This is a genomic window from Pseudomonas sp. (assembly GCF_050739775.1).
Lineage (GTDB): Bacteria > Pseudomonadota > Gammaproteobacteria > Pseudomonadales > Pseudomonadaceae > Aquipseudomonas.
Window position 1 is genome coordinate 1 of sequence record NZ_JBOICA010000007.1, and the last position, 57,308, is coordinate 57,308.

At 60.8% G+C, this 57,308-nt stretch carries 49 protein-coding genes and 2 pseudogenes (1 of these 51 running past the window's edge); 34 read left to right on the forward strand and 17 right to left on the reverse strand.

Annotated elements, in window-relative coordinates:
- Positions 1–304 precede the first annotated feature (304 nt).
- The 4 genes and pseudogenes from ACRESH_RS05490 to ACRESH_RS05505 all read left to right on the forward strand — a co-directional run.
- Positions 305–654, forward strand: a pseudogene (locus ACRESH_RS05490) (Arm DNA-binding domain-containing protein); the annotation flags it as partial.
- 69 nt (positions 655–723) lie between these two features.
- Positions 724–816, forward strand: a pseudogene (locus ACRESH_RS05495) (replication protein A); the annotation flags it as partial.
- A 391-nt stretch (positions 817–1,207) separates the two neighbouring features.
- Positions 1,208–1,513, forward strand: coding sequence for a hypothetical protein (locus tag ACRESH_RS05500; RefSeq protein ID WP_431741009.1), 306 nt, complete (start codon positions 1,208–1,210; stop codon positions 1,511–1,513).
- 50 nt (positions 1,514–1,563) lie between these two features.
- Complete coding sequence (locus tag ACRESH_RS05505) at positions 1,564–3,786, forward strand: hypothetical protein (RefSeq protein WP_431741010.1); 2,223 nt, start codon at positions 1,564–1,566, stop codon at positions 3,784–3,786.
- Positions 3,787–3,850: 64 nt separating this feature from the next.
- Here the strand turns inward: ACRESH_RS05505 and ACRESH_RS05510 are convergent, their stop codons facing one another.
- The gene (locus ACRESH_RS05510) at positions 3,851–4,336 is read right to left on the reverse strand and encodes an ester cyclase (protein WP_431741011.1); all 486 of its coding nucleotides are present in this window, start codon (positions 4,334–4,336) and stop codon (positions 3,851–3,853) included.
- Between the two features lie 379 nt (positions 4,337–4,715).
- On the opposite strand from ACRESH_RS05510, the gene ACRESH_RS05515 reads away from it, so the two are divergent.
- Positions 4,716–6,095 (forward strand): multicopper oxidase family protein, encoded by a 1,380-nt coding sequence (locus tag ACRESH_RS05515; RefSeq protein ID WP_431741012.1) that lies wholly within the window; start codon positions 4,716–4,718, stop codon positions 6,093–6,095.
- Positions 6,095–6,577, forward strand: coding sequence for a tRNA adenosine(34) deaminase TadA (gene tadA / locus ACRESH_RS05520; RefSeq protein WP_431741013.1), 483 nt, complete (start codon positions 6,095–6,097; stop codon positions 6,575–6,577). Before ACRESH_RS05515 ends, tadA begins: the two co-directional genes overlap by 1 nt.
- Positions 6,578–6,696: 119 nt before the next feature.
- Here tadA and mltF read toward each other — a convergent pair whose 3' ends face one another.
- On the reverse strand, positions 6,697–8,157 hold the full coding sequence (gene mltF, locus ACRESH_RS05525) for a membrane-bound lytic murein transglycosylase MltF (protein WP_431741014.1): 1,461 nt from the start codon (positions 8,155–8,157) through the stop codon (positions 6,697–6,699).
- A 245-nt stretch (positions 8,158–8,402) separates the two neighbouring features.
- Between mltF and purL the strand changes: the two genes are divergently transcribed.
- Positions 8,403–12,302, forward strand: coding sequence for a phosphoribosylformylglycinamidine synthase (gene purL, locus ACRESH_RS05530; RefSeq protein WP_431741015.1), 3,900 nt, complete (start codon positions 8,403–8,405; stop codon positions 12,300–12,302).
- Between the two features lie 2 nt (positions 12,303–12,304).
- Positions 12,305–12,616, forward strand: a complete 312-nt coding sequence (locus ACRESH_RS05535) for an NGG1p interacting factor NIF3 (RefSeq protein WP_431741119.1) — start codon at positions 12,305–12,307, stop codon at positions 12,614–12,616.
- Between the two features lie 77 nt (positions 12,617–12,693).
- Here the strand turns inward: ACRESH_RS05535 and ACRESH_RS05540 are convergent, their stop codons facing one another.
- Positions 12,694–13,251, reverse strand: coding sequence for a L,D-transpeptidase family protein (locus ACRESH_RS05540; RefSeq protein ID WP_431741016.1), 558 nt, complete (start codon positions 13,249–13,251; stop codon positions 12,694–12,696).
- 19 nt (positions 13,252–13,270) lie between these two features.
- On the reverse strand, positions 13,271–13,825 hold the full coding sequence (locus ACRESH_RS05545; RefSeq protein ID WP_431741017.1) for an NUDIX hydrolase: 555 nt from the start codon (positions 13,823–13,825) through the stop codon (positions 13,271–13,273).
- Positions 13,826–13,958: 133 nt separating this feature from the next.
- Between ACRESH_RS05545 and ACRESH_RS05550 the strand changes: the two genes are divergently transcribed.
- The 5 genes from ACRESH_RS05550 (at position 13,959) to purT (ending at position 17,147) form a co-directional block, all read left to right on the forward strand.
- A complete protein-coding gene (locus ACRESH_RS05550) occupies positions 13,959–14,558 on the forward strand; it encodes a CoA pyrophosphatase (RefSeq protein ID WP_431741018.1) in 600 nt (199 codons plus the stop codon).
- Positions 14,559–14,601: 43 nt separating this feature from the next.
- Positions 14,602–15,126, forward strand: a complete 525-nt coding sequence (locus tag ACRESH_RS05555) for a gamma carbonic anhydrase family protein (protein WP_431741019.1) — start codon at positions 14,602–14,604, stop codon at positions 15,124–15,126.
- Positions 15,126–15,338 carry a DUF1289 domain-containing protein gene (locus ACRESH_RS05560; protein ID WP_431741020.1) on the forward strand — a complete coding sequence of 71 codons (213 nt, stop codon included), beginning with the start codon at positions 15,126–15,128 and terminating at the stop codon, positions 15,336–15,338. The genes ACRESH_RS05555 and ACRESH_RS05560 overlap by 1 nt, the downstream gene beginning before the upstream one ends.
- 63 nt (positions 15,339–15,401) lie before the next feature.
- Positions 15,402–15,869, forward strand: a complete 468-nt coding sequence (locus ACRESH_RS05565) for a VUT family protein (protein ID WP_431741021.1) — start codon at positions 15,402–15,404, stop codon at positions 15,867–15,869.
- Between the two features lie 96 nt (positions 15,870–15,965).
- Complete coding sequence (purT, locus tag ACRESH_RS05570; RefSeq protein ID WP_431741022.1) at positions 15,966–17,147, forward strand: formate-dependent phosphoribosylglycinamide formyltransferase; 1,182 nt, start codon at positions 15,966–15,968, stop codon at positions 17,145–17,147.
- Positions 17,148–17,209: 62 nt separating this feature from the next.
- Here purT and ACRESH_RS05575 read toward each other — a convergent pair whose 3' ends face one another.
- The 3 genes from ACRESH_RS05575 to ACRESH_RS05585 form a co-directional block, all read right to left on the reverse strand.
- Positions 17,210–18,514: an MFS transporter gene (locus ACRESH_RS05575; protein WP_431741023.1), complete on the reverse strand. Its 1,305-nt coding sequence runs from the start codon at positions 18,512–18,514 to the stop codon at positions 17,210–17,212.
- A gap of 265 nt (positions 18,515–18,779) precedes the next feature.
- Positions 18,780–19,994 carry a transporter associated domain-containing protein gene (locus tag ACRESH_RS05580; protein WP_431741024.1) on the reverse strand — a complete coding sequence of 405 codons (1,215 nt, stop codon included), beginning with the start codon at positions 19,992–19,994 and terminating at the stop codon, positions 18,780–18,782.
- Positions 19,995–20,006: 12 nt separating this feature from the next.
- Positions 20,007–20,819: a cytochrome C assembly family protein gene (locus ACRESH_RS05585; RefSeq protein ID WP_431741025.1), complete on the reverse strand. Its 813-nt coding sequence runs from the start codon at positions 20,817–20,819 to the stop codon at positions 20,007–20,009.
- Positions 20,820–21,015: 196 nt separating this feature from the next.
- Between ACRESH_RS05585 and ffh the strand changes: the two genes are divergently transcribed.
- The 6 genes from ffh to ACRESH_RS05615 all read left to right on the forward strand — a co-directional run bounded on the left by ffh (position 21,016) and on the right by ACRESH_RS05615 (position 25,073).
- The gene (gene ffh, locus ACRESH_RS05590) at positions 21,016–22,392 is read left to right on the forward strand and encodes a signal recognition particle protein (protein ID WP_431741026.1); all 1,377 of its coding nucleotides are present in this window, start codon (positions 21,016–21,018) and stop codon (positions 22,390–22,392) included.
- Between the two features lie 236 nt (positions 22,393–22,628).
- On the forward strand, positions 22,629–22,880 hold the full coding sequence (gene rpsP, locus ACRESH_RS05595) for a 30S ribosomal protein S16 (RefSeq protein WP_038614163.1): 252 nt from the start codon (positions 22,629–22,631) through the stop codon (positions 22,878–22,880).
- A gap of 5 nt (positions 22,881–22,885) precedes the next feature.
- On the forward strand, positions 22,886–23,422 hold the full coding sequence (gene rimM, locus ACRESH_RS05600; protein WP_431741027.1) for a ribosome maturation factor RimM: 537 nt from the start codon (positions 22,886–22,888) through the stop codon (positions 23,420–23,422).
- Between the two features lie 3 nt (positions 23,423–23,425).
- Positions 23,426–24,178 carry a tRNA (guanosine(37)-N1)-methyltransferase TrmD gene (gene trmD / locus ACRESH_RS05605; protein WP_431741028.1) on the forward strand — a complete coding sequence of 251 codons (753 nt, stop codon included), beginning with the start codon at positions 23,426–23,428 and terminating at the stop codon, positions 24,176–24,178.
- Between the two features lie 42 nt (positions 24,179–24,220).
- Positions 24,221–24,571, forward strand: coding sequence for a 50S ribosomal protein L19 (gene rplS, locus ACRESH_RS05610; RefSeq protein ID WP_010220244.1), 351 nt, complete (start codon positions 24,221–24,223; stop codon positions 24,569–24,571).
- A gap of 94 nt (positions 24,572–24,665) precedes the next feature.
- Positions 24,666–25,073, forward strand: coding sequence for an acyl-CoA thioesterase (locus tag ACRESH_RS05615; protein ID WP_431741029.1), 408 nt, complete (start codon positions 24,666–24,668; stop codon positions 25,071–25,073).
- Between the two features lie 22 nt (positions 25,074–25,095).
- Here ACRESH_RS05615 and ACRESH_RS05620 read toward each other — a convergent pair whose 3' ends face one another.
- Positions 25,096–26,898 (reverse strand): cation:proton antiporter, encoded by a 1,803-nt coding sequence (locus tag ACRESH_RS05620; protein WP_431741030.1) that lies wholly within the window; start codon positions 26,896–26,898, stop codon positions 25,096–25,098.
- Between the two features lie 76 nt (positions 26,899–26,974).
- Here ACRESH_RS05620 and xerD point away from each other — a divergent pair, with 76 nt between their 5' ends.
- The 6 genes from xerD (at position 26,975) to ACRESH_RS05650 (ending at position 36,571) form a co-directional block, all read left to right on the forward strand.
- Positions 26,975–27,871 (forward strand): site-specific tyrosine recombinase XerD, encoded by an 897-nt coding sequence (xerD, locus tag ACRESH_RS05625; RefSeq protein WP_431741031.1) that lies wholly within the window; start codon positions 26,975–26,977, stop codon positions 27,869–27,871.
- Between the two features lie 144 nt (positions 27,872–28,015).
- On the forward strand, positions 28,016–28,750 hold the full coding sequence (dsbC, locus tag ACRESH_RS05630) for a bifunctional protein-disulfide isomerase/oxidoreductase DsbC (protein WP_431741032.1): 735 nt from the start codon (positions 28,016–28,018) through the stop codon (positions 28,748–28,750).
- An 81-nt stretch (positions 28,751–28,831) separates the two neighbouring features.
- Positions 28,832–30,136: a homoserine dehydrogenase gene (locus tag ACRESH_RS05635; RefSeq protein ID WP_431741033.1), complete on the forward strand. Its 1,305-nt coding sequence runs from the start codon at positions 28,832–28,834 to the stop codon at positions 30,134–30,136.
- Between the two features lie 27 nt (positions 30,137–30,163).
- Positions 30,164–31,573, forward strand: a complete 1,410-nt coding sequence (gene thrC / locus ACRESH_RS05640) for a threonine synthase (protein ID WP_431741034.1) — start codon at positions 30,164–30,166, stop codon at positions 31,571–31,573.
- A gap of 86 nt (positions 31,574–31,659) precedes the next feature.
- Complete coding sequence (locus ACRESH_RS05645; RefSeq protein ID WP_431741035.1) at positions 31,660–35,265, forward strand: transporter substrate-binding domain-containing protein; 3,606 nt, start codon at positions 31,660–31,662, stop codon at positions 35,263–35,265.
- 85 nt (positions 35,266–35,350) lie between these two features.
- Positions 35,351–36,571 carry an EAL domain-containing response regulator gene (locus tag ACRESH_RS05650; protein ID WP_431741036.1) on the forward strand — a complete coding sequence of 407 codons (1,221 nt, stop codon included), beginning with the start codon at positions 35,351–35,353 and terminating at the stop codon, positions 36,569–36,571.
- Positions 36,572–36,579: 8 nt separating this feature from the next.
- Here the strand turns inward: ACRESH_RS05650 and ACRESH_RS05655 are convergent, their stop codons facing one another.
- Genes ACRESH_RS05655 through ACRESH_RS05665 form a run of 3 tightly spaced genes read right to left on the reverse strand, consistent with a single transcriptional unit; the run spans position 36,580 to position 39,428 of the window.
- Positions 36,580–37,242, reverse strand: coding sequence for a response regulator (locus ACRESH_RS05655; RefSeq protein ID WP_431741037.1), 663 nt, complete (start codon positions 37,240–37,242; stop codon positions 36,580–36,582).
- Between the two features lie 51 nt (positions 37,243–37,293).
- Positions 37,294–38,181 (reverse strand): TIGR02285 family protein, encoded by an 888-nt coding sequence (locus tag ACRESH_RS05660; RefSeq protein ID WP_431741038.1) that lies wholly within the window; start codon positions 38,179–38,181, stop codon positions 37,294–37,296.
- A 47-nt stretch (positions 38,182–38,228) separates the two neighbouring features.
- Positions 38,229–39,428 carry a CaiB/BaiF CoA transferase family protein gene (locus tag ACRESH_RS05665; protein WP_431741039.1) on the reverse strand — a complete coding sequence of 400 codons (1,200 nt, stop codon included), beginning with the start codon at positions 39,426–39,428 and terminating at the stop codon, positions 38,229–38,231.
- 130 nt (positions 39,429–39,558) lie between these two features.
- Between ACRESH_RS05665 and ACRESH_RS05670 the strand changes: the two genes are divergently transcribed.
- The 3 genes from ACRESH_RS05670 (at position 39,559) to ACRESH_RS05680 (ending at position 43,073) form a co-directional block, all read left to right on the forward strand.
- A complete protein-coding gene (locus tag ACRESH_RS05670) occupies positions 39,559–40,101 on the forward strand; it encodes a YaeQ family protein (protein WP_431741040.1) in 543 nt (180 codons plus the stop codon).
- Positions 40,102–40,139: 38 nt separating this feature from the next.
- Positions 40,140–41,849 carry a single-stranded-DNA-specific exonuclease RecJ gene (gene recJ, locus ACRESH_RS05675; RefSeq protein WP_431741041.1) on the forward strand — a complete coding sequence of 570 codons (1,710 nt, stop codon included), beginning with the start codon at positions 40,140–40,142 and terminating at the stop codon, positions 41,847–41,849.
- Between the two features lie 117 nt (positions 41,850–41,966).
- A complete protein-coding gene (locus tag ACRESH_RS05680) occupies positions 41,967–43,073 on the forward strand; it encodes an NADH:flavin oxidoreductase/NADH oxidase (protein WP_431741042.1) in 1,107 nt (368 codons plus the stop codon).
- Between the two features lie 80 nt (positions 43,074–43,153).
- Here ACRESH_RS05680 and ACRESH_RS05685 read toward each other — a convergent pair whose 3' ends face one another.
- The 6 genes from ACRESH_RS05685 to ydcS all read right to left on the reverse strand — a co-directional run bounded on the left by ACRESH_RS05685 (position 43,154) and on the right by ydcS (position 50,474).
- Positions 43,154–45,016, reverse strand: a complete 1,863-nt coding sequence (locus ACRESH_RS05685) for an NAD(P)-binding protein (protein ID WP_431741043.1) — start codon at positions 45,014–45,016, stop codon at positions 43,154–43,156.
- A 13-nt stretch (positions 45,017–45,029) separates the two neighbouring features.
- Positions 45,030–46,454, reverse strand: a complete 1,425-nt coding sequence (locus ACRESH_RS05690) for a gamma-aminobutyraldehyde dehydrogenase (RefSeq protein ID WP_431741044.1) — start codon at positions 46,452–46,454, stop codon at positions 45,030–45,032.
- 18 nt (positions 46,455–46,472) lie between these two features.
- Positions 46,473–47,279, reverse strand: a complete 807-nt coding sequence (locus ACRESH_RS05695) for an ABC transporter permease (protein ID WP_431741045.1) — start codon at positions 47,277–47,279, stop codon at positions 46,473–46,475.
- Positions 47,269–48,183: an ABC transporter permease gene (locus ACRESH_RS05700; protein ID WP_431741046.1), complete on the reverse strand. Its 915-nt coding sequence runs from the start codon at positions 48,181–48,183 to the stop codon at positions 47,269–47,271. Before ACRESH_RS05700 ends, ACRESH_RS05695 begins: the two co-directional genes overlap by 11 nt.
- Before the next feature lies 1 nt (position 48,184).
- Positions 48,185–49,225: an ABC transporter ATP-binding protein gene (locus tag ACRESH_RS05705; protein WP_431741047.1), complete on the reverse strand. Its 1,041-nt coding sequence runs from the start codon at positions 49,223–49,225 to the stop codon at positions 48,185–48,187.
- A gap of 97 nt (positions 49,226–49,322) precedes the next feature.
- A complete protein-coding gene (ydcS, locus tag ACRESH_RS05710; protein WP_431741048.1) occupies positions 49,323–50,474 on the reverse strand; it encodes a putative ABC transporter substrate-binding protein YdcS in 1,152 nt (383 codons plus the stop codon).
- A gap of 216 nt (positions 50,475–50,690) precedes the next feature.
- On the opposite strand from ydcS, the gene ACRESH_RS05715 reads away from it, so the two are divergent.
- The 6 genes from ACRESH_RS05715 to ACRESH_RS05740 all read left to right on the forward strand — a co-directional run.
- The gene (locus ACRESH_RS05715) at positions 50,691–51,419 is read left to right on the forward strand and encodes a tellurite resistance TerB family protein (protein WP_431741049.1); all 729 of its coding nucleotides are present in this window, start codon (positions 50,691–50,693) and stop codon (positions 51,417–51,419) included.
- A 129-nt stretch (positions 51,420–51,548) separates the two neighbouring features.
- A complete protein-coding gene (locus ACRESH_RS05720) occupies positions 51,549–53,171 on the forward strand; it encodes a methyl-accepting chemotaxis protein (protein ID WP_431741050.1) in 1,623 nt (540 codons plus the stop codon).
- Between the two features lie 7 nt (positions 53,172–53,178).
- Positions 53,179–53,715, forward strand: coding sequence for a chemotaxis protein CheW (locus ACRESH_RS05725; RefSeq protein ID WP_431741051.1), 537 nt, complete (start codon positions 53,179–53,181; stop codon positions 53,713–53,715).
- Positions 53,712–54,974 (forward strand): CheR family methyltransferase, encoded by a 1,263-nt coding sequence (locus tag ACRESH_RS05730; protein WP_431741052.1) that lies wholly within the window; start codon positions 53,712–53,714, stop codon positions 54,972–54,974. Before ACRESH_RS05725 ends, ACRESH_RS05730 begins: the two co-directional genes overlap by 4 nt.
- Positions 54,971–55,633 (forward strand): chemotaxis protein CheW, encoded by a 663-nt coding sequence (locus ACRESH_RS05735; protein WP_431741053.1) that lies wholly within the window; start codon positions 54,971–54,973, stop codon positions 55,631–55,633. Before ACRESH_RS05730 ends, ACRESH_RS05735 begins: the two co-directional genes overlap by 4 nt.
- On the forward strand, positions 55,630–57,308 hold the 5' portion of the coding sequence (locus ACRESH_RS05740; protein WP_431741054.1) for a hybrid sensor histidine kinase/response regulator. 613 nt of this gene lie beyond the right edge of the window; the window shows 1,679 of its 2,292 coding nt (coding positions 1–1,679); it begins with the start codon at positions 55,630–55,632; its stop codon lies beyond the right edge, outside the window. The genes ACRESH_RS05735 and ACRESH_RS05740 overlap by 4 nt, the downstream gene beginning before the upstream one ends.

Genomic DNA, 57,308 nt, shown 5'->3' on the forward strand with positions numbered 1-57,308 from the left:
ACCTATCGAGGTGTCCGGGGAAATTAGACCACTACACCCATCCCATCCCATCCCATCCCATCCCAACCCAACCCAACCCAACCCAAGGATCATAGTCCCCAGGATTCCGTGAAAAACCTTTTTTGTGGCATCGTTGAAGGTATTGACCGGACCCGATGCCATGTTCGGTGCTTGATACCATGTTGCCTATACCGAGAAGGTCATGGTGTCGAACTTAATCAACCTACTGATTTATATTAGTTTCTCATAAGAAAGTAGGTGGATTTCTGAGCATGGTATTTTTGACGTGGAATCTGCGAACGCCATGCTGACCGATACCAAGCTGCGCAACCTCAAGCCGAAAGAGAAGCTCTACAAAGTGAACGACCGAGACGGCCTTTACGTGGCCGTCACCGCCGCAGGGTCGATCTCGTTTCGCTACAACTACGATCCCATCAACGGGCGGCAGGAAATTATTACGTTCGGCTGGTACGGTGTTGGCGGTATCACTCTTGCGAAAGCCCGAGAACGCTTGGGCGAGGCGAAAAAATGGTTGCGGCTGGTAAGTCGCCTGCCAAAGAGAAAGCCCGTGACATGCGCCGCTCGGTTTACGAACGTGAGCTGAAGCCGAAATTCGGCAATCAGAAGTTGGCAGAGATTACCCATGAGAACGTGGAGGAATGGATCGCAGTGCGTAAGTCGTCATGCACCCAAGCTCGACACCCAGGAATGGGGGGCTGAATCGTGGCGATTGATTTGAGGTCGGCATTCGAGAATGAGCCGCCGGTACTGGACTTTATCTGGTCCGGCTTCCTTGCTGGAACTGTTGGAGCGTTGGACACCCGTTAAGGTTTACGCCGCCAGCCGTCCTCTGGCGACTGGCGACTGATATCCCTAATAAAACAAACTTAAATAATACTGGGTTAGCGCGCCTTATCGTTGATAAAAGGTCGAACCCCCTATGCTATTGGGAGTAGGCCTCGCGCTAGGCCACGCGGTAGAGTCGATAATCGCTGTGCCGCAGAAACTATGACTTTTCAGAATTTCTCTAATCGCAAAACACACTAAAGATAAGTTTGCAGGTAGTTTGCGTCTTGTCTACTCTTATGGCGCACTGTTTCAATGGTTCTAAGACCGCATTTGTTGTGTGATTCAACGACGTTTTTCAGGTGGTAGTTGACAAGCTGTTCAATCAATCCGTAGCGTGCATTCAAGCGGAAAACTATTGATGGCCAATTTAACGATAGATCTACAGGATGGCTTTTCGAAAGAGAGGATCGTTGTGAACATTGCTGGACGTTTGCTTTTTCAGCAAGAGAATCTTTCCACTCGTACTCAGATCGGGCTCGCCGCATCATTTTCCACAAGGGTGGCCGGAGGATTGGTTATCCTGAGTTTTCTATTTCCTGATCGCAGTGACAAGCCCCAAACGCTGTCTCTGACTATTCACGACGATACGTATCTTGGCGTTTCATTGGATGCTGAAGGTTTGATTGTTTCGAAGACGTCAAATGCGCCATTCATGTATGCGTGATATTACCATTCAGACTGTGCATTCCTTAACCTTGCAAAGGAGATATCAACATGCAAAAGTTAACTCCGCACGAGGGCAGTCAAGAAGGAATCTACGCCAGCGGATCCGAAGCCATGATGCCAGGTGCCATACACTGGCCGGTATCCGCTATTTCAGTCAGTGGCCTTTACAAACTGAGTACTGACCGAAAATTACCCTTTGTACCGCACCTCGAGCAAAGTGTTCAAAGTGCTTATCAGGGTCAGGAGCTTGAACAGGAATACCCAGAACCAGACCTCTATGATGGCGGTACCGAGGCCATGTTAGCGGGCATAAAAACACACGAGGAGTTAAGGCTTGACGTAGACGGCCCCTACCCACAAATGACGGCCAGCGGCACTATCACGCGCTCCTTTTTTGGCCGCACTCATTGGATTGCCAAATTAAAGCGCAGTGGCCGTTTTAGTTGGAGTGGTCATATTTGGTTCAAGGAGGGACACCTTGCGTTCTTGCCCCAGACCAATATAGAAATCACCGTATCGAACAGCCTGCATAACCATCAGCGCCGTATCACAGCCAAGTATAGCGGCGGTGGCGCGCCAGTCCGTATCCGCGCGTTTCGCTTTCACTCGGCCTATTACCACGATGTCGAGTTTGAGTTCGACCGCACGCAGGGCATTTCGGCAGTCACTTCGATCGACACGGATGCACACCCGAACAGGCCAGCATCCATTCCGACCGAAAGTCTCTCGATTGACACGGTGTTTCGTCGGGTCGGGTTTAAGACCACCCGCTTGCCAGGCAATGACATTCCGCTGGCCAGCGCGGGCAGCAACGCCAGCTGGAGCGACATGGAAATGCACAACGCCATGCAAACCTATTGGTCAAAATTCGCCGACAAACCGCAATGGAGCCTGTGGACGTTTTTTGCCAATCGGCACGATATGGGGCCCAGTCTGGGCGGCATAATGTTTGACGACATTGGCCCCAATCACCGCCAGGGTACGGCCTTGTTCTACGACTCCTTCATCTCACAAGCGCCGGCCGGTGACGCGGCTCCGGGCGCCTGGGTTAACCGCATGCGCTTCTGGACTGCCGTGCATGAAATGGGGCATGCGTTCAACCTGGCACATTCCTGGCAAAAATCCCTAGTGATTGGCGGTAAAGGCCCCTGGATTCCACTGGCCAATGAACCCGAAGCGCGCAGTTTCATGAACTACCCCTACAATGTGTCCGGTGGACAAACGGCGTTCTTCTCCGATTTTGAATACCGATTCAGCGACAGCGAGTTGTTGTTCCTGCGCCACGTGCCCCAGCAGTATGTGCAAATGGGCAATGCGGATTGGTTTGACGATCACGGCTTCGAGCAAGCGGAAATATCGGCCGAACCCTCGTTGCGCCTAGAGATCAGGGTAAATAAAGAGCAGGCCCGCTTTGAGTTCCTTGAACCGGTTATGCTTGAATTGAAGTTGACCAATGTTTCCGATCAACCGAAGTTGCTACCTGACGATTTGCTCACCAATAGCGAGGCCATGACCGTCATCATCAAGCGTGCCGGTCAAACCGCCAAGGCACGCTTGTCCTACGCTCACTATCTGCGTAAGCCGGGGCAGATAGTGTTAAAGAGTCGCGAGTCCATCTACGAGTCACTGTTCGTGGCTGCCGGTCGTGGAGGCTGGCAAATCGCCGAACCTGGAAATTATCTGGTACAAATTTGTCTGCACAGGGGCGACGAGGACATAGTCTCGAATCCATTGAAAGTTCGGGTGCAGCCGCCGCTACAGAAGCAAGAGGAATTGTTGGCGCAGGATTTTTTTGAGGACGATGTGGGGCGCGTGCTCACCTTCGATGGTGGTAACTACAGCCGCCTTGCCAATGATACCTTGCGGGAAGTTGTCGCCAAACTGCCCGACCGGTTGGTGGCTGCTCACGCGAAAGTTGCGCTGTTCATGGCGAATATCGCTGACGTAAAGTGCCTGGATGTCAGTAAGGATGCACCGCGTATTATTGTGCAGAAAGCCAAGTACGACGAAGCCAGGCGGGAGCTGGAGAAACTATTCTCCAAACAAGCCGATGCCGTCGCCGAGACCTTGGGGCATATCGATTACAATAATTATGTCAATAAGTTCTGCGATGCAGTCGGCGTTGATACCGGCAAGGAAGCGCTGACGAGCATTAGCAATACGCTAAAAGCCGCAGCGCAGGCATTGACCGCATGCAGAGTGAAAAAAGAAGTTGTACAAAAACTCGAAGAGCGGATGAAACTGGTGAGCAAGGAAGTCAAAGCCTCTTGATCTGTCTTTTTTGTGTTGCGCCGGAGCCCTTGGGCTCCGGCTGTTTTGCGACTGCTAGACGCAATTACCAACCCAACTGCTTGTTGAACGACAATGCATCATAGTAGTCATGCTGCGATGCGATCTTGCCGTCCTTCAGCTTGATGAAACTGACACCCTTGAACGACAACGGCTTGTTGGTCGCGGGAGTCTCGGGCGCCCAGGCACCGGTGTTGTGCCCGTCAAACTGCCACTCGAAGGCGATGTTGTCGCCGTCGATGATCGGTTGGCCAATCATCTGCCATTTCAGGTCAGGCACCGCATCGATAAACAGCTTGATGACTTCGACCCTGGCGGCTTCCCGGCCGACCTTAGGCACGCCTACGGACGCGTCGAGAAACTCTCCGTTTTCGGCAAAATACTGTGCCGCGGCATCGGGGTCGTGTTTGTTCCAGGCGCTCATGTAGGCGTTGATGACCTCCAGCGTCTTGTCTTTGTCCGCCGCCATCGAAAACTGGGCAAACAACAGGAAGACCAGGATGCTGGCAAGGCGAAGCGAGATCCGGTGCATGGTATTTCCTCTTCGTTTGTTGCTGTTGTTGGAAAGACGGAAATCAGTTTTGCCCAGGCATGCAACGGCCTATCGCGGCGTCGGCAGTTCAACCAGCGACCAATCGTTCGATAGCGGTTTGAGCTTGTGCATCTTGGCAGCGGCTGGGCATGTTGCCCACGAACCAGTTGGTGGGGTAATTGTAGAAGCTTTCGCTTTGGCGGTTGACGTTCGTGTCCTGTGCGGTCGGTCGTAAGTTTCTGATGACGCGCAGGGCGCTTGCCTGCGGCAACACTTCACTTAATCTTTCGCAATTGCAGGTGTATCGTATTCGCCCTTCATCGTCGGCACCTGACAAGGTGCCGGCAGGTTGTTCCTGGCATTACGAGGTACCTGCTGCATGTCCTTTACCCGGCGACAAATACTCGGTGGCCTGACCGGCCTGGTGGCAATCGGTCTGGGTGCCGGTGGCGCATCCCGTTACTGGCTGGGGCGCAGTGACCCGAACGCCGGGCACGACTACGAGCTGATTGCCGCGCCGCTGGATGTGGAGCTGGTCTCGGGGCACAAGACCGAGGCCTGGGCCTTTGGTCCATCAGCGCCGGGCACCGAGCTGCGGGTGCGTCAGGGTGAGTGGTTGCGCGTGCGCTTTATCAACCACCTGCCGGTGGCCACCACCATTCACTGGCACGGTATCCGCCTGCCGCTGGAGATGGACGGGGTGCCCTACGTCTCACAGCTACCGGTTTTGCCAGGCGAGTATTTCGACTACAAGTTCCGCGTGCCGGATGCCGGTAGCTACTGGTATCACCCTCATGTGAACAGTTCCGAAGAGCTTGGAAAAGGCCTGGTCGGTCCGCTGATTGTTGAGGAGCGTGAACCCACCGGCTTCAAGCATGAACGCACCCTGAGCCTGAAAAACTGGCATGTGGACGAGCAAGGCGCCTACCTGCCGTTCAGCATCCCCCGTGAAGCCGCCCGTGGTGGTACTGCCGGGCGCTTGATCACCATCAATGGCCAAGCTAGTGCGGTCGTGGACATGCCGGCGGGGCAAATTGTCCGGGTGCGCCTGCTCAATCTGGATAACACGCTGACCTACCGCATCAACCTGAAGGGTAACTTCGAGGCGCGGATTTACGCCCTCGATGGCAACCCGATCACCCCGCGGCCGTTGGGCAAGGATTACTGGCTTGGCCCTGGCATGCGCATCTGTCTGGCAATCAAGATGCCGCCGGCCGGTGAAGAGCTGTCGTTGCGCGACGGCTCGGTGCGCCTGGGGACCCTGTATTCGGTGGCCAGCAGTGAAGCGCCAGGCGAGTGGCCGCCGGCGTTGCCGGCCAACCCGGTGGCCGAGCCGGACCTGGCCAATGCCGAGAAGCTCAACTTCAATTTCGAGTGGGTGGGCTCGGTTTCGGTCAACACCGAGAATGGCAAGCCGCCAAGCCTGTGGCAGATCAATGGTCAGGCCTGGGACATCACTGACAAGACTTGTGCCGACCGACCGATTGCCACCTTGAAGAAGGGCAAGAGCTATATTTTCGAGCTCAAGAACATGACCCAGTACCAGCACCCGATCCATCTGCATGGCATGAGTTTCAAGGTGCTCAGTTCGAACCGCCACAAATTCCCGGAGCAGTACTTCACCGATACTTACCTGCTGGGCAAGAACGAGAGTGCTCAGGTGGCGTTGGTGGCCGATAATCCGGGGGTCTGGATGTTCCATTGCCATGTGATCGACCATATGGAAACCGGCCTGATGGCCGCGATCGAGGTCGCCTGATGCGTCAGCCGCAGATCATTGATCGCAGCCGCGACCAGGAATTCATGCGTCAGGCGCTGGAGCTGGCGGCGCAAGGTGCGGCCATGGGTGAGGTGCCGGTGGGGGCGGTGCTGGTGCAGCATGGTCAGGTCATTGGTCGGGGCTTCAACTGCCCGATCAGCGGCAGTGATCCCAGTGCCCATGCCGAAATGGTCGCCATCCGTGCCGCCGCCCAGGCCGCGAGCAACTACCGTCTGCCTGGCAGCACCCTGTACGTGACGCTGGAGCCCTGCAGCATGTGCGCCGGACTGATCGTGCATTCGCGCATTGCGCGGGTGGTGTACGGCGCGTTGGAGCCCAAGGCGGGCGTTGTGCAGAGTCAGGGGCAGTTTTTTACCCAGGGCTTTCTCAACCATCGGGTGTTGTTCGAAGGCGGGGTGCTGGCCGAGGAGTGTGGGGCGATTCTTTCCGAGTTCTTCAAGGCGCGTCGGGCCAAGGCCTGACCTGTGGAAGCGGATTCATCCGCGAAGGGTTGCAGCGCGGCTCCGGAGGCAGGGACTGCTACGCAGTCCTTCGCGGATAAATCCCACGCAGGTTCGTCTGAACCAAGGGTTGTGCAGCTTCACAGCGGCGGCGTCTGCTCGGTCGGTTTGGTCTTGTCGACGCCCGGTACATGCAGGCTGCCATCGGCCACCTGACTGCCCTCCAGCTGTGGCTGGGTCACCCAGGTGAGGATGTCGTAGTAACGGCGGATGTTGGCCACAAAGTGCACCGGTTCGCCGCCTCGGGCATAACCGTAACGGGTCTTGCTGTACCACTGTTTCTGCGACAGGCGTGGCAGCATTTTCTTAACATCCAGCCATTTGTTCGGGTTCAGACCTTCGCGCTTGGCCAGTTTGCGTGCATCGTCCAGGTGACCGCCGCCGACGTTGTAGGCCGCCAGGGCAAACCAGGTGCGGTCTGGCTCCTTAATCGAGTCGTCCAGCTGGGATTTTACGTACATGAAGTACTTGGCCCCGCCACGAATGCTCTGCACCGGATCCAGTCGGTTGGACACGCCCATGGCCTGGGCGGTGCGCTGGGTCAGCATCATCAGGCCGCGCACGCCGGTCTTGGAGGTGACTTCAGCCTGCCACATGGACTCCTGATAGCCGATGGCAGCCAGCAAGCGCCAGTCGACCTGCTCTTTCTTGGCCGACACCTTGAAGTGCTTCTCATAACGCGGCAAACGTTGCTGCAGGTGCTGGGCAAAGGTGTAGGCGCCGACATAACCGAGTACATCGACATGGCCGTAGTAGCGGTCTTTCAAGCGCTGCAAGGTGCCGTTCTTCTGCACCTTGTCGAGAAATTCGTTGATCTCGTTGAGCAGGCTGTTGTCGTCGCCGGCAGCCACCGCCCAACGCTGGTCGCGCGAGTCGCCCAGGTCGAAGGCAACTCGCACCTTGGGAAAGTAGACCTGGTTCATCGCCAGCTCATTGGAATCGACCAGGGTCAGATCGATCTGACCTTCATCGACCATGCGCAGCAGGTCGACCACTTCTACAGCGTCAGACTCTTCGTATTCGAGCGCCGGATACTGCTTTTTCAGCTCCGCCAGCTGTTCGGCATGGGTGCTGCCCTTGAGCACCATGATCTTCTTGCCGACCAGGTCCTTGGCATCGGTCGGCCGCGAGCGACCGTTGCGGTAGATGATCTGTGGGGTCACTTCCAGGTAGGGATGGGAAAAACGTACCTGTGACTTGCGCCGCTCGCTACTGACCAGGCCAGCAGCCGCCACTACCGGTCCCGATGGCTTGCCGAGCTGGTCGTACAACTCGTCGAGGTTGTCGGCTGTCTCGATTTTCAGTTCCACCCCGAGGTCATCGGCAAAACGCTTGACCAGCTCGTATTCGAAGCCGGTTTCACCGTTGCGATCCTCGAAGTAGGTGGCAGGGCTGTTGCGGGTGATCACGCGCAGTACACCGTCCTCCTTGACGCGCTCAAGGGTGCTGGGTTTTTCAACACAGGCACCGAGCATCAGGAAGAGTCCGGTCGCGATGAGCCATCTGGCGCAGCGCTGGCGCAAAGCAGTTTGGGCAAACATAGGTTGCAGTATACGCAAAGGACTGGTCCCGCCATATCTCGACAACGGTTTGCTTGTCTGCTAGCACGCTTTGCGCTAGGCCGTGGTGGGCTGACGCGGACAAATCTTTTTTTGACCCTTGAGTCCGGTTTGTTTCGCCGACACGCGGCCGCGTCAGAATGCTGTGTTTCGGGTGCCGGAAGCGACGGATTTAGGCTAGAATGCACGGCCTCTAAGCACACCCCCTTCCTGAGGCTGTCCCGACGATGTTGATCCTGCGCGGCGCTCCTGCCCTTTCTGCCTTTCGCCACGGTAAATTACTCGAGCAATTGAGCCAGAAAGTCCCCGCTGTTAGTGGTTTGTACGCTGAATTCGCTCATTTCGCCGAGGTTGACGGCGATCTGACTGCCGAGCAACAGCAAGTGCTCGCGCGCCTGCTCAAGTACGGCCCGAGCGTACCGGTACAGGAACCGACCGGTCGCCTGTTCCTGGTAATGCCACGATTCGGCACCATCTCGCCTTGGTCGAGCAAGGCCAGTGACATCGCCCACAACTGCGGCCTGGAGAATATCCAGCGCCTGGAGCGCGGTATCGCCTTCTATGTCAGCGGCGAGCTGAGCGAAGCCGATGCCGCCAACGTCGCCGACGTGCTGCACGACCGCATGACCCAGATCGTCCTGAGTGAGCTGATCGATGCCGCCGGCCTGTTCAGCCACGCCCAGCCCAAGCCGCTGACTGCTGTCGACATTCTCGGTGGTGGCCGTGCCGCGCTGGAAAAGGCCAACGTTGAGCTGGGCCTGGCCCTGGCCGACGATGAGATCGACTACCTGGTGACCAGTTTCCAGGGCCTCAAGCGCAATCCGCACGACATCGAACTGATGATGTTCGCCCAGGCCAACTCCGAACACTGCCGCCACAAGATCTTCAATGCCAGCTGGGATATCGATGGCGAAAGCCAGGATAAAAGCCTGTTCGGCATGATCAAGAACACCTACCAGATGCACAGCGAAGGCGTGTTGTCCGCTTACAAGGACAACGCCTCGGTGATCGTTGGTTCCGTGGCCGGACGCTTCTTCCCGAATCCTGAAACCCGCCAGTACGGCGCAGTGCAGGAGCCGGTGCACATTTTGATGAAGGTCGAGACCCACAACCACCCGACCGCCATCTCGCCGTTCTCCGGTGCCTCCACCGGTTCCGGTGGCGAAATCCGCGACGAGGGCGCCACCGGCCGCGGCGCCAAGCCAAAAGCGGGCCTGACCGGCTTTACCGTTTCCAACCTGCAGATTCCGGGCTTCGAACAGCCATGGGAGAAGGCCTACGGCAAGCCTGAGCGTATCGTCACCGCGCTGGACATCATGATTGAAGGCCCGCTGGGTGGCGCGGCGTTCAACAACGAGTTCGGCCGTCCGGCGCTGACCGGTTACTTCCGTACCTTCGAGCAGTCGATCAACACCCCGCATGGCGAAGAAGTGCGCGGCTACCACAAGCCGATCATGCTCGCCGGCGGTATGGGCAACATCCGTGAAGACCACGTGAAGAAGGGCGAGATCACCGTCGGCGCCAAGCTGATCGTGCTCGGTGGCCCGGCCATGCTGATCGGCCTGGGCGGCGGCGCGGCTTCGTCCGTCGATACGGGTGCCAGCTCCGCCGACCTGGACTTCGCCTCGGTGCAGCGCGAGAACCCGGAAATGGAACGCCGCTGCCAGGAGGTCATCGACCGCTGCTGGCAGCTGGGTGACAACAACCCGATCGCCTTCATCCATGACGTCGGCGCGGGCGGCATTTCCAACGCCTTCCCTGAGCTGGTCAACGACGGTGGCCGCGGTGGCCGCTTCGAACTGCGCAACGTGCCCAACGACGAGCCGGGCATGGCCCCGCACGAGATCTGGAGCAACGAATCCCAGGAACGTTATGTCCTGGCGGTGAGCGCTGGCGACTTTGAGCGCTTCAAGGCCATCTGTGAACGCGAGCGCTGCCCGTTCGCGGTCGTTGGCGAGGCCACCGAAGAGCCGCACCTGACCGTTACCGACAGCCACTTCGGCAACACTCCGGTAGACATGCCGCTCGACGTGCTGTTGGGCAAGCCACCGCGCATGCACCGTTCGGTCACCCGCGAAGCGGAGCTGGGCGATGACTTTGACCCAAGCACCCTCGAGCTGAAGGACTCGGTCGAGCGCGTTCTGCGTCACCCGGCCGTGGCCAGCAAGAGCTTCCTGATCACCATCGGCGACCGCACCATTACCGGCCTGGTTGCCCGCGACCAGATGGTTGGCCCATGGCAGGTGCCAGTGGCCGACGTCGCGGTCACCGCCACCAGCTTTGACGTCTACACCGGTGAAGCCATGGCCATGGGCGAGCGCACACCGCTGGCCCTGCTCGACTCTCCGGCTTCGGGGCGCATGGCGATCGGCGAGACGCTGACCAACATGGCCGCCTCGCGTATTGAAAAACTCTCCGACATCAAACTGTCGGCCAACTGGATGTCCGCAGCCGGTCACCCGGGTGAAGACGCGCGCCTGTACGACACCGTCAAGGCCGTCGGCATGGAACTGTGTCCTGAACTGGGTCTGACCATTCCGGTGGGCAAGGACTCCATGTCCATGAAGACCCGTTGGGAAGAGCAAGGTCGCGAGAAAACCGTGACCTCGCCGCTGTCGCTGATCGTCACCGGTTTCGCCCCGGTCACCGACATCCGCGAGACCCTGACCCCTGAACTGCGCATGGACAAGGGCGAGACCGATCTGATCCTGATCGACCTCGGCCGCGGCCAGAACCGCATGGGCGCCTCGATCCTCGCCCAGACCCACGGCAAGCTGGGCAGCCAGGCACCGGATGTCGACGACGCCGAAGACCTGAAAGCCTTCTTCGCCGTGATCCAGGGTCTGAACGCCGATGGCCACCTGCTGGCCTACCACGACCGTTCCGACGGTGGCCTGCTGGTCACTGCGCTGGAAATGGCCTTTGCCGGTCATTGCGGCTTGCACCTGGAACTGGACACCCTGACCAGCAAGGGTGAAAAGATCGCCGCCATCCTCTTCAACGAAGAGTTGGGTGCGGTGATCCAGGTGCGTCAGGATGCTACTCCGGATGTGTTGGCCCAGTTCAGTGCTGCCGGCCTGGGTGAAGACTGCGTCGCGGTGATCGGCCAGCCGGTCAACAACAGCGAAGTTGTGATCCAGCACCTGGGGGAAGAGCTGTTCAAGGGCGACCGTCGCCTGCTGCAACGTCAGTGGGCTGAAACCAGCTACCAGATCCAGCGCCTGCGTGACAACGCCGACTGCGCCGATCAGGAGTTCGACGGCCTGCTCGAAGAAGACAACCCGGGCCTGAGCGTCAAGCTCGGCTTCGATGTCAACCAGGACATCGCCGCACCGTACATCAAGAAGGGCGTCCGTCCTCAGGTGGCGGTATTGCGTGAGCAGGGCGTCAACGGTCAGGTCGAGATGGCAGCTGCCTTCGACCGTGCCGGCTTCAACGCTATCGACGTGCACATGAGCGATATCCTTGCCGGTCGTGTCGATCTCAACGAGTTCAAGGGGCTGGTAGCCTGCGGTGGCTTCTCCTACGGTGACGTACTGGGCGCCGGTGAAGGCTGGGCCAAGTCGGCGCTGTTCAACAGCCGTGCCCGTGATGCCTTCCAGGGCTTCTTCGAGCGCAACGACAGCTTTACCCTGGGTGTGTGCAACGGTTGCCAGATGATGTCCAACCTGCATGAGCTGATCCCGGGCACCGAATTGTGGCCGCACTTCGTGCGTAACCGCTCCGAGCAGTTCGAAGCCCGTGTGGCCATGGTCCAGGTCCAGGAGTCGAATTCGATCTTCCTGCAGGGCATGGCCGGTTCGCGCATGCCGATCGCCATTGCTCACGGTGAAGGTCATGCCGAGTTCGAAAGCGAGGAAGCGCTGCTCGAAGCGGATCTGTCCGGATGCGTGGCACTACGCTTTGTCGACAACCATGGCAAGGTCACTGAAACCTACCCGGCCAACCCGAACGGCTCGCCGCGCGGGATCACCGGCCTCACCAGCCGTGACGGTCGCGTCACCATCATGATGCCGCACCCTGAGCGGGTCTTCCGTGCCGTGCAGAACTCCTGGCGTCCGGATGACTGGAACGAAGACGCAGCGTGGATGCGCATGTTCCGCAACGCGCGGGTCTGGGTGAACTAAGGGTGTACAAGCTCGCCTTCTTCGTCCCGCCCAGCCATGTGGAGGTGGTCAAGACTGCTGTGTTCGCCGCAGGCGGCGGACGCATCGGTCACTACGACTGCTGTGCCTGGCAGGTGTTGGGCCAGGGTCAGTTCCGCCCGTTGGACGGCAGTCAGCCGTTTATCGGGCAGCGCGGCGTGGTCGAACAGGTCGAAGAGTGGCGGGTAGAGTTGGTGGTGGCCGATGAGCTGATACAGGCGGTGGTTGCTGCGCTCAAGCACAGTCATCCTTACGAAACACCGGCTTATGAGGTCTGGCAACTCGCTGACTTCTGAGGGCTAAAAAAAACCGCGACCGATGAGCATCGGTCGCGGTTTTTTTGTGCCTGTTCGGGCGCTATCGCAAGACGCCCTCAGGGGCGAATTTCGATCATCGTGCCGTCGGGCACCATGTTCCACACCTCGCGCATATCGCGGTTGGTCATGGCAATGCAGCCTTCGGTCCAGTCCAGGGTGTGGAACACCTCTTCGGGGTACTCTTCGTCCAGCGGCGTGCCGTGGATCATGATCATGCCGCCGGGCGGTACGCCTTCACGCCGGGCCCGTGCCGAATCGCTGATGTTCGGGTAGGACACGTGCATGGCCAGGTTGTAGCGCTCACTCTCCTTGCGCCAGTCGATCCAGTAGAACCCTTCAGGCGTGCGCTTGTCGCCCTCGCGCAGCTTCGGCCCCTTGGGCTGTTTGCCCAAAGAGATGCGATAGGTTTTCAGCGGGGCGCCGGCGCTGATCAGTTGCAGGCGCCGTTCCGATTTGAGTACCAGGATCTTGTCGATGAGCACCGAATGCTCGGATTTGAGCTGGAGCGGCAAGGGCGCGACCTTTTCAATAGGCTTGGTCACGATGGTTTCGGTAAACGCTGCCTGGGACACCGAAGCCACACTGAGGCAGAAAAGAGCAAACAACCAGCGCATGAAACGATATCCCTGAAAACTAGGTGTTGAGTGACGAGGCGAGCAAGGGCGGCAGGCATTCGTTGCCAATCGGGTAGCGCTGCTCGATGCGGTCACGATAATAGCATTCTAGGGTACGGCTGATGGTCCGGAAAGCCAGCTCGTCCCACGGGATTTCACTTTCATCGAAAAGTCGCACTTCCAGGCTTTCGACGCCGACGGCGAAGTCCAGGTCGGCAAGTTCAGCGCGAAAGAACACATGCACCTGGTTAATGTGCGGCAAGTCGAACAGCTGGTACAGGCTCATCTGCCCGACCCGGGCACAGGCTTCCTCGACGGTTTCGCGACGGGCGGCCTGTTCCAGGGTCTCACCGTTCTCCATGAAACCCGCTGGCAGGGTCCAGTAACCCCGGCGCGGCTCGATGGCCCGGCGACACAACAGGACCTGACTGCCCCAGGTCGGCAGCACGCCAGCGACGATATTGGGATTCTGGTAATGGATGGTCTGGCAATGATCGCAGACAAAGCGCAGGCGTGTATCGCCCTCGGGAATACGCTGAATCACCGGATTGCCGCACGCGCTGCAGAATTTCATGCTTTTATTCCTATAGGTTGTGCTTATCTTGGCGCGACTTTCACCGCGGCTGCAAGCCGGTTCACCTCGGGGCTTGGGCGGCTCGCGGCTTTGGTGCATCATGCCGGTCAGGCTTTGGAATCGAGAGAGAGCAATGCTGGACGAGCTACTTCGCCGCGTGAGCAGTCATACGCCGAGCACCCTGGAAACCGATCGCCGTTTTCCCGAGGCCGCAGTGTTATTGCCCATTACCCGTAGCGAAGCACCTGAGCTGGTATTGACTCTGCGCGCCAAGGGCTTGTCGACCCATGGCGGTGAAGTTGCCTTTCCCGGCGGACGACGTGATCCGGAAGATCCTGATCTGGTGTTCACTGCCCTGCGCGAAGCCGAAGAGGAAATCGGTCTGCCGCCAGGCTTGGTGGAAATCATCGGTCCGTTGAGCCCGCTGATCTCGTTGCATGGGTTGAAGGTCACGCCTTTTGTCGGCCTGATACCCGACTATGTCGAGTACCAGGCCAATGATGCTGAAATCGCCGCGGTGTTCACCGTGCCGCTGGAGTTCTTTCGCCAGGACCCGCGTGATCACACCCACCGTATCGATTACCAGGGGCACAGTTGGTACGTGCCCAGCTACCGGTTTGGCGAATACAAGATCTGGGGGTTATCGGCGATCATGATCGTCGAGCTGGTCAACTTGCTTTACGATGCCGACATCAATCTGCACCAACCACCTGAGCGCTTCATTCCAATTTGAGCGGGCTCACCCGCCATCACTGCCGGGCCGTGAGGAACCATGTATGAAATACCGTCTGGGCGACCTGCGGGTCGAAACCCATCCACGCAGCTGGGCGGCCCCCACAGCCACCCTGATCGGCAAGGTGCGCCTGCAGGCGGGGGCAAGTGTCTGGTTCGGCGCGGTGCTGCGCGGCGATAACGAATTGATCGACATCGGCGAGAACAGCAATGTTCAGGACGGTACCGTGATGCATACCGATATGGGTTCGCCGCTGACCTTGGGCAAGGGAGTAACTATCGGCCATAACGCCATGCTCCATGGTTGCAGCGTGGGTGATTACAGTCTGGTCGGCATCAATGCGGTGGTCCTCAACGGTGCACGCATCGGCAAGTACTGCATCATCGGCGCCAACGCGCTGATTCCCGAGGGCAAGGAGATTCCCGACGGCTCGCTGGTGATGGGCTCGCCGGGCAAGGTGGTGCGTGAACTGACCGAGGCACAGAAGAAAATGCTCGAAGCAAGCGCTGCGCATTACGTGCACAATGCCGAGCGCTATGCCCGCGATCTGGCACCCCAGGAGGACTGATGAGTAGCATTGAGCGTCCGCTCGCCTCGCCTTGCGTGCACATCTGCGCCCTGGATGAGGCCGACATCTGCACCGGCTGTCAGCGCAGCGCTGCGGAAATAACCCGCTGGGGCCGGATGGACAACAGCGAGCGGCGCCAGGTGCTGAAGCTGTGTCACGAGCGGGCACTGGCGGCCGGGCTGATCTTCAGCGTCAGCAACGTCACCTGCTGATCCGCCACTTGGCCGCAAGCGGCCGCTCAAGTACCCTGTAGGGCTTGCCCAGCGGTCGAATCCATGCCTTTTCTGATTGCCTACATCAGCAGCGTTGTGCTGATCAACTACGCCTTCTCCAGTGCCCCCCACCTGGACGTCATCTGGTCCGCCTGGGGCGGGTTGGTGTTCATCCTCCGGGACATGGTGCAGACGCGTTATGGCCACGGCGCCCTGGTCGCCATGCTGGTCGCACTGGTGCTGTCCTATGTCACCTCCGAGCCTGCCATTGCCTTGGCCAGTGCTACCGCCTTCGCCGTATCGGAGCTGATCGACTGGCTGGTCTTCAGCATCACCAAGCGGCCGCTGCACGACCGCCTGTGGTTGAGTTCGGCGCTGAGCATTCCTCTCGACACCTTTATCTTCTTCGGCATGATCGGTGTCTTGACCCCGGTTGTGGTCGGTACTGCCCTGGCCTCGAAGTTCGCCGGGGTGACCGCCGTCTGGCTGATCATGGCCTGGCGTCTGCGCAAGCGTGCAGTCACCGGCTGAGGCCCGGTCGCTTGGTTGATGTAAAATGGCGCTCGCTTTCACCGGGTTGCACCGATCACCGGGTAGCCCTGGACTCCTTCCCTCTGAGGACCTGAAATGACCCGTATCGGAACCCCATTGTCGCCAACAGCGATCCGCGTACTTCTCTGTGGCTGCGGCGAACTGGGCAAGGAAGTGGTGATCGAGCTGCAACGCCTGGGCGTTGAGGTGATTGCCGTGGACCGTTACGCCAATGCTCCGGCCATGCAGGTGGCCCATCGCAGCCATGTGATCAACATGCTCGATGGCGCAGCGCTGCGGGCAGTGATCGAGGCCGAGAAGCCGCACTACATCGTCCCGGAGATCGAAGCCATTGCCACCGCGACCCTGGTCGAGCTGGAAAACGAAGGTTTCACCGTAGTCCCGACTGCCCGCGCCACGCAACTGACCATGAACCGCGAAGGCATTCGTCGTCTGGCCGCCGAAGAGCTGGATTTGCCGACCTCGCCTTACCACTTCGCTGATACCTTCGAGGACTATCGCCAGGCGGTCGAAGACCTGGGTTTCCCGTGCGTGGTCAAGCCGGTGATGAGTTCCTCGGGTAAGGGCCAGAGTCTGCTGCGCAGCACTGATGATGTGCAAAAAGCCTGGGACTATGCTCAGGAAGGCGGCCGTGCCGGCAAGGGCCGGGTGATCATCGAAGGCTTCATCGACTTTGACTACGAAATCACCCTGCTGACCGTTCGTCATATCGGCGGTACCACGTTCTGTGCGCCGGTTGGTCACCGCCAGGAGAAGGGCGATTACCAGGAATCCTGGCAGCCGCAGGCGATGAGCCCGGTGGCCTTGGCCGAATCCGAGCGGGTGGCCAGGGCGGTCACTGAGGCGCTGGGTGGCCGTGGTCTGTTTGGTGTCGAACTGTTCGTGAAAGGTGATCAGGTGTGGTTCAGCGAAGTTTCGCCGCGTCCGCACGACACCGGCCTGGTGACCCTGATTTCTCAGGACCTGTCGCAGTTCGCCCTGCATGCGCGGGCAATCCTTGGCCTGCCGATCCCGCTGATTCGTCAGTTCGGCCCGTCCGCCTCAGCGGTGATCCTGGTGGAAGGTCAGTCGCAGCAGACGGCGTTCGCTAACCTGGGCGCCGCCCTGAGTGAGCCGGATACCGCTATTCGTCTGTTCGGCAAGCCTGAAGTCAACGGCCAGCGCCGCATGGGCGTGTGCCTGGCACGTGATGAGTCGATCGAGGCCGCACGGGCCAAGGCGACCCGTGCCTCTCAGGCGGTCAAGATAGAACTCTGATAGCTGTCAGTTGCAAGCTACAAGCTGCAAGTAGGGTGACTTGTAGCTTGTAGCTTGTAGCTTCAGAGCTCCGAATGTCGAGTTTCTTTCAGGCACAGCACGGCAATCAGGCTCAGCAGCGCTGCCGCCGACACATACCCACCGACCCAGCTCAATCCCCCCATCGCCACTAGTTTCTGGGCGAAGAACGGCGCCGCCGAAGCCCCGACGATACCGCCCAGGTTATAGGCTGCCGAGGCTCCGGTGTAACGCACATGGGTCGGGAACAGCTCAGGCAACAGCGCGCCCATCGGGGCGAAGGTCACGCCCATCAAGAACAGCTCGATGGCCAGGAACAGCGCCACGCCCGCAGTGGAGCCCGAGGTCAGCAACGGTTGCATGGTAAAGCCCGAGAGAATCGCCAGCACCGCGCCGACGATCAGCACCGGTTTACGCCCGTAGCGGTCGCTGAGCCAGGCCGACAGCGGGGTGGCCAGGGCCATGAACAGTACCGCAAAGCACAACAGGCCGAGGAAGGTTTCGCGGCTGTAGCCCAGGGTCGCCACGCCATAGCTGAGTGAGAATACTGTGGAAATGTAGAACAGCGCGTAGCACACCACCATGGCCGAAGCGCCAAGCAAAACCGGCATCCAGTAGTGCGAGAAGAGTTCGACCACCGGCATTTTCACCCGCTCGTGGCGGGCGATGGCCTTGGCGAAGATCGGTGTTTCTTCGAGTTTGAGCCGTACATACAGGCCAACGATGACCAGTGCCGCGCTGAGCAGGAAGGGAATCCGCCAGCCCCAGCTACGGAACTGCTCATCAGTGAGGGTCATGGCCAAGGTCAGGAACAGGCCGTTGGCGGCCAGAAAGCCGATCGAAGGGCCAAGCTGCGGGAACATGCCGAACCAGGCGCGCTTGCCTTTGGGGGCGTTTTCGGTGGCCAGCAGGGCCGCGCCGCCCCATTCACCGCCAAGGCCCAGGCCCTGACCGAAGCGCAGCACGCAGAGCAGGATCGGTGCCCAGGCGCCGATGCTGTCATAGCCGGGCAACACGCCGATCAGCGTGGTACATATGCCCATCAGTAGCAGCGAGGCGACCAGGGTCGATTTACGCCCGATGCGGTCACCGAAGTGGCCGAACAGCGCAGAACCCAGGGGACGGGCCAGGAAGGCGATGCCGAAGGTGAGGAAGGCCGAGAGCATCTGTGCGGTGCCAGAGGTCTGCGGGAAGAACACCGGGCCGATCACCAGTGCTGCTGCGGTGGCGTAGACGTAGAAGTCGTAGAACTCGATGGCGGTGCCGATAAAGCTGGCGGTGGCCACCCTTGCTGGTGAGTTGCCGGGGCTGGCCTGGGCCGTTTCGGAGTAGGTGCTGCTGGTTGTCATGCGATTATCCCTGACAGTCGAGAGCTCCATGGGCGGCGTCGCCGACCTGCACAGGCAGGCGTCAGCGAGCGGGCGCCGAAGCGTATTGTTGTTGGTCGCGTGACTGAGCATACCCGTTGGGGATAAGGGCGGGCGCGGGCAATGTTCGGGGTGTGAAGCAGTGCCGGTAAAACGCGCGGCATTCAGTTGTGCGAACTAGCCGAGGGACGCTGGATGCGGGTAGCGGGCGAGACGGCCGGGCTGGGTAAGCGTGAACCGAGTATAGCTAGCGAGTCACGGTCCAGACCAGTATGCGACTGGCACAATTGTCCTCTGTTTCGAGGATTTCCAGGCGATAACGGCCGACTTTCAGGCACACCGCGCTGGCCGGGATACTTTCCAGGGCTTCGGTGACCAGGCCATTGAGGGTCTTCGGTCCGTCGCTGGGCAGGTGCCAGCCCAGGCTGCGGTTCAGTTCGCGTATCGACACGGTGCCTTCGATGATGAAACGCCCGTCGGCTTGGGGATGGATGTGCGGGTTGACCTGGCTGTTTTCGTCCTCGAACTCGCCGACAATCTCTTCGAGAATGTCTTCCAGGGTGACGATGCCCAGCACCTCGCCATATTCGTCGACCACCACGCCGAGGCGCCGTTGCTGCTTGTGGAAGTTGAGCAACTGCAGTTGCAGTGGCGTGCTTTCCGGGACGAAGTAGGGATCGTAGCAGGCCGCCTGCAAGGTCTCGCGGGTCAGCTCGGCCTTGGGCAGCAGGTGGCTGATCAGCTTGGTATTGAGGATCGCTTCGACCTGGTTGATATCACTGTGATAGACCGGCAGGCGGGTGTGGCGGCTGATGATCAGCTGCTCGATGATTGCCTCGATGGAGTCGTCGAGATTGATGCCGTCGACGTCGTTGCGCGGCACCAGAATGTCATTGACGGTGATCTTGTCCAGGGCCAGCAGGCTCTCGGGCAGGTTCAGGCGGTAGTCGGCCTGCAGATGCTCTTGCGCATCGGGGTGGTTGTCGTCCTGCTCGTGCAGGGTCACCGTATGGGCCTGGATGCGGAACGGGCGCAGCAGCACCCGTGCGCAGCCATCGAGCAGCCAGGCCAGGGGCTGGAGCAGCTTGAGCGGGGCCTTGAGCAGGCTGTTGCCCAGGGCAATGAACGTTTGCGGGTTGCGTCGGGCCAATTGTCGCGGCAGGTACTCAGTCAGCACCAACAGTACGGCGGCGGCACCAAGTCCGGCCAGCCAGAAGCCGTGTTCGCCGCTGTAGTGCTGGCCCAGCAGGCACGCCAGGGCCAGTACCAGTAATTTGCCTAGAGTCGAGCAGAGCACCAGGGACTGTGGCGCGACGGCCAGTTCCGGGTGTTCGCCGGTCAGGCCGTTGCGCCGTGCACTATTGAGTTGCTGCTGGGCAGCGTCCACCGCGGTGAACAGCGCCGACCAGAGCAGGGCCAGTGTCAGAATGCCAAGCAAGGGTCCTAACGGCAGAGCGTCCATTTACTGTGCCCGTCAGATATGTAGGATGAATTCGCGCACCAGCTTGCTGCCGAAGTAGGCCAGCATCAGCAGGCAGAAACCGGCCAGGGTCCAGCGGATCGCCTTGTGGCCGCGCCAGCCCAGGCGGGTGCGGCCCCACAGTAGCACACTGAAGACAATCCAGGCCACGCAGGCCAGCAAGGTCTTGTGCACCAGGTGCTGGGCGAACAGGTTGTCGAGGAACAGCCAGCCGGAAAGCAGCGACAGCGACAACAGCACCCAACCGGCCCAGAGAAAGCCAAACAGCAGACTTTCCATGGTTTGCAGGGGCGGGAAGTTCTTGATCAGTCCCGAAGGATGCTTGTGTTTGAGCTGGTGATCCTGAAGCAGTAGCAAGAGCGCCTGGAACACCGCGATGGTGAACATGCCATAGGCCAGGATCGACAGCAGGATATGCGCCAGGATCCCCGGCTCTTCGTTGATCAGCGGCACGGTGCCCGGTGGTGCGAACTGCGCGGTCAGCGCCGTCAGCATGCCCAGCGGGAACAGCAGCACCAGCAGGTTTTCCACCGGAATGCGCAGGCACGCCAGCAAGGTCAGGGCAATCACCGCCGTGGCGATCAGACTGGCGGCACTGAAGAAGTCCAGGCTCAGGCCCAGGGGCGTGAGCAGCTGCCAGAACAGTGCGCTGCCCTGGGCAATGACCGCCAGCGCGCCGAGCAGGCCAAGCAGGCGTTTGTCCACCTTGGCGCCTTGCGCCAGTCGGGAGCCTTGATAGAGAGTCGCGGCGGCATACAGGCAGGCGGCGATCAGGTTGGGTAGCAAGCTGGGTGACAAGGGGAGCATAAGTCCTGTTAGGCAAGCCCGAAAAGAGTTGAGTTTGGCATAGAACGCGCCTGCCAAGGAAGACTGCCAGCCGACGGCGAGGTGTGCGCTGGCCCGAGTCTTCGTTATAATCGCCGATCTGCCCCTGCCCAAGGCCCGTCGATTACGCCAGAGGCAGCTGATAAACCTCGGTTCTACAGAGCCTGAAAGGATCACCATGTTTGAAAACCTGACCGACCGTCTGTCACAGACGCTGCGCCATGTCACCGGCAAGGCCAAGCTGACCGAAGACAACATCAAAGACACCCTGCGTGAAGTGCGCATGGCGTTGCTCGAGGCTGACGTCGCCCTGCCGGTGGTCAAGGATTTCGTCAACAAGGTCAAGGAGCGTGCGGTTGGCACCGAGGTGTCGCGCAGCCTGACCCCGGGCCAGGCGTTCGTGAAGATCGTCCAGGCCGAGCTCGAAGGCCTGATGGGCGCGGCCAACGAAGACCTGGCGCTCAATGCCGCGCCTCCGGCCGTGGTGCTGATGGCCGGCCTGCAGGGTGCGGGTAAGACCACCACTGCCGGCAAACTGGCGCGCTTCCTTAAAGAGCGCAAGAAGAAGTCGGTGATGGTGGTGTCGGCTGACGTTTACCGTCCGGCGGCCATCAAGCAGCTGGAGACCCTGGCGGGCGATATCGGCGTTACTTTCTTCCCGTCCGACATCAGCCAGAAGCCGGTGGCCATTGCCGAAGCGGCCATCCGCGAAGCCAAGCTGAAGTTCATCGACGTGGTCATTGTCGACACCGCCGGTCGTTTGCACATCGACGCCGAGATGATGGCCGAGATCAAGGACCTGCACGCGGCGGTCAAGCCGATCGAAACCCTGTTCGTGGTCGATGCCATGACCGGTCAGGACGCGGCCAACACCGCCAAGGCTTTCGGTGAAGCGCTGCCGCTGACCGGTGTGATCCTGACCAAGGTCGATGGCGATGCCCGTGGCGGTGCCGCGCTGTCGGTGCGGGCCATTACCGGCAAGCCGATCAAATTCATCGGTATGGGCGAGAAGAGCGAAGCGCTCGAGCCGTTCCACCCGGACCGTATCGCTTCGCGCATCCTTGGCATGGGCGACGTGCTCAGCCTGATCGAGCAGGCCGAGCAGACCCTCGACAAGGAAAAGGCCGACAAACTGGCCAAGAAGCTGAAGAAGGGCAAGGGCTTTGACCTCGAAGACTTCCGTGATCAGCTGCAACAAATGAAGAACATGGGTGGCCTCGGTGGCCTGATGGACAAGCTGCCAAGCATCGGCGGCGTCAACCTGGCCCAGATGGGCAGCGCCCAGGGCGTCGCCGAGAAACAGTTCAAGCAGATGGAAGCGATCATCAACTCGATGACCCCGGCCGAGCGCCGTGACCCTGAGCTGATCAGCGGTTCACGCAAGCGCCGGATCGCCATGGGCTCCGGCACCCAGGTGCAGGATATCGGCCGTTTGATCAAGCAGCACAAACAGATGCAGAAAATGATGAAGAAGTTTTCTGCCAAAGGCGGTATGGCGAAAATGATGCGCGGCCTGGGTGGCATGATGCCCGGCGGCGGCATGCCCAAGCTGTAATCCTATTCAGAGCGTCGGCGCGAATGCGCGCCGACGATCGGAACCCCGCCCTCGGCGGGACACTGCTGCCTTATATAAGGCAGCGCAATCCGCAGATCAGCAGGCTGGCCTTTTTGCCTCAGGTAAAAAGGCATTTGCAAAAGTCCGGATATTCCTTGAGAATATGCGGCCTTTCGGGCACCCGTGTGCCCGCTGTGCATTATGATTTGCAGCACCGACTACAGGAACGATGTTCAATGCTAACCATCCGTCTTGCCCGTGGTGGCTCTAAAAAGCGCCCATTCTACACCCTGACCGTGACCGACTCGCGTAACCCGGTTACCGGTTCGCACATCGAGCAGGTTGGTTTCTTCAACCCTATCGCTCGTGGTCAGGAAGTTCGCCTGTCCGTTAAAGAAGACCGCGTTGCTCACTGGCTGAGCGTTGGCGCACAGCCGTCTGAGCGCGTTGCTCAACTGCTGAAACAAGCTGCCAAGGCTGCTGCCTGAGCACGATGAGCGCGACGCCAGAAAAAGCTGATGACTTGATCGTTGTTGGCAAGATTTTTTCGGTTCACGGCGTTCGCGGCGAGGTGAAGGTCTTTTCCTTTACCGATCCGATTGAAAACCTGTTGGATTACCCTAACTGGACGCTTCGGCATGAAGGGAAGGTAAAACAGGTCGAGCTGGTCAGTGGCCGTTCCACTCAAAAGGATCTGGTCGCCAAGCTCAAAGGCCTCGACGATCGTGATGAAGCTCGTCTTCTGAGCGGTTTTGAGATTTGTATCTCACGCAGCCTTTTGCCCAACCTGTCTAGCGACGAGTACTACTGGTACCAGTTGGTAGGTCTGAAAGTCATCAATCAGGACGAACAGCTGTTCGGCAAGATTGATCACCTGTTGGAGACCGGCGCGAACGATGTAATGGTGGTCAAGCCCTGCGCGGGCAGCCTGGATGATCGTGAACGCCTGTTGCCCTATACAGAGCAATGTGTGTTGAAGATCGACCTGGTTGCAGGCGAAATGAGGGTGGAATGGGACGCGGACTTCTAAGCAATGGCCAGCCTGCGCGTAGACGTCATCACGCTGTTCCCCGAGATGTTCTCGGCCATCAGTGAGTACGGCATTACCAGCCGGGCGGTGAAACAGGGGTTGTTGCAATTGACCTGCTGGAACCCGCGGGACTACACCACGGATCGTCACCATACGGTGGATGATCGGCCTTTTGGCGGTGGTCCGGGCATGGTGATGAAGATCAAGCCTCTGGAAGACGCCCTGGTAGCTGCCAGGCAGGCAACCGGAGAGGCGGCGAAGGTGATTTACCTGAGCCCGCAAGGCCGCAAGCTGACTCAGTCGGCGGTCAAAGACCTGGCGAAGCACGAATCGTTGATTCTGATAGCCGGTCGTTATGAAGGCGTCGACGAGCGTTTTATTGAAGCTCATGTCGATGAAGAGTGGTCGATTGGCGACTATGTCTTGTCCGGTGGCGAGCTACCGGCGATGGTTCTGATTGATGCGGTTACACGACTGCTGCCCGGAGCTTTAGGGCATGCGGACTCGGCGCAGGAAGATTCCTTCACCGATGGTCTGCTTGATTGCCCGCACTACACCCGACCGGAGGTGTATGCGGATCAGCGTGTTCCCGACGTGTTGCTTAGTGGCAACCATGCACACATCCGGCGATGGCGTTTACAGCAGTCCCTTGGGCGGACCTATGAACGACGCGCCGATCTTCTGGAAAGTCGCTCACTTTCTGGAGAAGAGAAGAAGCTGCTCGAGGAGTATCTCCGAGAGCGGGACGATAGTTAACGTATCGATGGTAGATCCGACGATTTACCTTAGGAGCACAGCATGACCAACAAAATCATTCAGCAGATCGAAGCTGAGCAGATGTCCAAAGAGATCCCGACCTTTGCCCCGGGCGACACCATCGTCGTTCAGGTGAAAGTGAAGGAAGGCGATCGTTCGCGTCTGCAGGCTTTCGAAGGCGTTGTCATCGCCAAGCGTAACCGTGGTCTGAACAGCGCTTTCACTGTTCGCAAGATCTCCAACGGTGTTGGTGTTGAGCGTACTTTCCAGACCTACAGCCCGCAAATCGACAGCCTGGCCGTGAAACGTCGTGGTGACGTGCGTAAAGCCAAGCTGTACTACCTGCGCGACCTGTCCGGTAAAGCCGCTCGCATCAAGGAAAAACTGTCCTGATGACAGTTTGACCGGTGGCTACCGCCGCCATGCGAAAAAAGCAGCCTTCGGGCTGCTTTTTTGTTGTCTGCAATTTGTCCCTGATGTGAAGTTTATGACCCCTAGAGAGCTGGAAATCGAACGCCGCACCGAACTGTCGGTGACCCGCGTCACCAAGGCGGTGTTCCCGTCCACCACCAACCACCACAACACTTTGTTTGGCGGCACTGCCTTGGCCTGGATGGATGAAGTGTCGTTCATCGCTGCCACGCGTTTTTGCCGGCTGCCGCTGGTGACTGTGTCCACCGACCGGATCGACTTCAAGCATCCCATTGCCGCAGGTTCTATCGTCGAGTTGGTTGGCCGGGTGGCCACCGTGGGCACCACCAGCCTCAAGGTCGAGGTCGAGGTGTTTGTCGAAAGCATGAGCTGCGACAGCCGCGAGAAGGCCATTCATGGCCTGTTCAGCTTTGTCGCTATCGATGAAGATAAACGCCCGGTGCCAGTATTGCCTGAGTTCTGAGCAAGGCAGGTCTGGCCCGCGATCAGCTTCCCTGCGGCTGAATCAACGCCACCAGGGTCCATCCAGGGCTTGGCTTCAAGGGGCTGTCAGAGCCGAAAACATGCACCCAGCCACTACCGTCACGAGCAAACAGCAAAGTCGCACGCTGGCCATGCAATGCCTGATAGTCCTCCCAGCCAAAAGTGTCGGTCAGGTGGGTGCTGTACAGCTCGGCACCCTTGTTGAGCTGATTGGCCAGTTGCACATAAGTCAGGGCTTGGCTTCCCAGGACATGACCACGATGCTCATCACTGGCGCGATGCTTGTCACTACGCCGTGCCTCCAGGCCACTGGCCAGAACGAATAGGCGCGCGTGGCCAAAGTCATGACGAAAGCGCGCGCAGGCCAGGGTATTCAGTTCTCCTGAGGGGGAAAGCCCTAGCAAGTGGCCCAGGCCAACCAGGTCCAGGTGGGCGTCGGCATGCTGTGAAGCCGGATTGCCAAAGTAGGTGGGGAGCCCCTCCATGCGCGCCGCACGGATGTTTTCCCAGCTTGAATCGGTCAGCAGCACCCGGCAGCCAAGTTGCTGCAAGGCCTTGGCAACAGTTCGGGCCGGCAGGTTGGCGCCGACGATCAGAAAGCCGCTGGGGGCAGGCTCCGCGACCTTCAGCAGGCGGGCCAGGGGCCGCGCCGTGGCGCTTTGCAACACCACTGTGCCGATGATCACGGCAAAGGTCAGCGGCACCAGCAATAGCGCGCCTTGGTGACCCGCTTCATGCAGGCGAATGGCGAAAATCGCCGACACCGCCGCGGCCACGATCCCGCGCGGAGCGATCCAGCTCAGCAAGGCCCGTTCACGCCAGTTCAGTTGCGAACCCCAGGTCGACAGTGCGACGTTCAGCGGCCGGGCAATCAGTTGGATCACCAGCAACAGTGCCAGCACCGCCGGGCCAAGGCCGATCAGGGCGTTCAGATCCAGGCGTGCGGCGAGGAGGATGAACAGCCCGGAAATCAGCAGGACGCTCAAGTTCTCCTTGAAGTGCAGGATCTGCCGAACATCCACTCCCTTCATATTGGCCAACCACATGCCCATGATGGTCACCGCGAGCAGGCCGGACTCGTGCATCACCTGGTTGGCGGCGATGAAAATGCCCAGTACCGCGGCCAGGGACGCCAGGTTGTGCAGGTATTCGGGCAACCATTGCTTGCGTATGACCTGGCCCAGTATCCAGCCGCCGGCAGCGCCGAAGGCACTTCCGCAAAGGATCACCCCGGCAAAGGTCATAAGGCTCTGGCTCAGGCCATTACCCGCCGCGCTGGCAATGATGAAGCTGTACACAACCACTGCCAGCAATGCGCCGATGGGATCGATGACGATGCCTTCCCAGCGCAGGATGTTGGCAATGGTTGATTTCGGCCGGACCACGCGCAGCATGGGCACGATCACCGTAGGGCCGGTGACCAGGGTCAAGGTGCCGAACAAGGTCGCCAGCATCCAGTCGAAGCCGAGCAGCCAATGGGTGGCGAGGGTGATGATCACCCAGGTAGACAGTGCGCCAAGGGTGACCATGCGCCGGACAACGGTACCGATCTCATGCCATTGCGACAGGTGCAGGGTCAGGCTGCCCTCGAACAGAATCAGTGCCACCGCCAGCGACACCAGGGGCATCAGCAACGGGCCGAACATCGCTTGCGGGTCGAGCCAGCCGAGGATCGGCCCGGCTAGAATGCCGCTGAGCAGTAGAAAGAGGATGGCCGGCAGCTTCAATCGCCAGGCCAGCCATTGGCAGGCGAGGGCGGCGCCGCCAATGCCACCGAAGGTCAGCAATATCTGTTGTTCGTTCATTCGGGCTCCCTATGCCGACCGTGTTATGGAAGACTAGCGGCAATTTTTCGTATTTGTCTCTTGCCTTCGAGTTGTCATGCCCGCACTAGAGCATCCCCTGATCGACCAGTTCCTCGATGCCCTGTGGCTGGAAAAAGGCCTGGCCGACAATACCCGCGAGTCTTACCGCAGTGACCTGGCGCTGTTCAATGGCTGGCTCCAGGAGCAAGGCGTGGCCTTGCCCGATGCCGGGCGCGAGCTGATTCTCGATCACCTGGCCTGGCGCCTGGATCAGGCTTACAAGCCACGATCGACTGCACGCTTTCTCTCCGGTGTACGTGGGTTCTATCGCTATTTGCTGCGGGAAAAGCTGATTGGCGTCGATCCGACCCTGCAAGTCGAGATGCCGCAGCTGGGAAGGCCCCTGCCCAAGTCCCTGTCCGAAGAGGACGTGGAGGCGTTGCTGCAGGCACCGGACCTGAGCGAGCCGATAGGCCAGCGCGACCGGGCCATGCTCGAGGTCCTCTACGCCTGTGGCTTGCGGGTCACCGAGCTGGTCAGCCTGACCCTGGATCAGGTCAACTTGCGTCAGGGGGTATTGCGGGTGATGGGCAAGGGCAGCAAAGAGCGCCTGGTGCCCATGGGCGAAGAGGCGGTGGTATGGATCGAGCGCTACCTGCGCGACGGACGCAACGAGTTGCTCGGTGGACGTCCGAGCGATGTGCTGTTTCCCAGCCTGCGCGGCGAGCAGATGACCCGGCAGACCTTCTGGCATCGGATCAAGCATCAGGCCCAGGTCGCCGGCATCGGCAAAAGCCTGTCGCCACACACCTTGCGCCATGCGTTCGCTACGCACCTGCTCAATCATGGTGCCGACCTGCGGGTGGTACAGATGCTGCTGGGCCACAGTGACCTGTCGACCACGCAGATCTACACCCATGTCGCCCGCGCTCGCTTGCAGGAACTGCACGCCCGCCATCACCCGCGCGGCTGAACATACAGTGCTTGTATCGCCGAGGGCGGTCTGTGCGGGCATGATGTGGTAGGCTTGGGCGGTTTGCATCAAGGGCCTTACAACCGCCGTCATTTCAGGACGTGCGTTGCTTGAGTGGCCCTTTGCCCGCCTTCAGGAGTTCCCATGCGCGTGACCCAGATTATCGCCACCGCCGCCCTGGCGCTGGTCAGCACTTTTGCCGCTGCCGCCGACACCGCCGAGCAGGCGATTCGCAAGACCCTGCAGTCCCTGGAGCTGGGTATGCCGGTCGACAGCGTCGCCTCAAGCCCGTTGAACGGCCTTTACGAAGTCAAGCTCAAGGGTGGTCGCGTACTGTACGCCAGCGCCGATGGTCAGTTCGTCGTGCAGGGCTATCTGTACCAGATTCAGGACGGCAAACCGGTCAACCTGACTGAAAAAACCGAGCGTCAGGCCATCGCCAAGAGCATCAATGCTATTCCAGCCGCGGAGATGGTGGTTTATCCTGCCAAGGGCGAAACCAAATCGCACATCACTGTGTTTACCGACACGACCTGCCCGTACTGCCACAAGCTGCACGCCGAAGTTCCTGAGCTCAACCGTCGCGGTATCGAAGTGCGCTATGTTGCCTTCCCGCGCCAGGGCCTCGGCTCCCCGGGCGATGAACAACTGCAAGCCGTCTGGTGCTCCAGCGACCGCAAGGCCGCGCTGGACAAGATGATCGACGGCAAAGAAATCAAGGCTGCCAAGTGCGTCAACCCGGTCGGCAAGCAATTCCAGCTGGGCCAGTCGATTGGTGTCAACGGCACCCCGGCCATCGTCCTTGAGGACGGCCAGGTGATCCCGGGTTATCAACCGGCACCTCAGGTTGCCAAGCTGGCGCTGGCCGGCAGTAAGTAATTCAACAAGCGAGCCGTCACCATGGGGAGGCGGCTGTTTTCACGAACGGCCTCGCGCCGTTCGTTCAATGGGGAGTTCACAGTGAAACCGGTCAAAGTAGGCATCTGTGGGTTGGGGACCGTCGGTGGCGGTACCTTCAATGTACTTCAGCGTAACGCCGAGGAGATCGCCCGCCGTGCCGGGCGTGGTATCGAAGTGGCACAGATTGCCATGCGTTCGCCAAACCCGAATTGCCAGATTACCGGTACCCCCATTACCGCTGATGTATTCGAGGTCGCAACGAACCCGGAAATCGACATTGTCATCGAACTGATCGGCGGCTACACCGTGGCCCGTGAGCTGGTGCTCAAGGCCATCGACAACGGCAAGCACGTGGTGACCGCCAACAAGGCGCTGATCGCCGTGCACGGCAACGAGATCTTCGCCAAGGCGCGCGAAAAGGGCGTTATCGTCGCCTTTGAAGCGGCCGTGGCCGGTGGCATTCCGGTGATCAAGGCAATCCGTGAAGGGTTGTCGGCCAACCGCATCAACTGGGTGGCCGGGATCATCAACGGCACCGGCAACTTCATCCTCACTGAAATGCGCGAGAAAGGCCGGGCCTTCCCTGACGTGCTGGCAGAAGCCCAAGCCCTGGGGTATGCCGAAGCCGATCCGACCTTCGACGTCGAGGGCATCGATGCTGCGCACAAACTGACCATCCTGGCGTCCATCGCCTTTGGTATCCCGCTGCAGTTCGACAAGGCTTACACCGAAGGCATCACTCAGCTGACCACCGCTGATGTGAACTACGCAGAAGCCCTGGGCTACCGTATCAAGCACCTGGGCGTGGCCCGCAGCACCGCCAACGGCATCGAGCTGCGTGTACACCCAACGCTGATTCCGGCCGACCGTCTGATCGCCAACGTCAACGGCGTAATGAACGCGGTCATGGTCAATGGTGATGCCGCCGGCTCCACCCTGTTCTACGGCGCAGGCGCTGGCATGGAACCTACCGCGTCCTCGGTCGTAGCTGACCTGGTCGACGTGGTTCGCGCCATGACTTCCGATCCGGAAAACCGCGTGCCGCACCTGGCCTTCCAGCCGGATTCGCTGTCGGCGCATCCGATCCTGCCGATCGAAGCCTGCGAGTCCGCCTACTACCTGCGCATCCAGGCCAAGGATCACCCAGGCGTGCTGGCCCAGGTGGCAAGCATCCTCTCGGAGCGCGGTATCAACATCGAATCGATCATGCAGAAGGAAGTCGAGGAACAGGACGGCCTGGTGCCAATGATCCTGCTCACCCACCGAGTGCTCGAACAACGCATGAACGATGCCATTACCGCCCTGGAAGCATTGCAGGATGTGGTCGGCAACGTGGTGCGTATCCGCGTCGAACAACTGAACTGAGCAGTCTTTGCGTTAGAGGATTAGGTCATGCGTTACATCAGCACCCGCGGCCAGGCACCGGCCCTGAATTTCGAAGACGTCCTGCTCGCAGGCCTGGCCAGTGATGGCGGCCTGTATGTGCCGGAAAACCTGCCGCGTTTCACCCAGGAAGAGATTGCCTCCTGGGCTGGCCTGCCGTACCACGAGCTGGCCTTCCGGGTGATGCGCCCGTTCGTCACCGGCAGCATTGCCGATGCCGACTTCAAGAAGATTCTTGAAGAAACCTACGGCGAGTTCGCCCACGCTGCGGTTGCGCCGCTGCGTCAACTGGGCAGCAACGAATGGGTGCTGGAGCTGTTCCACGGCCCGACCCTGGCGTTCAAGGACTTTGCCCTGCAACTGCTGGGTCGCTTGCTTGACCACGTCCTGGCCAAGCGTAACGAGCGCGTGGTGATCATCGGCGCCACCAGTGGTGACACCGGCTCGGCCGCCATCGAAGGCTGCCGTCGTTGCGACAACGTCGACATCTTTATCCTGCACCCGCACCAGCGTGTATCGGAAGTGCAGCGTCGGCAGATGACGACCATCTTCGGCGAGAACATCCACAACATCGCCATCGAAGGCAACTTCGACGACTGCCAGGAAATGGTCAAGGCCAGCTTCGCTGACCAGGGCTTCCTCAAGGGCACGCGTCTGGTGGCGGTCAACTCGATCAACTGGGCGCGGATCATGGCCCAGATCGTTTACTACTTTCACGCCGCCCTGCAGTTGGGTGGCCCGGCGCGTTCGGTGGCGTTCTCAGTGCCGACCGGCAACTTCGGCGACATCTTCGCCGGTTACCTGGCGCGTAACATGGGCCTGCCGATCAGCCAGCTGATCGTCGCCACCAACCGCAACGACATCCTGCACCGCTTCATGAGCGGCAACCAGTACGTCAAGGAAACCCTGCACGCGACCCTGTCGCCGTCGATGGACATCATGGTTTCGTCCAACTTCGAGCGCCTGCTGTTCGACCTGCACGGTCGCAACGGCGCGGCCATTGCCGGGCTGATGGATAACTTCAAGCAGGGTGGTGGTTTCAGCGTCGAACAGGATCGCTGGACCGAAGCGCGTAAGCTGTTCGATTCGCTGGCGGTGGATGACGCACAAACCTGCGAAACCATCGCCGAAGTCTTCGCCCAGACCGGTGAAGTGCTTGACCCGCACACCGCGATTGGCGTCAAAGCCGCCCGCGAGTGCCGCCGCAGCCTGGACACACCGATGGTGGTGCTGGGCACCGCGCATCCGGTCAAGTTCCCTGAAGCGGTGGAGAAGGCCGGTGTTGGCAAGGCCCTGGAACTGCCGGCGCACCTGAGCGACCTGTTCTCCCGTGAAGAGAAGTGCACGGTGCTGGCCAACGACCTCAAGGCTGTACAGGCCTTTGTCAGCCAGCACGGTAATCGTGGCAAGCCGCTCTGATCGACCGGCACAAGAGAAAGCCCGTCCCTGACGGGCTTTTTCGTTTCTACACTGGCAAGGCCAGCTGCACCGGATCGGGAGTATTAATGAGTACAGGACGTCGTCATGCACAAAGGCTGGTGTTGGCCTGCCTGCTGTGGATGTGCCTGGGCCATTGGGCCCAGGCTGCGCAAAGCCTGCCCTTTACCCTAGTGCCGCCCTTCACCGAGCTTGAGCCGCTGCCGTTGACCTCGGAGCAGCAACAGTGGCTCGGCCCGGCGCGGGTATTACGGGTGGGAATATCCTTTGCCGACTATGAGCCGGTGGACATCACCATCGATCATAATCGCTACCAAGGCATCAGTGGCGACTACCTGAGCCTGGTTGCCAAGCGCCTCGGGGTCAAAACCCAGGTACTGGCTTTCGCCAAACGTGAGGAAGCCATCGAGGCCCTGCATAACGGGACAATCGATGTGCTGACCAGCGCCAACGGCTTCGAACGCAGCGTGCCGGGCCTGGTGTTTTCCACCGATTACATCCCCGACCACTCCATGGTTGTGGTGCGCGGCGGTGCGCCCACGCCATCGCCGTCCCTGGCCGGGAAGAAGATCGTCCTGCTCGACGGCTATGCCGACACAGCGGTGATGCATCGGGTCTACCCCGACAGCCAGGTACTCCTGGCGCCGACCCTCAGCAGCGCCCTGGAGGCGCTCAACCAGGGCGAGGTCGATGCCTTTATCGGCAACGAGATCATCATCCGCGCCTTTAACGCCTTGCGCCCGTATCTGGGCTTACAGGTTGTCGGTCCCAGCGCCTTGCCGCCCATTGGCTTCGCCTTTGCCGTGCGCGCCGAGGATCAGCCGTTGCAGGCGCTGTTCAATCGTGCGCTGGCCAGTCTCGACGATTCTGTGCAGCGTGAGATTCTTGGACGCTGGACGTCCGGGCTGGGCTCTGATGTGGCCCATCACCGCGTCGAATTGACTGCCCGGGAGCGTCAATGGATTGCCAGCCATCCGCAGGTGACCGTGGTTGGCAGCCAGTATCCGCCGTACCTGTTTCGCAACCGCCAGGGCGACTGGGTCGGCCTCAACAGTGACGTGTTGGCCAGCATCGCACAAATGACCGGGCTGCAATTCGTCTATGTGCCCTCAGCGTCCATTGCCCAGAGTCTGGAACTGCTCAAGAGCGGGCAGGCAGACATGAGCACCACCTTGAGCGAAACGCCGGAGCGCCGCAGCTTCCTGGACTTCACCCACTCCCTGGGTGGGCAAAGCTGGGTATTCATCGTTCGCCAAGCAAACCTGGGGCTGGCGTCCCTGGATGAGTTGGTTGGAGAGACTCTGGCGCTGCCTGCCCAGCATGCCCTGGAAAGCAGCATTCGCCAGGACCACCCTGGCATTCACCTGCTGCTGGTGGACTCTCTGCAGCAGGCCCGGGAAAAAGTGCGCAGCGGCGAGGCGATGGCGACCATCGATAGCGAGATCGGTGCCTACAGTGTGCTCAGTAATGATCCGACCCTCAAGGTCGGGCGTGGGGTCGAAGGCAAGTGGGCGCCGGACAGGTTTTCCGTACGGCGTACGGCGCCGGAGTTGGAGCGTATTCTGAACAAGGCCCTGGAAGCCTTCCCGGTCGCCGAGTTGCGCGCTGTGCGCATGAAGTGGCTGGGTGCGCTGGCCCCGCCGGCCCCGGCCTGGCAGCGGATTGCGCCATGGATGTACTGGACGGCGGCTGCGGCCGTGCTGTTCGGTCTGGTTTCGCTGGTCTGGAGCAGCCGCCTGCGTGCGCAGATCAGTCAGCGGGAAAAGGCCGAAGAGGCGCTCAACGACCAGTTGGCCTTCAAGCGTGCATTGCTCGACGGCATCCCCAACCCGATTTATGTGCGCGATCTGGAAGGGCGCCTGATCACCTGCAACAAGAGTTATGAACAGGCATTTTCATTGCGCCTGGAGGATGTCAAAGGGCGTCGACTGACCGATATCACGATGATCCCTCACACCCTTGCAACGCAGTTGCATGCTGACTATTTGAGTTTGCTGGAGGAACCGAAAGCGGTGTTCGTCGACCGTTGCATCGAGTTCGAAGGGCAGCGCACCGATGCCTATCAGTGGACAGTGCCGTTCTACCGCGCCGATGGGAAATTGCAGGGGTTGCTCGGTGGCTGGATCGACATCACCGAACGCAAGCAACTGGAAGCTGACCTGATGGAAGCGCGCCAGCACGCGGAGCAGGCCAACCAGGCTAAAAGTGCGTTCCTGGCGACAATGAGCCATGAGATTCGCACGCCTATCGCAGTGATCATCGGCTTGCTGGAACTGGAGCGGGAAACTGCACTGGCCAAGGGGCAGGCGCCGTCGCCTGGGTTGGAGACTGCTCATCGATCGGCCACTGAGCTGATTGCCTTGATCGGTGACAGCCTGGATCTGGCCCGAATCGAAGCCGGTAGCCTGCAACTGGCGCCACAGGCCACAGCGCTAATGCCTTTTGTTGAGAGCATTGTCAGTCAGTTTCGCAACCAAGCCCTGGCGCAAGGCTTGGACCTGCAGTTGCAGGTAGCGGAGGACGCGCAAGGGGCGTACTGGTTTGATCCGTTGCGACTGCGCCAGGTGTTGGTCAATTTGCTGGGCAATGCCCTCAAGTTCACTCACCTGGGACAGGTGAGCGTTCAGGTCAGCCGTACCGGGCAACACACGCCATCGGCTGTCGGCTTGCTGTTGAGCGTGCGCGACACGGGTATTGGCATCAGTGCACAACAGCAGGCCGAACTGTTCAAGCCGTTCACCCAGGCCAGTGCGCGTTCAGCCTCCGAGTATGGCGGCTCCGGCCTGGGCTTGAGTATCTGTCGGCAGCTGGTGGAACTGATGGACGGCACTATCAGCTTACACAGTATGCCAGGCAAGGGCACCGAGGTACGGGTCGAGCTCACCCTCGAGCCCGTTGCCCAGGCGCAGGAGCCCTGCGCGGCGGTGGCTACGCTTCGCCAGGACAGTCCGCCAAGACGTGTTCTGGTGGTTGATGACCTGTCCGCCAATCGCCTGGTGCTCAGCCAGCAACTGGCGTTTCTCGGTCATCAGGTGCTGGCCGTGGAGAATGGCCAGGCGGCACTGGACGCCTGGCAGACCGACTGCTTCGATCTGCTGCTGACAGATTGCAACATGCCGGTCATGGACGGTTATGCCCTGGCCCGCAGTATCCGCCGGCTGGAGCGCCTGCAGCAGCGATCGGCCACCGCCATCATTGGTTGTACCGCCAATGCAATGAAAGAGGAACGTGATCACTGCCTGGCGGCGGGGATGGACGAATTGTTGGTCAAACCGGTTTCCCTCGAGCGTTTGGCCGCTGTGATCGACGCGCAGGCACCACTGTGCAGTTTCAGCATGCAGGCACTGCAGCAGATGACCCAGGCCGATCCCCTGTTCATGCAGCGCATGTTGGAAGAACTGCACAAGAACCTTGGCGAGGAGCAGCTGTTGCTCTGTGAAGCCATATCGAGCCAAGTCCTGGAGGCTGTCCGGGCGTCCTTGCATCGGCTCGAAGGCGTTGCCTGCCTGATTGATGCCGTGCCGTTGGCACAGGCGTGTGCTGCGTTGACTCGGGCATGCCGTGAGGCTGTAACGGATGCGCTACAAGTCGCCTGGGCGGCTCTGGAGCACGTGTTGCTGCAGCTCAAGGCCGATATTGAAAGGGAGTTGGTGAAAATATCGCACGCAATTTAGGACTTGTCCGATAGGTTGGTAGGACGTAGTTGACTAGAGTGGCGCCTGTGCTGTCGCACATGACTGCAACTGCGGGGTAGAACTCATGCACTCACTCAAGGTTCTGATTCTGGAGGACCATCCTTTTCAGCTCATGGCATTGCATCAAATGCTCAATGCCAATGGTGTGTTTGATGTACTGACCGCCGATTCCGTTGAGGTCGCCTGCCAGACGCTGTCACGACGCGGTCGGGTCGATATCGCCATTTGCGACTTGCAGATGGAAGGCGCTGACGGCCTGGCATTGATCCGCCACTTGGCCGAAAGTGAGTTGGCGCAAGCCTTGGTCATTCTCAGTGGTGCCGAGTCCAGCGTGATCGACAGCGTCGGGGCTCTGGCCCGGCAACTGGGCCTGAACGTGCTGGGATGTGTGCAAAAGCCGGCCAACAGCATCGTCTTGCATCAATTGCTGCGCCGCTACCTGGAGCAGGATCGCAGCGAGCTCCAGACTGCCGGGCCGCCGCAATATCCCGAATTGCTGAGCCTGACGGCGGCAGAGCTGGTCCAAAGCCAAGACCAGTGGGTAGTGCACTATCAACCCAAGGTCTGTTTTGACGGCAAGCTGGTGGGCGTCGAGGCGCTGGTACGCTGGCAGCATCCGACCCTGGGGGTTTTGTCGCCAGCGCAGTTTTTTCCGCTAATCGAGCGCGCCGACTTGTTCGATACCTTGAGTTGGCATGTGCTGGACCAGGCCCTGGCTTTCAGTGCGCAGTTTCAATTGCGTGCTGGCAAGGCGCTGCCAGTGGCCGTGAACATCGCCCCGCAATTGCTGCTACGCCATGACTTTCACGACCAGGTCAAGGTGGCGCTGGAGCGTCATGCGGTTGCCGCCAGCGCTTTGACCCTGGAAATTGTCGAAACCGCTGGCAGTACACTGAACCACCAGCAACTCGAAGGGTTGTTGCACTTGCGTATTCTCGGTTGCCAGTTGTCCATCGACGATTTCGGCATGGGGGTTTCCAATGTGCAACGCCTGCTGGAACTGCCGTTCAGCGAGTTGAAACTGCCCAGCGAGTTTGTCCGCGGCATGGCCCATGATGGCCGCAAGGCCGCGGTGGTGGCGGGCGCCCTGATCATGGCGCGGCGCATGAGCCTGAACGTGGTGGTCGAAGGGGTGGAGACGGCTGACGATCTGCTGGCAATCAAGGATCTGGGGCGTCCGGTCATGCAGGGCTATTTCATCGCCCGGCCAATGCCGGGGGGCGAACTGCTGGAGTGGATACGCACGCGTGTCGGCGCAGGCTTCAAGCAACTGGCCAGTGCCTGAGCGTTCGCTCAGGTCAGGCCATGTTCCTGCAGGTAGAGATACAAAGCAGCATCATTGGCTACCCCCAGTTTGCGCATGGCACTGACTTTCTGAGTGCTGACGGTCTGTTTGCTGCGATTGAGCAGCACCGCGATCTGGCTCACAGTGTGGCCGACGGCAAGCAGGCGGGTAACCTCCAGCTCCCTGGGGGAAAGGGGGGGCTGCACGCCAATCATGTCCTTGCGTACCGCGCCATCCTGTTGCAACAGGTGCGCAACCGAGGCGGCCAGGTAGGTCTTGCCTTGTGGTATGCAACGGATCGCCTGGGGTAGTTCGTCAGCCAGACTGGCCTTGCTCAGCAGGCCACTTACGCCCAGGGCGAGCATCGCCCGGAACAGCCCGGCGTTGTTGAGCATGGTCACCACCAGAATTGGCAGTTGCGGGAAGTGCCGACGAATCTGCTCCAGCAGTTTCAGGCCATCGTTCTGCTGCTCGACCGGCATCATGAAGTCGGTCACCAGCACATCGCACTCCAGCGCCTGCAGGTGTGCCATCAGTTCTTTCGGGCTACCCGCTTGCGCGACGACCCGTACCCCGGGTATCTGCTCAAGGACGGCCTGCAAACCGATACGAAAGATCGGATGGTCGTCCGCCAGGACGATGCGCAACGGCCGCAAGGGGGAAGTACTCAAAGCAGGCTCCGTTCGAGCAATGGAAGGATTCACGCTGTCATTCTGGCTTGTTCAAGGCGGGTCGAGGAAAAACTGCCGGCTGTCCTGCAGGTAGCGCTCGCGCAGTTCCGGATCCAGCCACTGTGCATACAGTTTTGCCAGGGTATCGCGGCGTAAGGATTTGAGCAGTTGATCGATATGGCTGATGGCCTCGCGTCCCAGCGGCGTATCGGCGCAGCCGATGTGGATGAACTGGTAGCGTGCCACACCCTGGATCGGATAGAACCTGTAGTCGTCTACATGCCACCCTTGCTGCTGAATCAGGTAGCGGGCCTCCGGCCAATAGCCGAGCAACAGCTGCAAGCGCTCGCGTTGTTGCATCTGCAGCAGATTGGTCACGGCGTCATTGCCATAGTGGCGGCTGAGAGTCTCGGATGGCAGGGTCTTGAGCAAGGCGTCGACCGGCGGGCTGTAGCTGCGTTCGGCAACCACCCCCAGTTTGAGTGATGTGCTGGCAAGCAACCTGCGCAGATCGACTTCCTGGTTGTTCAAGTAAGGCTTGAGCAGCGGCTGATCTTGCTGGCGGACCACCAGACCGCTGCTGAGTACGCCCAGGCTCGGTTGTGAAAAGTGCACGTACTGCGCGCGTTCGGGGGTCCAGAGCAGGGTGGGATCGCAGGTCAAGCGGCGTTCTTGAAGCATCTGAATGCCACGTGCGCGATTGACCCGGATAATACTGTGGTCGTACTCGGGCATTTTCTCGATCAGCAGGGGCAGCAACTGGTCCACTACACCCTGGCCTTTGCTCGAGCCTTCGAAGACGGTCAGCGGCGGCAGGTCGCGTAGCAGCCAGAACAATCGCTCCTTGGCCGAGGCGGCGCCGGGCATACCGATACCCAGCAGGGCACAGAACATCAAGGCCAGCAGGGTGCGGCAGCGCGATCGCCTGCGTTCGGTCATGTACGAGTCTCCACCGTCGGGCCGGTACCAGGGTTAGACGCGATGCTTCACACCGCGCCCTGCTCACGCAGGCGGGCAATGCTCGGCGCGTCGTAGCCCAGTTCGGCAAGCAATTGCTCGGTGTGCGCGCCCAGCTCAGGGCCGACCCATTCGCTCGAGCCAGGGGTCTCTGACAACTTGGGCACGATCCCTGGCATCTTGAACGGCTTGCCGTCGGGCAGTTTGGCCTGCAGGAACATTTCGCGCGCCAGAAACTGCGGATCGCTGAACATGTCTTCGGCACTGAAGATGCGGCTGGCCGGGACCTGGGCGTCGTTGAGCCGTTGCATCAGTGCGTCCAGCGGGACGCTGCCGGCCCAGCGGTCGATAACGCCGTAAAGCTCGTCGCGGCGCAAGTCGCGGCCATCGTTACTGGCAAGCGTTGGATCATCGGCCAGGTCCTGGCGACCGATGGCCTGCATGAAACGCTTGAAGATCGCATCGCCATTGGCGCCGATCTGCACATGCTTGCCATCGGCGCTGGTGTGAATCGACGAGGGGGTGATGCCCGGCATGATGTTGCCCGTGCGCTCGCGGATAAAACCGAACACGTCGAATTCGGGCACCATGCTTTCCATCATCGCGAAGATCGCTTCGTACAAGGCGACATCCACCACCTGCCCTTCACCGCCATTGACTTCGCGATGACGCAGGGCCATCAAGGCGCCGATCACACCCCAGAGCGCGGCAATCGAGTCGCCGATGGAAATGCCGGTACGCACCGGTGGACGGTCCTCGAAACCGGTGATATAGCGCAGCCCGCCCATGGACTCACCGACAGCGCCAAAGCCGGGCTGATCTTTCATCGGGCCGGTCTGACCGAAGCCGGACAGACGCACCATGACCAGCTTCGGGTTCAGGGCGTGGAGGATGTCCCAGCCCAGGCCGAGCTTTTCCAGCACGCCGGGACGGAAGTTTTCGATGAGGATGTCGGCGTCGGCCAGCAGCTTTTTCAGAATCTCGATGCCTTCGGCATGCTTGAGGTTGAGGGTCAGCGACTGCTTGTTGCGGGCCTGGACGAACCACCACAGCGAAGTGCCTTCATACAGCTTGCGCCACTTGCGTAGCGGGTCGCCGCCATCGGGCGACTCGACCTTGATCACCTGGGCGCCAAATTCGGCGCAGATCCGCGAGGCAAACGGGCCGGCGATCAAGGTGCCGAGTTCGATGACTTTGAGGCCGGCGAGGGGTTTGCTGGGCGTAGGCATGAGGCGTCCGTGGCAGCTGGTCAGAGCCCCCGTTTTTATCATAGCTGGGCCCGCCCAGATACTGCCGCGGCGCAAGGAACATGCGGATCGGTTAGACTGTGCGACTTTCCTTGCCGCAAGAAGCCCGTCCATGGCCCAGCCGTCCACCACCTACAAATTTGAACTGAACCTCACCGACCTCGACCGCGGCGTGTACGAAAGCGTCAAGCAGACCATCGCCCGTCACCCGTCGGAGACTGAGGAGCGCATGGCCGTACGGTTGCTGGCCTACGCCCTGTGGTACAACGAACAACTGGCCTTTGGCCGGGGGCTGTCGGATGTGGACGAAGCTGCCCTGTGGGAAAAAAGCCTGGACGACCGCATCCTGCACTGGATCGAAGTCGGTCAGCCGGATGCCGATCGCCTGACCTGGTGCTCGCGCCGGACCGAGCGTACCAGCCTGCTGGCCTATGGCAGCCTGCGCGTGTGGGAGACCAAGGTCGTCCCTGCGGTCAAGAACCTGAAGAACCTGAACATCGCTGCGGTGCCGCAGGAGGTTCTCGAGACCCTGGCCACCGATATGCCGCGTGCGATCAAGTGGGACGTGATGATTAGCGAAGGGACGATCTTCGTCACCGACGACCGTGGTCAGCACGAAGTCCAGCTCCAGTGGCTGCTCGGCGAGCGCGGCTGACTTTCCCCACCTACTCATAGAGAAGCCCTGACCGCCCCATGCGTATCGAACCGCGTCCCCTGCCAGCCACCTTGCCCTTCCTTGGCGACCTGCCGCCGCTGCTGACCCGCCTGTACGCCGCCCGTGGCGTGCAAAGTGCGGCGCAACTGGACAAAAGCCTGGCGCGCCTGCTGCCCTACCAGCAGCTCAAGGGCATCGACGCGGCGGTGGACCTGTTGGTCGAGGCCCTGGCCCAGCGCCAGCGCATTCTGATCGTTGGCGACTTCGATGCCGATGGCGCGACGGCCAGTACGGTGGGCGTGTTGGGCTTGCGCCTGTTGGGCGCGGCGCATGTCGATTACCTGGTGCCCAATCGCTTCGAATACGGCTACGGACTGACCCCGGAGATCGTCGAGGTCGCCCTCCAGCGCCAGCCGCAACTGCTGATTACCGTGGATAACGGCATCTCCAGCGTTGAAGGCGTGGCGGCGGCCAGGGCGGCCGGCTTGAAAGTGCTGGTCACCGATCACCACTTGCCAGGTCATGAACTGCCGGCGGCCGATGCCATCGTCAACCCCAACCAGCCGGATTGCGAGTTCCCGAGCAAGGCGCTGGCCGGGGTCGGGGTGATTTTCTATGTACTGATGGCCTTGCGCGCACGTTTGCGCAGCCTCGGGCACTACGACAATGCGCCACAACCGAATATCGGCGAACTGCTCGATCTGGTCGCATTGGGCAGCGTTGCTGACGTTGTGCCACTGGACGCCAACAACCGCATCCTGGTCCATCAGGGCCTCGAGCGGATCAGGGCAGGGCGGGTACGACCGGGACTCAAGGCCATCCTTGAGGTGGCCCGGCGTGATCATGCGCGGATCACTTCCACCGACCTTGGCTTTATTCTGGGGCCACGGCTCAATGCAGCCGGTCGCCTGGACGACATGAGCCTGGGCATCGAATGCCTGCTCAGCGACGACTTGAACCTGGCGCGGGAAATGGCTGGGCAACTGGACGAGTTGAACCAGGATCGCAAGTCCATCGAGCAAGGTATGCAGCGCGAGGCCCTGGCTCAGCTCAAGGACCTGCCGCTGGAATCGATGCCGTTTGGCCTGTGCCTGTTCGAACCGGACTGGCACCAGGGTGTGATCGGTATCCTTGCCTCGCGCCTCAAGGAACGCTACCACCGGCCTACCATTGCCTTTGCCGATGCCGGCGAAGGCATGCTCAAGGGCTCGGCCCGTTCGGTGCCAGGTTTTCACATCCGTGACGCCCTGGACGCCGTGGCGGCAGGCCATCCGCAACTGATCAGCAAATTCGGTGGCCATGCCATGGCTGCCGGGCTGTCGTTGCCTGCCGACAACTTCCCGGCCTTTGCCCAGGCATTCGACGAAGAAGTGCGCAGGCAATTGCGCGAAGACGACTTGACCGGTCGCTTGCTGTCCGATGGCTCCCTGGCTGTCGAAGAGTTTCACCTGGAATTGGCCCGCGCCCTGCGCCATGCCGGTCCCTGGGGCCAGCACTTCCCCGAGCCATTGTTTCACGGGGTGTTCCAGCTGGTCGAGCAGCGGGTGGTGGGGGAGCGGCACCTGAAAGTGGTGCTCAAGAGCGAGTGCGGCTCGGTCAAGCTCGATGGCATCGCCTTCGGTGTCGATCGCGAAGTCTGGCCCAACCCGACGGTGCGCTGGGTCGAACTGGCGTACAAGCTCGACGTCAACGAGTTCCGTGGCCAGGAAAGCGTGCAGCTGATGATCGCTCATATCGAGCCGCGCTGAACCCTGGGATCAAAGTGGTCTAGGCTCAGAATGATTGGTCGATGAACCTGCGGGGAAGATTCTGTGGTCGGCTGGTCAACCATCTGGAGCCTTACCACTTGATTTGAGAGGTGCCCCATGAGCCTGCTGCTTGCACCCTATACCCTGCGCCACCTGACCCTACCCAACCGCATCGCGGTTTCACCCATGTGCCAATACTCCAGTGTCGATGGCCTGGCCAATGACTGGCACTTGGTCCATCTGGGCAGCCGCGCGGTGGGCGGTGCCGGGCTGATCTTCACCGAAGCCACGGCGGTGACTGCCGACGGGCGGATCACCGCCCAGGATCTCGGGCTGTGGGACGACGCGCAGATCCCGCCGCTGCAGCGTATTACCCGTTTCATTATTGCTCAGGGCGCCGTTCCCGGCATTCAACTGGCGCATGCCGGACGCAAGGCCAGTACCTATCGGCCCTGGTTGGGCAAACAGGGTAGCGTCAAGCCAGCAGACGGCGGCTGGGTACCGATCGGTCCGTCAAAAATTGCCTTCGATCCGCAGCACACCGCGCCTGTCGAGATGAGCAAAGCGCAGATCGATGAGGTGATCCAGGCCTTCGTCGACGCCGCGCATCGTGCATTGAAGGCAGGTTTCAAAGTGGTTGAAGTGCATGCGGCGCATGGCTATCTGCTGCATCAGTTTCTGTCGCCGTTGAGCAACCAGCGACGTGATGAATACGGCAGCAATTTCGAAAATCGCATTCGCCTGACCTTGCAGGTGACTGAAGCGGTGCGGGAAGTCTGGCCGGAGGAGTTGCCGGTGTTCGTGCGGCTATCGGCTACCGACTGGGTTGAAGATGGCTGGAATCCGGATGAAACGGTGGAGTTGGCCAAGCGCTTGCGCAAATTAGGTGTGGACCTGATCGATGTGTCCTCCGGCGGCACTTCGGTGAACGCCGAGATTCCTACCGGGCCTGGGTACCAGACACAGTTTGCCGCCAAGGTGCGCGAAGAGTCGGGGATTGCCACGGGGACGGTCGGGATGATTACTGACTCGATGCAGGCCGAAACCATTTTGCGCACGGCGCAGGCCGATATCATTTTCCTGGCGCGAGAGCTGTTGCGTGATCCGTATTGGCCGCTGCACGCCGATGATGACCTGGGCGGCAACAAGGCGACCTGGCCGGCCCAGTATCAGCGCGCGACCAGTCGTGAACAGCCGATTCACGAGTCTGATCTGCGTGATTGAATCGCGGGGCAAGCCCGCTCCCACCGGTCCAGTGAAATCCCGGCGGGAGCGGGCTTGCACCGCGCTCCAGACGCTGCGGACTAAGTCAGCTCCCCTACAGCCCGCCACGCCTCATCAATCGCCGCATGAGCATAAGCGCTCCAGGCCGCATCCGAATTGGCAATGCTGACCTTGCCCACTAGTTTACGCGCCAGCTCCATCCACTGTTCGGTCTGTTCGGGATCGTCGTAAAGGGTGTTGGTAAAGCAAGCGTAACCGTGCGGCCAGCGGTTGACGGTAATCGCCAGAATGTCCCGGTTGTGGTCGAAGCCGCCAGGGCCGAGCATGCGCTGCAGTTGTTCGCGCAGCTGGCTTTCCAGCGTTTCAAATGGCGTGCCGTACAAGCGTCCACGTCCGGCGCGCGCCTGGTCGCGGCTGTTCATGCCGCTATCGGGGCTGGTCGGTACGTAGACCATGTGCAGGCCAATGGGCTGTGCCGGATCGCGTGGATGTTGGTAGCCACCCATGCTTACCGGGTAGTCCAGTTTGATGCGGCTATAGGGTTGGGTAGCGGCGTAGATTTCATGCACGCCGAGTTTCTGGAAGGCCTGCCAGTTGCGCACGATGACTTTGGTGTAGACCAGCGGAAACTTCACGTTCTGGCTCAGGGCATGGGCCTGCTCGGCCGACAGGTCGTGCAGCAGGTACGGGATCATCATGTGGTAGCAGGCCAGGACGCAGTGCTTGCCGCGCACCTGGGCCAATTGTCCGCCGCGGCTGTAGCCGATATTCACCGCGCCATCGAGATTGCGCACGCTGACCGCAGTGCTGTTCAGGCGTAGGCGTACCGGTTGCCCGGCACGGTCGAGCTGGCTGTAGTCGAAGTTGGCCAGGACGATGTCTTCCATGTCCTTGCCCGATGCCACTGCTGGGATCAGGCTGCGTACCAGCAAGCGCGCCAGCGAGGCATTGCCGTCGGGGAAATGGTAGATGTAGGGCTCTTCCATCTCCGCCTGAGCTTCCTCGCTGATCGGCTCCAGGTTCATCGCGGTAAAACCAGGAAAGCCGACATAGTAGGCATCAGCGGCGGCCACGGTATCGATGCTCAACGCCATGAAGTCGTTGGTACGGCCCTGGAAGTATTTCACCGCCGTAGGCGACAGGCCGACATCCTTGAGCAGGAAGTCCTGGTAGCTGGTGCGCTCCAGGTATGCAGTCTTGTCCTCCAGTGATTTGCCGGCCAGGTAATCCCTGGGCGTTTCGTGCAGGTCGATCAAGGCCTTTCGATCGTTTTCGGGCAGGGGGAAGTCGTTGATGAAGTCACGGATCGAGCGGGCATTGAGCTGCTCGGGGGCGATATCGTCGGCGACCATAGGCGTCGGGTCGCCGGTCACCAGTTTGTCTTCGCCGAAGCTCTCTTGGTCGAAGAACACCCCGCGTGACAGACCCAGGTCCGGATAGAAACTGCGGTCGAAGGCAGATTCGAAGCGCTTGATATCCACCCCGAGCTTTTTCAGCAGATCGTTGACCTCGGTGCTGTACAGGTGGTTGGGTGACTGCAAGGCTTCGCTGCCACCGTAGCCGAGAATCATCCGTCCACCGGCGCTGAATTCGTTGCGCTTGGCATGACCGCCGAAATCGTCATGATTTTCGAGAATGAGGATTTTGGCCGCGGGGAATTTTTCCCGATAGAAAAACGCCGCCGAGAGCCCGCTGATCCCACCACCGACCACCACCAGGTCGTACTCCTCGCTGATTGGCAGGGCGTCAGTGGCGAAGCTCTTTTTCTCCCAGCCCATCTGGTGCGCAACTTCGAAGGCGCCGACATGGCTGCCACGCAGCCCGGTCAATGCCGGCGGGTAGTAGCGCCCGCTCTCGGCAGCTTGCAGCAGTTGCAGCGGGGTCAGGCCCGCTGCAATGCCGATAGCGACGCCATTGATGAAGTCGCGTCGGGTAATTTCCATGGGTTTCCTTACCTTAGTGTTTGAACATCACATGCCGAATGCAGGTGTAGTCTTCCAGTCCGTACATGGACATATCCTTGCCGTAGCCAGACAGTTTCTGACCGCCGTGGGGCATTTCGCTGACCAGCATAAAGTGCGTGTTAACCCAGGTACAGCCGTACTGCAGGCGTGCCGAGACACGGTGGGCGCGCCCTGCATCGCGGGTCCAAAGCGAAGAGGCCAAACCATAATCCGAGTCATTGGCCCACGCCAGGGCTTGGGCTTCATCGTCGAAACGGGTGACGGAGACCACCGGGCCGAAGACTTCGCGCCGGACGATCTCGTCATCCTGCCGGGCATCAGCCAGTACGGTCGGCTCAAAGAAGAAACCGTCGCCAGGCACGGCCTTGCCGCCGGTGATCAGGCGGATATGCGGCTGGGCAATGGCGCGCTCGACCATGGCGGCGACGCGGTCACGATGCTGGGCGGTGATCAATGGGCCGAGCTCGGTCTGCGGGTCGTTTTGCAACCCGTGTTTGATACTGGCCACGGCCTTGCCGAGCGTTTCCACGAACTGCTCGTATATGCCGCTCTGGGCATAGATGCGGCAGGCTGCGGTGCAATCCTGGCCGGCGTTGTAGAAACCAAAGGTGCGGATGCCTTCGACGGCAGCGTCGATATCGGCGTCATCGAAGATGATCACCGGGGCCTTGCCGCCAAGCTCCATGTGCATGCGTTTTACGCTTTCAGCGGTGCTGGCAATGATCTTGGCGCCGGTGGCGATGGAGCCGGTCAGCGACACCATGCGCACTTTCGGATGGCTGACCAGTGATGTGCCGACACTCGGTCCGCGGCCAAAGAGGATATTGAGCACGCCTGCGGGAAAGATCTCGGCGGCCAGCTGCGCCAGGCGCAGCGCCGTGAGTGGTGTCTGTTCCGAAGGCTTGAGCACCACGGTGTTGCCTGCTGCCAGAGCCGGAGCGACCTTCCAGGCGACCATCATCAGCGGGTAGTTCCATGGTGCGATGGAGGCGACCACGCCGAGCGGGTCGCGGCGAACCATTGAGGTGTGTCCGGGCAAGTATTCACCGGCCGCAGAACCACCCAGGCAGCGGGTGGCCCCGGCGAAGAAACGGAATACATCGGCAATCGCCGGGATCTCGTCGTTGAGAGCCGCGGCATAGGGTTTGCCGCAGTTGTCCGACTCCAGCCGGGCCAATTCCTCACCATGGGCCTCGATGCTGTCCGCCAGTTTCAGCAACAGCAGCGAGCGCTCCTTGGGGGTGGTTTGTGCCCAGCTTGCGAAGGCATGGTCGGCGGCGCGCACGGCAGCATCGACCTGGACCTCGCTGGCCTCGTTGATCTCCACCAGTACGCTACCCAGGGCCGGGTTGAGTACCGCCACAGCGTTGCCTTCGCCAGCAACCAGTTGGCCATTGATCAGCAGTCGGGTTTGCATCGTTACGTCCTCCTAGAGTTATTTGCCACTGCCGGCAACGCTTTCGCCGCCGCGGCTCAGGTAATAGGCGCCAAGGATCGGCAACATGGTCACCAGCATGACCAGCATGGCGACCACATTGGTCACCGGCACGTCCCGAGGCCGGCTGAGCTGGTTGAGCAACCAGATCGGCAAGGTCCGTTCGTGACCGGCGGTAAAGGTGGTGACGATGATTTCATCGAACGACAGGGCAAAGGCCAGCATGCCGCCGGCCAACAGGGCCGAGCCGAGGTTGGGCAGGATGATGTAGCGGAAGGTTTGCCAGCCATCGGCGCCGAGGTCCATCGAGGCCTCGATCAGGCTGTGGGAGGTGCGGCGCAGGCGGGCGATGACATTGTTGTAGACGATCACCACACAAAACGTTGCGTGGCCGACGACGATGGTGAAGATGCCTGGCTCGATACCCAGGGTCTTGAATGCCGAAAGCAGGGCGATGCCGGTAATGATCCCGGGCAGCGCGATCGGCAGGATCAGCATCAGCGAGATGCTTTCCTTGCCAAAAAAGCTGCGCCGGTACAGGGCCGCCGACGCCAAGGTGCCCAACACCAGGGCGATCAGCGTGGCCAGGCAGGCAACCTGCAGCGACAGCGTGATCGACTCCAGCACATCGGGCCGGGAAAAGGCCACGCTGAACCACTTCAAGGTAAAGCCCTGGGGCGGGAAGCTGAACGCCGCATCCTGAGTGTTGAAGGCATAGAGAAAGATGATCAGGATCGGGAAGTGCAGGAACACTAACCCGCCCCAGGCCGCCAGGCGCAGGCCCCAGGACGCGCGCTCAGAGTGCATCGAAAGCCCCCAGGCGTTTGACCATGGACAGGTAGATGGCGATCAGCACGATCGGCACCAGGGTGAAGGCGGCGGCCATAGGCATGTTGCCGATGGCGCCTTGTTGGGCGTAGACCATGCTGCCGATGAAGTAGCCAGGTGGGCCGACCAGTTGCGGCACGATGAAGTCGCCCAGGGTCAGCGAGAAGGTGAAGATGGAGCCGGCAGCAATGCCCGGCACCGATAGCGGCAGGATGACCTGCATGAAGGTTTGCCGGGGTTTGGCGCCCAGATCCGCCGAGGCTTGCAGCAGCGACGGCGGCAGGCGCTCCAGGGACGCCTGGATGGGCAGGACCATGAACGGCAGCCAGATGTACACAAACACCAGAAAGCGCCCCAGGTGCGATGTCGACAGGGTGCTGCCGCCGACTCCGGGGATGCCCAGTATGAACTGCAGCAAGGGTTCCAGGTTGAGCTGCTGGACGAACCACTGCGCCACGCCGCCTTTGGCCAGCAGCAAGGTCCAGGCATAGGCCTTGACGATGTAGCTGGCCCACATCGGCATCATCACCGCGATATAGAAGAACGCCTTGGTCTTGCCGCTGGTGTAGCGGGCCATGTAGTAGGCGATCGGAAAGGCCAGGGTGGCGCTGGCGATCGACACGGCAATGGCCATGCCCAGGGTGCGCAGGATGATGTCGAAGTTTGCTGGGTTGAACAGGGCGGCGAAGTTGGCCAGGGTCAACACCGGGGTGACCGCCATGGTGAAGTCATCGAAGGTGTAGAAACCCTGCCAGAGCAGGCTCAGCAACGAGCCGAGGTAGATGGCACCGAACCAGATCAGCGGCGGTATCAGCAACAGCGCCAGGTAGAGGTTGGGCCGTCGGTAGAGCAGGTTGGAGAGGCGTCGCAGGGCGAGGTTCATCTTACTGCCCCTCGCTCAGGACAGTTTCCTGCAGTGATGTCATCGCTTCCCGTGCCCAGCGAGCCTGCAGGCGTTGACCAGTCTGCCAGGGCACGGCCTGTTCCTGCCATTGATTATTGGCCTGGCTGACACAGAGCAGTTGACCGTTGTCCAGTTTCAGCTCGTAGCGGGTGGCGCTGCCCTGGTACTGGATATCGTGCAGCAGGCCGCTGATCTGGATTTCATCGCTGGCGGCGGGCTGCTCGCCTAGACGAATGTGTTCCGGGCGAATCGAGAAGGGCCGTTGGCTGCCGTTCAACTGCGCAGCCAGCTCACCACGCAATACATTGGAGGTGCCGACAAACTCGGCTACAAAAGTGGTGGCCGGTTTCATGTAAAGGTTGCGCGGCGTATCGACCTGCTCGATGCGGCCGCGGTTGAACACCGCGACCCGGTCGGACATCGACAGGGCCTCGGTCTGGTCATGGGTGACGAAAATGAAGGTGATGCCCAGCTGGCGCTGCAGCTTCTTCAGCTCACCTTGCATCTGTTCGCGCAGCTTCAGATCCAGCGCACCCAGGGGTTCGTCGAGCAGCAGCACGCGCGGGCGATTGACCAGTGCCCGGGCCAGGGCCACGCGTTGGCGCTGACCGCCGGACAACTGCACCGGCTTGCGCTGTCCGTAACCGTCCAGGGCCACCATGGCCAGGGCTTCTTCGGCCCGGGTCAGACGCTCCTGCTTGCCCACACCCTTGACCTTCAGACCGTAGGCGACGTTATCGCGCACGTTCATGTGCGGGAACAGGGCGTAGTCCTGGAATACCGTGTTGACGTCGCGCTGGTACGGCGGCAGCCCCGCCGCCTCGGCGCCGTGGATGCGGATGGAGCCGGCGCTGGGTTGTTCGAAGCCGGCAATCAGGCGCAGGCAGGTGGTCTTGCCCGACCCTGAAGGGCCGAGCATCGAGAAAAATTCGCCGTCATGAATGTCGATGGACACGCGGTCGACGGCCTTGACCTCGGCGAAGCTGCGGGAAACGTCGGTGAACTGGACTGCAAGGGGCATGATGCCAAGCTCCGGCGAAATTGATGTGCTCGCATCGCTGGCAAGACCAACTCCCACAGGGATCTTTGTAGGAGCCGGCATTGCCGGCGATAGGGCTTTAACGCCCCCCCATGATCGCTATGTAGTCCTGGGTCCAGCGGCTATACGGCACAAACTTGCCCCCCTCAGCCTGCGGGGTTTTCCAGAAGGCGATCTTGTCGAAGTTGTCAAAGCCATTGGCCTTGCAGCCATCGGCACCCAGCAACGCGCTGCCGGAGCACGCTGCCGGAACCGCAGGCAGCGAGCCGAACCAGGCCGCCACGTCGCCCTGGACCTTGGGTTGCAACGACCAGTCCATCCATTTGTAGGCGCAGTTGGGGTGCTTGGCATCGGCATGCAGCATGGTGGTGTCGGCCCAGCCGGTGGCACCTTCCTTGGGAATGGTCGAAGACACGGGCTGCTTGTCGGCCTTCAGGGTGTTGACCATATAGCCCCAGGAGCTGGAGGCGACCACGCCCTCGTTCTTCACGTCGCTCATCTGCACGGTTGCATCATGCCAGTAGCGATGGACCAGCGGTTGTTGCTGGCGTAGCAGATCGAGCACGGCCTGGTACTGAGTCTCGTTGAGTTCGTAGGGGTTGTGGATGCCCAACTCAGGCTTGGCCGACTTCAGGTACAGCGCTGCGTCGGCGATGTAGATCGGCCCGTCGTAGGCCTGGACCCGACCTTTGTTCGGCTTGCCGTCGGGCAGGTTTTGTGGCTCGAAGACCACGCCCCAGCTGCTGGGCGCTTCCTTGAATACGCTGGTGTTGTACAGCAAGACGTTGGGGCCCCACTGGTAAGGGGTGCCATATACCTGTTTATCCACCACATACCAGGCGCCGTCCTTGAGGCGCGGGTCAAGGCTCTTCCAGTTCGGGATCAGCGCGGTGTTGATCGGTTGAATCCGCTTGCCGGCGATCAGGCGCAGCGAGGCGTCGCCCGAGGCGGTGACCAGGTCGTAACCGCCCTTGGTCATCAAACTGACCATCTCATCGGAGGTGGCGGCGGTCTTGACGCTGACTTTGCAGCCAGTTTCCTTCTCGAAGCCGCTGACCCAGTCGTAGGCCTTGTCACTTTCACCGCGCTCGATGTAGCCGGGCCAGGCGACAATATCCAACTGGCCTTCGCCGGCACCTACGGCTGTCAGAGGTTCAGCGGCCTGCAGGCTGGCGCTGGCCAGCAAGGCGCTACTCAGGGTGCTGAGCAAGGTGATCTTGTTCACGAACATGGTGTTCCCTCTTGTTCAAATTATGATCGGGGCAGTCATGAATGCGCTGGCACATCCTTTTAAGCGTAGTGCTGATATTCGGGTCTATTCCAGTTGCTGGTTCAGCCATGTCGTTTTTTGCACAGTGCGGGCAACATCTGGAAGCAAATACATTCAGCTTTGATTCAGCTTGCGGCAGTACTCTTGGGGTTTATTTACCCTCCCAGGAGATGCCCGATGAACACCCGTGGCTTGCTCGATCAACTGCTCAAATCCGGTCAGGACCTGCTGCAGAACCAGGCTGGCAAAAGCGCTGCCGGCAAACCCGGCGCAACGGGCGGGCTTGGCGACCTGCTTGGCGGCAAAGGTGGCGGTGGCCTGGGCAGCCTGCTTTCCGGTGCCGGGGGCGGGGCCCTGGCGGCAGACGCCATGGGCCTGCTGATGGGCAGCAAAAAAGCGCGCAAATACGGAGGCAAAGCCCTGACCTATGGCGGCCTGGCGGCGCTCGGGGTGCTGGCGTACAAGGCTTACGGCAATTGGCAGGCCAAGCAGGGCGCCACGGCGCAGGGTGAACCCCAGACCCTCGATCGCTTGCCGCCTGCCCAGATCGAGCAGCACAGCCAGGCGATCCTCAAGGCGTTGGTGGCAGCGGCCAAGTCCGATGGCCATGTTGATGAGCGCGAACGGGCGCTGATCGAGGGCGAATTCGTCAAACTCTCCAACGACCAGGAGCTACAGCACTGGCTGCACGCAGAACTCAACAAACCCCTGGATCCGGCCGATGTGGCACGGGCCGCCAGCACGCCGGAGATGGCCGCCGAGATGTACATTGCCAGCGTCATGCTGGTGGACGAGGAGCATTTCATGGAACGTGCCTACCTGGACGAACTGGCCCGTCAGCTGAAGCTCGATCCAGCCTTGAAAATCGAACTGGAGCATCAGGTGAAACAGGCCATCGGTCAATGATTACGGGCGAGTGACCAGGATGATGTCACTTTGCTCCGGTCCGACCTGAAAGTCAGTCGCAAAAGCCCACAGTGCCTGGGCTATACTCGCCCCATTTTTCTGCTCGCGTAGAACACTTGAGGGCTGACTGTGAAAAACTGGACCTTGCGCCAACGGATCCTGGCGAGCTTCGCCGTGGTGATCGCCATCATGCTGTTGATGGTGGTTGCTGCCTTCTCGCGTGTGGTGGCTATCAAGACCGACGAAGAAGCGGTACGGACCGACAGCATCCCCGGGCTCTACTACAGCTCGATGATCCGCAGTGCCTGGGTCGACAGTTACGTGTTGACCCAGCAACTGGTGGGTCTGAGCGGCCAGCGTGAGCTCACCTCGGCCGACAAGGCGCTGTACAAGGAATCCGAAGATCGCCTCAAGCAGCACATGGCCAGCTATCAGGGGACCATCCAGGCTGCCGACGATCAGGCCAACTTCGATGAGTTCGGCCGCCTCGAAGACGTCTATATGAAGGCCATCGACACAGTGCTTGAAGCCTATGCTCGCAAGGACTACGCCCAAGCCCAACGCCTGATCGATGAAGTGTTGACCCCGGCCTGGAATACTGGCCGCAACCACCTGAATGTCGTAATCGAACACAATCGCCGTTCGGCCGACGAGGCGGCCAACTCGATCGTCGATGCAGTGAATGCGGCCAAGGTCAGCATGATCATTTCCCTGGTCCTGGCGATCATTGCCGCAGCCATTTGCGGTTTGCTGCTGATGCGCGCCATCACCGCGCCCATGCAACGTATCGTGCATGCCCTGGACAAACTCAGCAGCGGCGACCTCAGCGTGCGCATGAAGCTGGACCGCAAGGACGAGTTCGGCGCCGTGGAAACCGGCTTCAACGAAATGATGGGCGAACTGACCAACCTGGTGTCCCAGGCCCAGCGCTCTTCGGTGCAAGTGACCACCTCGGTGACCGAGATCGCTGCGACCTCCAAGCAACAGCAGGCGACCGCCACCGAAACCGCTGCCACCACTACGGAAATTGGTGCCACCTCGCGGGAAATCGCGGCCACCTCCCGTGATCTGGTACGGACCATGACCGAGGTCACCTCGGCCGCCGACCAGGCTTCGATCCTCGCAGGCTCTGGTCAGCAAGGTCTGGCGCGCATGGAAGAGACCATGCACCAGGTGATGGGCGCTGCCGATCTGGTCAACAACAAGCTGGCAATCCTCAACGAGAAGGCTGGCAACATCAATCAGGTGGTGGTGACAATCGTCAAGGTTGCCGACCAGACCAACCTGCTCTCGCTCAACGCCGCCATTGAGGCGGAAAAGGCCGGCGAGTACGGCCGTGGCTTTGCCGTGGTCGCCACCGAGGTCCGGCGCCTGGCCGACCAGACCGCCGTGGCCACCTACGACATCGAACAGATGGTCCGCGAGATCCAGTCGGCAGTGTCTGCCGGGGTCATGGGCATGGACAAGTTCTCCGAAGAAGTACGCCGAGGCATGTTCGAAGTGCAGCAGGTCGGTGAACAGCTGACCCAGATCATCCAGCAGGTCCAGGCCCTGGCGCCGCGGGTGCTGATGGTCAATGAGGGGATGCAGGCCCAGGCCACCGGCGCCGAGCAGATCAATCACGCCCTGGCGCAGTTGGGCGATGCCAGCAGTCAGACCGTCGAGTCGCTGCGCCAGGCCAGCTTTGCCATCGATGAGTTGAGTCAGGTTGCGAGCGGCCTGCGTGGCGGCGTATCGCGGTTCAAAGTCTGACCCGCCGATGAACGACCTTCAGCCCCGCCGCAGCCAGGACGCGAGCTCTCACGGGACCTTGCACCTGTTGTTCAGAATGGGTGAGCAACGTTTTGCCCTCGACGCCCATGAAGTCGCCGAGGTATTGCCGCGCTTGCCGCTCAAACCCATTGCCCATACACCGGCCTGGGTCGCCGGGGTGCTGGTTCATCGCGGTGCACTGGTGCCGGTGATTGACGTCGGGGCTTTGAGTTTCGGCTTGCCGGCACCCGTGCGCACCAGTACCCGCCTGGTGCTGGTGCACTACCGGGTCGAGCCGCTGCGGCCAGACCTGTTGTTGGGGCTGATTCTTGAACAGGCCACTGACACCTTGCGTTGCCGACCGGACGAGTTCCAACCCTACGGTCTGGACAATCACCAGGCGCCGTACCTGGGGCCGGTGCGCAAGGACGCCCAGGGGCTAGTGCAACGCATCAGCGTGCAGGACCTGCTCAGCGACGCTGTGCGCACGCTGCTCTACCCCTTGCCTGAAGAACAGGCGAGTGTGCATCGGGAGCAGCGATGAGCAACGAACAGCGTTTTTTCCGTTTCTTGCAACAGCGCATCGGTCTGGACGTCGCCTCGGTCGGCGCGCCCATGGTCGAACGTGCGCTACGCCAGCGCTGCGCCGCATTGGATGCCTGCGACCTGGATGACTACTGGCTGCGGTTGCAACAGTCGACGGAGGAACAACAGGCGCTTATCGAAGCGGTGATCGTTCCCGAGACCTGGTTCTTTCGCTATCCGGAATCGTTCACGGCCCTGGCAGGCCTTGCCAGCAAACGTCTGGCCGAACTGGCGGGGGCGCGGCCACTGCGGATCCTCAGCTTGCCGTGCTCCACCGGCGAGGAGCCTTACTCCATCGCCATGACGCTGCTTGACGCCGGCATTGCCGGACACGCGTTCCGGGTCGATGGCATGGACATCAGCCCCCTCTCGGTCAACCGGGCCGACCAGGGGCTGTATGGGCGCAATTCCTTTCGCGGCTCGCACCTGGAGTTCCGCCAGCGGCATTTTGATGAAACCGACGACGGCCACGTTGTACATGAACGAGTGCGCCAGCAGGTCAAACTGCAGGTGGGCAACGTGCTTGACCCTGCATTGAATACCCTGGCAGGCAGTTATGACTTTGTGTTCTGCCGCAATCTGCTGATCTATTTCGATGTGCCGACCCAGAAGCGGGTGTTTGAAGTGCTCAAGAGCCTGATCCACGAACAGGGCGTATTGTTCATCGGGCCGGCCGAAGGCAGCCTGTTGGCGAGGATGGGCATGCGCCCGCTGGGTATCGCCCAATCCTTTGCTTATGTGCGCCAGACTGAAAGCGCGCCTGCATTCAACAGCAAGCCGGTGGTAATCGCGCCGATGCCGCCACCCGTCAGCAATGTACCGCGCCCGTCGCCAATGCCTGCGCGCAAGCTCAGGGTCGTTGCACCGTCAGCCCAGGCCCGACCCGCAGCGCCTGACAGCAGTGCCGAACTGCTGGCGCAGATTGCCCGGTTGGCCAATGCCGGTAGTAGCGCCGAGGCTCAGGCCGCGTGTACACGCTACCTGCAGCAGTACCCACCGCATGCCCAGGTGTTCTACTGGCTGGGCCTGCTCAGTGATACCGCCGGCGACAGCGGCGAGGCGCTCAGTCATTACCGTAAGGCGCTGTATCTCGATCCGCAGCATGCCGAGGCATTGGCACACCTGGCGGCATTGCTTGCGTCCCAGGGCGATACCGCCGGCGCCCGTCGCCTGCAGGAGCGCGCTGCACGGCGGGCCGGGCGGGAGTCTGAACAATGATCGGAGACGAACAGGTGCAAGTTGTTGCCACTGATGCCGCCACCATTGACGACTGCTGGAATCGTATCGGTGTGCGCGGTGATAAAAGCTGCCCGTTGCTGGTCGAACATATCCATTGCCGCAATTGCGCTGTCTATGCGAGCGCTGCAACACGCCTGCTGGACCGCTACTCGCTGTCCCAGCAAGCCCATGAGCGGGGGTACGTGCAGGAGGAGGGCGCAGGTCGCTCGATGCTGCTGTTCCGTCTGGGGGAGGAGTGGCTGGCGCTGGCGACCCGCTGCCTGGTCGAGGTCGCCCCGTTGCAGCCGGTGCATTCGCTGCCCCACCAACGCTCGCGGGTATTGCAAGGCGTAGCCAATGTGCGCGGCGCCCTGGTGCCGTGCCTGTCGCTGGCAGACCTGCTTGGCCTGGAAGTGCCCGGCAATGGCAGCAGCTCGACCCGGGTCATGCCGCGCATGCTGATCCTTGCCGCCGCCGGTGGTTCGGTGGTGGTGCGAGTGGATGAAGTTGAAGGTATTCACGGCCTGGACCCCGAGCGCCTGGTGCCCGAACAGGGCGAAGCGCGCTTTACCGCAGCGGTGCTGCAGTGGCGCGAGCGCAGCGTGCGGGTGCTGGATGAAGAACAAGTGCTGTCTGCTGTGAACCGGAGCCTTTCATGACCCCAGAGCAAATGCGGGATGCGTCGTTGCTCGAATTGTTCAGCCTGGAGGCCGAGGCCCAGACCCAGGTGCTCAGCGCCGGCCTGCTGGCACTTGAGCGCAATCCGACCCAGGCCGACCAGTTGGAAGCCTGCATGCGGGCGGCCCACTCGCTCAAGGGCGCTGCGCGAATCGTGGGTGTCGATGCCGGGGTCAGCGTTGCCCATGTGCTGGAAGATTGCCTGGTCGGTGCCCAGGAAGGCCGGTTGCTGCTGCGTGCCGAGCATATCGATGCCTTGCTGCAAGGCACTGACCTGCTGATGCGCATCGCCACGCCTGGTGATGTGACGCTGGAGCCTGCGGTACAGGCATTTTTGCTGCAGATGGCCGTTCTGCTGGACCCTGCTGCCACGCCGCTGGTGGCCGTGCCCAGTACGCCGATGACGATGTCTGTGCCGGAGCCCTTGCCGCCGATGGCAGAGCCTGCGATCGAGCCAGCACTCCTTGACGCCGAACCCGAGACACCCTCGCAGCGTAAGGGTAAACATACCGCTGAAGGCGGCGAGCGGATCTTGCGGGTCACTGCCGAACGCTTGAACAGTCTGCTCGACTTGTCGAGCAAGTCGCTGGTCGAAACCCAGCGGTTCAAACCGTACCTGGCCACCTTGCAGCGCCTCAAACGCATGCACGGCCAAAGCATTCGTGCCCTCGATGGGCTGAAAAACCAGCTGCAAACCAGTGGCCAGAGCGCGGAAATACAGGAAGCCCTGGCCCAGGCCCAGCAGCTGTTGGGGCAAACCCAGCAGATCCTTCTGCAACAGGCTGCCGACCTTGATGAGTTCGGCTGGCAGGCCAGTCAGCGCGCGCAATTGCTTTACGACACAGCCCTGGCCTGCCGCATGCGTCCATTTGCCGATGTGCTGACCGGACAGAGCCGAATGGTCCGTGACCTGGGGCGTTCGCTGGGCAAACAGGTGCGCCTGGAGATCGAAGGCGAAAAGACCCAGGTTGATCGCGACGTCCTGGAAAAACTCGAAGCCCCATTGACCCACTTGCTGCGCAACGCCGTCGACCATGGCGTCGAGCTGCCTGAACGCCGGCTGCTGGCCGGCAAGCCGCTGGAAGGGCAGATTCGCTTGCGCGCATCGCATCAGGCTGGCCTGCTGGTGCTGGAGCTTAGCGATGACGGTGCTGGTGTTGATTTGCAGCGATTGCGCCAGAGCATCATCGAGCGCCAACTGTCTCCGGCGCAAACCGTGGCGCAGATGAGCGAAACGGAGCTTCTGACGTTCCTGTTCCTGCCCGGTTTCAGCCTGCGTGACCAGGTCACCGAGGTCTCCGGGCGCGGTGTCGGCCTGGACGTGGTGCAACATATGGTGCGCCAGCTGCGCGGCTCCATCGTGCTGACCCAGGTCAGTGGGCAGGGCAGTAGTTTTCACCTGGAAGTACCGCTGACCCTATCGGTGGTGCGCAGCCTGGTGGTCGAGGTCGCTGCCGAGGCCTATGCCTTTCCCCTGGCGCATATCGAACGCACCCTGGAACTGCCGGCTGAGGCCATCGTGCAGATCGAGGGGCGTCAGCACTTCTGGCATGAAGGCCGGCACATCGGCTTGGTCGCGGCCAGCCAGTTGCTCAATCGGCCGCCGAACCAGGCCGATGGGCAGACTATCAAAGTGGTGGTCATCCGCGAGCGTGA

Bases quoted from the DNA above. Each gene is read 5' to 3' on its own strand.
- ACRESH_RS05500 (WP_431741009.1), top strand. From the start codon at position 1,208: ATGGCCAATTTAACGATAGATCTACAGGATGGCTTTTCGAAAGAGAGG.
- ACRESH_RS05680 (WP_431741042.1), top strand. From the start codon at position 41,967: ATGAGCCTGCTGCTTGCACCCTATACCCTGCGCCACCTGACCCTACCC.
- ACRESH_RS05620 (WP_431741030.1), bottom strand. From the start codon at position 26,898: ATGAACGAACAACAGATATTGCTGACCTTCGGTGGCATTGGCGGCGCC.
- ACRESH_RS05510 (WP_431741011.1), bottom strand. From the start codon at position 4,336: ATGCACCGGATCTCGCTTCGCCTTGCCAGCATCCTGGTCTTCCTGTTG.
- ACRESH_RS05660 (WP_431741038.1), bottom strand. From the start codon at position 38,181: ATGACCGAACGCAGGCGATCGCGCTGCCGCACCCTGCTGGCCTTGATG.
- ACRESH_RS05705 (WP_431741047.1), bottom strand. From the start codon at position 49,225: ATGCCCCTTGCAGTCCAGTTCACCGACGTTTCCCGCAGCTTCGCCGAG.
- rimM (WP_431741027.1), top strand. From the start codon at position 22,886: ATGAGCGCGACGCCAGAAAAAGCTGATGACTTGATCGTTGTTGGCAAG.
- thrC (WP_431741034.1), top strand. From the start codon at position 30,164: ATGCGTTACATCAGCACCCGCGGCCAGGCACCGGCCCTGAATTTCGAA.
- ACRESH_RS05665 (WP_431741039.1), bottom strand. From the start codon at position 39,428: ATGCCTACGCCCAGCAAACCCCTCGCCGGCCTCAAAGTCATCGAACTC.
- ACRESH_RS05695 (WP_431741045.1), bottom strand. From the start codon at position 47,279: ATGCACTCTGAGCGCGCGTCCTGGGGCCTGCGCCTGGCGGCCTGGGGC.
- ACRESH_RS05505 (WP_431741010.1), top strand. From the start codon at position 1,564: ATGCAAAAGTTAACTCCGCACGAGGGCAGTCAAGAAGGAATCTACGCC.
- trmD (WP_431741028.1), top strand. From the start codon at position 23,426: ATGGCCAGCCTGCGCGTAGACGTCATCACGCTGTTCCCCGAGATGTTC.
- ACRESH_RS05725 (WP_431741051.1), top strand. From the start codon at position 53,179: ATGAACGACCTTCAGCCCCGCCGCAGCCAGGACGCGAGCTCTCACGGG.
- ACRESH_RS05645 (WP_431741035.1), top strand. From the start codon at position 31,660: ATGAGTACAGGACGTCGTCATGCACAAAGGCTGGTGTTGGCCTGCCTG.
- tadA (WP_431741013.1), top strand. From the start codon at position 6,095: ATGCGTCAGCCGCAGATCATTGATCGCAGCCGCGACCAGGAATTCATG.
- ACRESH_RS05685 (WP_431741043.1), bottom strand. From the start codon at position 45,016: ATGGAAATTACCCGACGCGACTTCATCAATGGCGTCGCTATCGGCATT.
- recJ (WP_431741041.1), top strand. From the start codon at position 40,140: ATGCGTATCGAACCGCGTCCCCTGCCAGCCACCTTGCCCTTCCTTGGC.
- ACRESH_RS05670 (WP_431741040.1), top strand. From the start codon at position 39,559: ATGGCCCAGCCGTCCACCACCTACAAATTTGAACTGAACCTCACCGAC.
- ffh (WP_431741026.1), top strand. From the start codon at position 21,016: ATGTTTGAAAACCTGACCGACCGTCTGTCACAGACGCTGCGCCATGTC.
- ACRESH_RS05690 (WP_431741044.1), bottom strand. From the start codon at position 46,454: ATGCAAACCCGACTGCTGATCAATGGCCAACTGGTTGCTGGCGAAGGC.
- ACRESH_RS05580 (WP_431741024.1), bottom strand. From the start codon at position 19,994: ATGGACGCTCTGCCGTTAGGACCCTTGCTTGGCATTCTGACACTGGCC.
- mltF (WP_431741014.1), bottom strand. From the start codon at position 8,157: ATGTTTGCCCAAACTGCTTTGCGCCAGCGCTGCGCCAGATGGCTCATC.
- rplS (WP_010220244.1), top strand. From the start codon at position 24,221: ATGACCAACAAAATCATTCAGCAGATCGAAGCTGAGCAGATGTCCAAA.
- ACRESH_RS05700 (WP_431741046.1), bottom strand. From the start codon at position 48,183: ATGAACCTCGCCCTGCGACGCCTCTCCAACCTGCTCTACCGACGGCCC.
- ACRESH_RS05650 (WP_431741036.1), top strand. From the start codon at position 35,351: ATGCACTCACTCAAGGTTCTGATTCTGGAGGACCATCCTTTTCAGCTC.
- ACRESH_RS05585 (WP_431741025.1), bottom strand. From the start codon at position 20,819: ATGCTCCCCTTGTCACCCAGCTTGCTACCCAACCTGATCGCCGCCTGC.
- ACRESH_RS05735 (WP_431741053.1), top strand. From the start codon at position 54,971: ATGATCGGAGACGAACAGGTGCAAGTTGTTGCCACTGATGCCGCCACC.
- dsbC (WP_431741032.1), top strand. From the start codon at position 28,016: ATGCGCGTGACCCAGATTATCGCCACCGCCGCCCTGGCGCTGGTCAGC.
- ACRESH_RS05545 (WP_431741017.1), bottom strand. From the start codon at position 13,825: ATGAAATTCTGCAGCGCGTGCGGCAATCCGGTGATTCAGCGTATTCCC.
- ydcS (WP_431741048.1), bottom strand. From the start codon at position 50,474: ATGTTCGTGAACAAGATCACCTTGCTCAGCACCCTGAGTAGCGCCTTG.
- ACRESH_RS05715 (WP_431741049.1), top strand. From the start codon at position 50,691: ATGAACACCCGTGGCTTGCTCGATCAACTGCTCAAATCCGGTCAGGAC.
- ACRESH_RS05550 (WP_431741018.1), top strand. From the start codon at position 13,959: ATGCTGGACGAGCTACTTCGCCGCGTGAGCAGTCATACGCCGAGCACC.
- ACRESH_RS05615 (WP_431741029.1), top strand. From the start codon at position 24,666: ATGACCCCTAGAGAGCTGGAAATCGAACGCCGCACCGAACTGTCGGTG.
- xerD (WP_431741031.1), top strand. From the start codon at position 26,975: ATGCCCGCACTAGAGCATCCCCTGATCGACCAGTTCCTCGATGCCCTG.
- purL (WP_431741015.1), top strand. From the start codon at position 8,403: ATGTTGATCCTGCGCGGCGCTCCTGCCCTTTCTGCCTTTCGCCACGGT.
- ACRESH_RS05565 (WP_431741021.1), top strand. From the start codon at position 15,402: ATGCCTTTTCTGATTGCCTACATCAGCAGCGTTGTGCTGATCAACTAC.
- ACRESH_RS05540 (WP_431741016.1), bottom strand. From the start codon at position 13,251: ATGCGCTGGTTGTTTGCTCTTTTCTGCCTCAGTGTGGCTTCGGTGTCC.
- ACRESH_RS05555 (WP_431741019.1), top strand. From the start codon at position 14,602: ATGAAATACCGTCTGGGCGACCTGCGGGTCGAAACCCATCCACGCAGC.
- purT (WP_431741022.1), top strand. From the start codon at position 15,966: ATGACCCGTATCGGAACCCCATTGTCGCCAACAGCGATCCGCGTACTT.
- rpsP (WP_038614163.1), top strand. From the start codon at position 22,629: ATGCTAACCATCCGTCTTGCCCGTGGTGGCTCTAAAAAGCGCCCATTC.
- ACRESH_RS05575 (WP_431741023.1), bottom strand. From the start codon at position 18,514: ATGACAACCAGCAGCACCTACTCCGAAACGGCCCAGGCCAGCCCCGGC.
- ACRESH_RS05560 (WP_431741020.1), top strand. From the start codon at position 15,126: ATGAGTAGCATTGAGCGTCCGCTCGCCTCGCCTTGCGTGCACATCTGC.
- ACRESH_RS05515 (WP_431741012.1), top strand. From the start codon at position 4,716: ATGTCCTTTACCCGGCGACAAATACTCGGTGGCCTGACCGGCCTGGTG.
- ACRESH_RS05730 (WP_431741052.1), top strand. From the start codon at position 53,712: ATGAGCAACGAACAGCGTTTTTTCCGTTTCTTGCAACAGCGCATCGGT.